At 64.8% G+C, this 56,328-nt stretch carries 53 protein-coding genes (1 of these 53 only partly in view); 26 read left to right on the top strand and 27 right to left on the bottom strand.

Annotated features, from left to right (window positions below):
* Both AC1RNP_RS15815 and phbB read left to right on the top strand, forming a co-directional pair.
* Positions 1-64: the 3' portion of a CitMHS family transporter gene (locus tag AC1RNP_RS15815; protein ID WP_493052241.1), read on the top strand. The gene continues 1,274 nt to the left of window position 1, outside the view; only the last 64 of its 1,338 coding nucleotides appear in the window; the start codon falls outside the window, past its left edge; it ends in the stop codon at positions 62-64.
* Between the two features lie 19 nt (positions 65-83).
* Positions 84-824 (top strand): acetoacetyl-CoA reductase, encoded by a 741-nt coding sequence (phbB, locus tag AC1RNP_RS15810; protein ID WP_493052240.1) that lies wholly within the window; start codon positions 84-86, stop codon positions 822-824.
* Between the two features lie 92 nt (positions 825-916).
* Here the strand turns inward: phbB and AC1RNP_RS15805 are convergent, their stop codons facing one another.
* Together AC1RNP_RS15805 and rsgA are read right to left on the bottom strand one after the other, a co-directional pair.
* Positions 917-2,179, bottom strand: coding sequence for a flavohemoglobin expression-modulating QEGLA motif protein (locus AC1RNP_RS15805; RefSeq protein WP_493052239.1), 1,263 nt, complete (start codon positions 2,177-2,179; stop codon positions 917-919).
* A gap of 6 nt (positions 2,180-2,185) precedes the next feature.
* Positions 2,186-3,304 (bottom strand): ribosome small subunit-dependent GTPase A, encoded by a 1,119-nt coding sequence (gene rsgA, locus AC1RNP_RS15800; RefSeq protein ID WP_493052238.1) that lies wholly within the window; start codon positions 3,302-3,304, stop codon positions 2,186-2,188.
* A 118-nt stretch (positions 3,305-3,422) separates the two neighbouring features.
* On the opposite strand from rsgA, the gene AC1RNP_RS15795 reads away from it, so the two are divergent.
* The 4 genes from AC1RNP_RS15795 (at position 3,423) to AC1RNP_RS15780 (ending at position 6,337) form a co-directional block, all read left to right on the top strand.
* Positions 3,423-3,641 (top strand): hypothetical protein, encoded by a 219-nt coding sequence (locus AC1RNP_RS15795; RefSeq protein WP_493052237.1) that lies wholly within the window; start codon positions 3,423-3,425, stop codon positions 3,639-3,641.
* 94 nt (positions 3,642-3,735) lie between these two features.
* Positions 3,736-5,001: a pyridoxal phosphate-dependent aminotransferase gene (locus AC1RNP_RS15790; protein WP_493052236.1), complete on the top strand. Its 1,266-nt coding sequence runs from the start codon at positions 3,736-3,738 to the stop codon at positions 4,999-5,001.
* Positions 5,002-5,024: 23 nt separating this feature from the next.
* Complete coding sequence (locus AC1RNP_RS15785) at positions 5,025-5,645, top strand: SGNH/GDSL hydrolase family protein (protein WP_493052235.1); 621 nt, start codon at positions 5,025-5,027, stop codon at positions 5,643-5,645.
* Between the two features lie 17 nt (positions 5,646-5,662).
* A complete protein-coding gene (locus tag AC1RNP_RS15780) occupies positions 5,663-6,337 on the top strand; it encodes a methyltransferase domain-containing protein (RefSeq protein WP_493052323.1) in 675 nt (224 codons plus the stop codon).
* Between the two features lie 33 nt (positions 6,338-6,370).
* Here the strand turns inward: AC1RNP_RS15780 and AC1RNP_RS15775 are convergent, their stop codons facing one another.
* The 10 genes from AC1RNP_RS15775 to AC1RNP_RS15730 form a co-directional block, all read right to left on the bottom strand.
* A complete protein-coding gene (locus AC1RNP_RS15775; RefSeq protein WP_493052234.1) occupies positions 6,371-6,916 on the bottom strand; it encodes a hypothetical protein in 546 nt (181 codons plus the stop codon).
* Positions 6,917-7,123: 207 nt separating this feature from the next.
* The gene (locus tag AC1RNP_RS15770; protein ID WP_493052233.1) at positions 7,124-8,062 is read right to left on the bottom strand and encodes a hypothetical protein; all 939 of its coding nucleotides are present in this window, start codon (positions 8,060-8,062) and stop codon (positions 7,124-7,126) included.
* Positions 8,063-8,146: 84 nt separating this feature from the next.
* The gene (locus AC1RNP_RS15765; protein ID WP_493052232.1) at positions 8,147-9,127 is read right to left on the bottom strand and encodes a hypothetical protein; all 981 of its coding nucleotides are present in this window, start codon (positions 9,125-9,127) and stop codon (positions 8,147-8,149) included.
* A 239-nt stretch (positions 9,128-9,366) separates the two neighbouring features.
* Positions 9,367-10,305 carry a hypothetical protein gene (locus AC1RNP_RS15760; protein ID WP_493052231.1) on the bottom strand — a complete coding sequence of 313 codons (939 nt, stop codon included), beginning with the start codon at positions 10,303-10,305 and terminating at the stop codon, positions 9,367-9,369.
* 265 nt (positions 10,306-10,570) lie between these two features.
* Positions 10,571-11,125, bottom strand: a complete 555-nt coding sequence (locus tag AC1RNP_RS15755) for a PraA/PraB family alkane oxidation protein activator (RefSeq protein ID WP_493052230.1) — start codon at positions 11,123-11,125, stop codon at positions 10,571-10,573.
* 227 nt (positions 11,126-11,352) lie between these two features.
* The gene (locus AC1RNP_RS15750; RefSeq protein WP_493052229.1) at positions 11,353-14,763 is read right to left on the bottom strand and encodes a TonB-dependent receptor; all 3,411 of its coding nucleotides are present in this window, start codon (positions 14,761-14,763) and stop codon (positions 11,353-11,355) included.
* 353 nt (positions 14,764-15,116) lie between these two features.
* Positions 15,117-16,217 (bottom strand): FecR family protein, encoded by a 1,101-nt coding sequence (locus AC1RNP_RS15745; protein ID WP_493052228.1) that lies wholly within the window; start codon positions 16,215-16,217, stop codon positions 15,117-15,119.
* A 124-nt stretch (positions 16,218-16,341) separates the two neighbouring features.
* Entirely contained in the window at positions 16,342-16,968 is a 627-nt protein-coding gene (locus AC1RNP_RS15740) for an RNA polymerase sigma factor (protein ID WP_493052227.1), read from the bottom strand.
* Between the two features lie 4 nt (positions 16,969-16,972).
* Positions 16,973-17,779 carry a TetR/AcrR family transcriptional regulator gene (locus AC1RNP_RS15735; RefSeq protein WP_493052226.1) on the bottom strand — a complete coding sequence of 269 codons (807 nt, stop codon included), beginning with the start codon at positions 17,777-17,779 and terminating at the stop codon, positions 16,973-16,975.
* 325 nt (positions 17,780-18,104) lie between these two features.
* Positions 18,105-18,911 carry a polysaccharide deacetylase family protein gene (locus AC1RNP_RS15730; RefSeq protein ID WP_493052225.1) on the bottom strand — a complete coding sequence of 269 codons (807 nt, stop codon included), beginning with the start codon at positions 18,909-18,911 and terminating at the stop codon, positions 18,105-18,107.
* 97 nt (positions 18,912-19,008) lie between these two features.
* On the opposite strand from AC1RNP_RS15730, the gene grxD reads away from it, so the two are divergent.
* Entirely contained in the window at positions 19,009-19,935 is a 927-nt protein-coding gene (grxD, locus tag AC1RNP_RS15725) for a Grx4 family monothiol glutaredoxin (RefSeq protein WP_493052224.1), read from the top strand.
* 205 nt (positions 19,936-20,140) lie between these two features.
* Here the strand turns inward: grxD and AC1RNP_RS15720 are convergent, their stop codons facing one another.
* From AC1RNP_RS15720 to AC1RNP_RS15710, 3 genes are all read right to left on the bottom strand, one after another.
* A complete protein-coding gene (locus AC1RNP_RS15720; RefSeq protein ID WP_493052223.1) occupies positions 20,141-20,686 on the bottom strand; it encodes a DUF924 family protein in 546 nt (181 codons plus the stop codon).
* A complete protein-coding gene (locus AC1RNP_RS15715; RefSeq protein WP_493052222.1) occupies positions 20,686-21,093 on the bottom strand; it encodes a GFA family protein in 408 nt (135 codons plus the stop codon). The genes AC1RNP_RS15720 and AC1RNP_RS15715 overlap by 1 nt, the downstream gene beginning before the upstream one ends.
* Positions 21,094-21,184: 91 nt before the next feature.
* Positions 21,185-21,961, bottom strand: coding sequence for an AMP nucleosidase (locus AC1RNP_RS15710; RefSeq protein ID WP_493052221.1), 777 nt, complete (start codon positions 21,959-21,961; stop codon positions 21,185-21,187).
* A 91-nt stretch (positions 21,962-22,052) separates the two neighbouring features.
* Here AC1RNP_RS15710 and AC1RNP_RS15705 point away from each other — a divergent pair, with 91 nt between their 5' ends.
* From AC1RNP_RS15705 to AC1RNP_RS15685, 5 genes are all read left to right on the top strand, one after another.
* A complete protein-coding gene (locus tag AC1RNP_RS15705; RefSeq protein WP_493052220.1) occupies positions 22,053-22,679 on the top strand; it encodes a 2-hydroxychromene-2-carboxylate isomerase in 627 nt (208 codons plus the stop codon).
* A gap of 101 nt (positions 22,680-22,780) precedes the next feature.
* Positions 22,781-23,722, top strand: a complete 942-nt coding sequence (locus tag AC1RNP_RS15700; RefSeq protein ID WP_493052219.1) for a DegV family protein — start codon at positions 22,781-22,783, stop codon at positions 23,720-23,722.
* A 107-nt stretch (positions 23,723-23,829) separates the two neighbouring features.
* Positions 23,830-24,171, top strand: a complete 342-nt coding sequence (locus AC1RNP_RS15695) for a hypothetical protein (RefSeq protein ID WP_493052218.1) — start codon at positions 23,830-23,832, stop codon at positions 24,169-24,171.
* Between the two features lie 90 nt (positions 24,172-24,261).
* The gene (locus AC1RNP_RS15690) at positions 24,262-24,942 is read left to right on the top strand and encodes a Dph6-related ATP pyrophosphatase (protein ID WP_493052217.1); all 681 of its coding nucleotides are present in this window, start codon (positions 24,262-24,264) and stop codon (positions 24,940-24,942) included.
* 72 nt (positions 24,943-25,014) lie between these two features.
* Positions 25,015-26,187, top strand: coding sequence for an arabinose transporter (locus AC1RNP_RS15685; protein WP_493052216.1), 1,173 nt, complete (start codon positions 25,015-25,017; stop codon positions 26,185-26,187).
* A gap of 6 nt (positions 26,188-26,193) precedes the next feature.
* Here AC1RNP_RS15685 and fghA read toward each other — a convergent pair whose 3' ends face one another.
* From fghA to AC1RNP_RS15670, 3 genes are read right to left on the bottom strand one after another with little or no spacing between them, the layout of a single operon-like run.
* The gene (gene fghA, locus AC1RNP_RS15680) at positions 26,194-27,024 is read right to left on the bottom strand and encodes an S-formylglutathione hydrolase (RefSeq protein ID WP_493052215.1); all 831 of its coding nucleotides are present in this window, start codon (positions 27,022-27,024) and stop codon (positions 26,194-26,196) included.
* 13 nt (positions 27,025-27,037) lie between these two features.
* On the bottom strand, positions 27,038-28,147 hold the full coding sequence (locus AC1RNP_RS15675; RefSeq protein ID WP_493052214.1) for an S-(hydroxymethyl)glutathione dehydrogenase/class III alcohol dehydrogenase: 1,110 nt from the start codon (positions 28,145-28,147) through the stop codon (positions 27,038-27,040).
* A gap of 32 nt (positions 28,148-28,179) precedes the next feature.
* Positions 28,180-28,443, bottom strand: a complete 264-nt coding sequence (locus AC1RNP_RS15670; RefSeq protein WP_493052213.1) for a metal-sensing transcriptional repressor — start codon at positions 28,441-28,443, stop codon at positions 28,180-28,182.
* A gap of 148 nt (positions 28,444-28,591) precedes the next feature.
* Here AC1RNP_RS15670 and AC1RNP_RS15665 point away from each other — a divergent pair, with 148 nt between their 5' ends.
* The 3 genes from AC1RNP_RS15665 (at position 28,592) to AC1RNP_RS15655 (ending at position 32,737) form a co-directional block, all read left to right on the top strand.
* Positions 28,592-29,617: a hypothetical protein gene (locus tag AC1RNP_RS15665; RefSeq protein WP_493052212.1), complete on the top strand. Its 1,026-nt coding sequence runs from the start codon at positions 28,592-28,594 to the stop codon at positions 29,615-29,617.
* A gap of 79 nt (positions 29,618-29,696) precedes the next feature.
* Positions 29,697-31,472, top strand: coding sequence for an ATP-dependent nuclease (locus AC1RNP_RS15660; RefSeq protein ID WP_493052211.1), 1,776 nt, complete (start codon positions 29,697-29,699; stop codon positions 31,470-31,472).
* Positions 31,469-32,737, top strand: coding sequence for an ATP-binding domain-containing protein (locus AC1RNP_RS15655; protein WP_493052210.1), 1,269 nt, complete (start codon positions 31,469-31,471; stop codon positions 32,735-32,737). Before AC1RNP_RS15660 ends, AC1RNP_RS15655 begins: the two co-directional genes overlap by 4 nt.
* 113 nt (positions 32,738-32,850) lie before the next feature.
* On the opposite strand, the gene ppc is transcribed toward AC1RNP_RS15655, so the two are convergent.
* The 6 genes from ppc to AC1RNP_RS15625 all read right to left on the bottom strand — a co-directional run bounded on the left by ppc (position 32,851) and on the right by AC1RNP_RS15625 (position 40,927).
* The gene (ppc, locus tag AC1RNP_RS15650; protein ID WP_493052209.1) at positions 32,851-35,592 is read right to left on the bottom strand and encodes a phosphoenolpyruvate carboxylase; all 2,742 of its coding nucleotides are present in this window, start codon (positions 35,590-35,592) and stop codon (positions 32,851-32,853) included.
* 219 nt (positions 35,593-35,811) lie between these two features.
* Positions 35,812-37,176: a glutamate--cysteine ligase gene (locus AC1RNP_RS15645; protein ID WP_493052208.1), complete on the bottom strand. Its 1,365-nt coding sequence runs from the start codon at positions 37,174-37,176 to the stop codon at positions 35,812-35,814.
* A gap of 158 nt (positions 37,177-37,334) precedes the next feature.
* Complete coding sequence (locus tag AC1RNP_RS15640) at positions 37,335-37,937, bottom strand: response regulator transcription factor (protein ID WP_226469392.1); 603 nt, start codon at positions 37,935-37,937, stop codon at positions 37,335-37,337.
* 9 nt (positions 37,938-37,946) lie between these two features.
* On the bottom strand, positions 37,947-39,173 hold the full coding sequence (locus AC1RNP_RS15635) for a sensor histidine kinase (RefSeq protein WP_493052207.1): 1,227 nt from the start codon (positions 39,171-39,173) through the stop codon (positions 37,947-37,949).
* 33 nt (positions 39,174-39,206) lie between these two features.
* Complete coding sequence (locus AC1RNP_RS15630; RefSeq protein WP_493052206.1) at positions 39,207-40,001, bottom strand: ABC transporter permease; 795 nt, start codon at positions 39,999-40,001, stop codon at positions 39,207-39,209.
* Positions 40,001-40,927, bottom strand: coding sequence for an ABC transporter ATP-binding protein (locus tag AC1RNP_RS15625; RefSeq protein WP_493052205.1), 927 nt, complete (start codon positions 40,925-40,927; stop codon positions 40,001-40,003). The genes AC1RNP_RS15630 and AC1RNP_RS15625 overlap by 1 nt, the downstream gene beginning before the upstream one ends.
* A 223-nt stretch (positions 40,928-41,150) precedes the next feature.
* On the opposite strand from AC1RNP_RS15625, the gene AC1RNP_RS15620 reads away from it, so the two are divergent.
* The 5 genes from AC1RNP_RS15620 to AC1RNP_RS15600 all read left to right on the top strand — a co-directional run bounded on the left by AC1RNP_RS15620 (position 41,151) and on the right by AC1RNP_RS15600 (position 46,327).
* Positions 41,151-42,407, top strand: coding sequence for an efflux RND transporter periplasmic adaptor subunit (locus AC1RNP_RS15620; RefSeq protein ID WP_493052204.1), 1,257 nt, complete (start codon positions 41,151-41,153; stop codon positions 42,405-42,407).
* A 183-nt stretch (positions 42,408-42,590) separates the two neighbouring features.
* On the top strand, positions 42,591-43,283 hold the full coding sequence (locus tag AC1RNP_RS15615; protein ID WP_226469397.1) for an ABC transporter ATP-binding protein: 693 nt from the start codon (positions 42,591-42,593) through the stop codon (positions 43,281-43,283).
* 139 nt (positions 43,284-43,422) lie between these two features.
* Positions 43,423-44,589, top strand: a complete 1,167-nt coding sequence (locus tag AC1RNP_RS15610; RefSeq protein WP_493052203.1) for an ABC transporter permease — start codon at positions 43,423-43,425, stop codon at positions 44,587-44,589.
* A gap of 12 nt (positions 44,590-44,601) precedes the next feature.
* Positions 44,602-45,915 (top strand): ABC transporter permease, encoded by a 1,314-nt coding sequence (locus AC1RNP_RS15605; RefSeq protein ID WP_493052202.1) that lies wholly within the window; start codon positions 44,602-44,604, stop codon positions 45,913-45,915.
* Positions 45,916-46,009: 94 nt separating this feature from the next.
* Positions 46,010-46,327 carry a hypothetical protein gene (locus AC1RNP_RS15600; protein WP_493052201.1) on the top strand — a complete coding sequence of 106 codons (318 nt, stop codon included), beginning with the start codon at positions 46,010-46,012 and terminating at the stop codon, positions 46,325-46,327.
* A gap of 9 nt (positions 46,328-46,336) precedes the next feature.
* Here AC1RNP_RS15600 and AC1RNP_RS15595 read toward each other — a convergent pair whose 3' ends face one another.
* The 3 genes from AC1RNP_RS15595 to AC1RNP_RS15585 form a co-directional block, all read right to left on the bottom strand.
* Positions 46,337-46,951, bottom strand: coding sequence for a nucleotidyltransferase family protein (locus AC1RNP_RS15595; RefSeq protein ID WP_493052200.1), 615 nt, complete (start codon positions 46,949-46,951; stop codon positions 46,337-46,339).
* Positions 46,948-47,973, bottom strand: a complete 1,026-nt coding sequence (locus AC1RNP_RS15590; protein WP_493052199.1) for an XdhC family protein — start codon at positions 47,971-47,973, stop codon at positions 46,948-46,950. Before AC1RNP_RS15590 ends, AC1RNP_RS15595 begins: the two co-directional genes overlap by 4 nt.
* A gap of 68 nt (positions 47,974-48,041) precedes the next feature.
* The gene (locus tag AC1RNP_RS15585; protein ID WP_493052198.1) at positions 48,042-48,926 is read right to left on the bottom strand and encodes a helix-turn-helix transcriptional regulator; all 885 of its coding nucleotides are present in this window, start codon (positions 48,924-48,926) and stop codon (positions 48,042-48,044) included.
* Positions 48,927-49,128: 202 nt separating this feature from the next.
* Between AC1RNP_RS15585 and AC1RNP_RS15580 the strand changes: the two genes are divergently transcribed.
* From AC1RNP_RS15580 to AC1RNP_RS15555, 6 genes are all read left to right on the top strand, one after another.
* Complete coding sequence (locus AC1RNP_RS15580) at positions 49,129-49,590, top strand: (2Fe-2S)-binding protein (protein ID WP_493052197.1); 462 nt, start codon at positions 49,129-49,131, stop codon at positions 49,588-49,590.
* 12 nt (positions 49,591-49,602) lie between these two features.
* Entirely contained in the window at positions 49,603-51,816 is a 2,214-nt protein-coding gene (locus AC1RNP_RS15575; RefSeq protein ID WP_493052195.1) for a xanthine dehydrogenase family protein molybdopterin-binding subunit, read from the top strand.
* 10 nt (positions 51,817-51,826) lie between these two features.
* On the top strand, positions 51,827-52,483 hold the full coding sequence (locus AC1RNP_RS15570; RefSeq protein ID WP_493052194.1) for a hypothetical protein: 657 nt from the start codon (positions 51,827-51,829) through the stop codon (positions 52,481-52,483).
* A gap of 335 nt (positions 52,484-52,818) precedes the next feature.
* Positions 52,819-53,271: a (2Fe-2S)-binding protein gene (locus AC1RNP_RS15565; RefSeq protein WP_493052193.1), complete on the top strand. Its 453-nt coding sequence runs from the start codon at positions 52,819-52,821 to the stop codon at positions 53,269-53,271.
* Positions 53,272-53,450: 179 nt separating this feature from the next.
* Positions 53,451-55,634 (top strand): xanthine dehydrogenase family protein molybdopterin-binding subunit, encoded by a 2,184-nt coding sequence (locus AC1RNP_RS15560; protein ID WP_493052192.1) that lies wholly within the window; start codon positions 53,451-53,453, stop codon positions 55,632-55,634.
* Positions 55,635-55,648: 14 nt separating this feature from the next.
* A complete protein-coding gene (locus tag AC1RNP_RS15555; protein WP_493052191.1) occupies positions 55,649-56,221 on the top strand; it encodes a hypothetical protein in 573 nt (190 codons plus the stop codon).
* Positions 56,222-56,328: the final 107 nt, after the last annotated feature.

Genomic DNA, 56,328 nt, shown 5'->3' with positions numbered 1-56,328 from the left:
GTCGATGGTGCTGCTGGCCACTTCATTGTTGTTCGCGCTGTACCCCTACGCCGCATGCACCTGAGCCACGAGGAAACGACGACATGACACTTCGCATCGCTTACGTCACCAGCGGCATGGGCAGTCTTGGTACCGCCATCTGCCAGAAGCTCGCGCAAAGCGGGCACACGGTGGTGGCCGGCTGCGGCCCGAACTCGCCGCGCAAGGCCGGCTGGCTGCGCGAGCAGCGCGAACTCGGCTACGACTTCGTCGCCTCGGAAGGCAACGCCGCCGACTGGGAATCGACCGTGGCGGCGTTCACCAAGGTGAAAGCCGAAGTCGGCGAGGTCGATGTCCTGGTCAACAATGCCGGCGGCACGCGCGACGTGTTGTTCCGGCAGATGACGCGCGAGGACTGGAACGCGGTGATGACCGGCAACCTGCATACGCTGTTCAACATCACCAAGCAGGTGATCGAAGGCATGGCCGCGCGTGGCTGGGGACGCATCGTCAACATCGCATCGGTCAGCGCGCAGAAGGGCCAGATTGGCCAGGTGAACTACGCGACGGCGAAATCGGCGATGCATGGCTTCACGCGTGCGCTGGCGAACGAGTTTGCGGCGCGTGGCGTCACCGTGAACACGATTTCGCCAGGCTATGTCGCCAGCGCCTCGATCAGCACGTTCCCGCCGGACGTGCTCGATCGTCTCGCCACCTCGGTGCCGGTGCGGAGACTCGGAAAACCCGAGGAAGTCGCCAGCCTGTGCGCCTGGATGGCCTCGGACGACGCGGCCTACGTCACCGGCGCCGACTACGCGGTCAACGGTGGGTTGCACATGCGGTAAGTACAGTTTTTCGGCTTCCGGGCGTCCTTCTCCTCCTCCTCGCATCGCCCGGGAGCCGATTCTTCACACGCGCCCGACGCGCGCTCGCCGGATCACACCTCGAAGATCGGCGTGTCGCCACTCACCTGATCGAGGCGGATGCGATTGGCGAACAGCGAGAACGCCAGCATGCCAGCGAGGCCGTTCGCGCGTGACACCCATTGCGGCATGTAGCGGGCGGGCAGCAACGCGCCGCTGTCGAACAACGGCTCGAAGCGCTGCACGTCGGTGAGCGTCATCTTGCCGGCGAACAGCAGCCGGCACAGCCGCAGCTTGTCCTGGCGCAGCGACCAGCGGAAGAAGGTGTGCACGCCGATCAGCCCGCGCAGGTAGACCGTGTCCTTGGTGAACGCCTGCCCGCCATTCAACGGCACGCCACGGAACACACGCTGCGCCGAAGCGAAACTCTCCGCCGCGGACTGACCCGCCGCCTGGAAATAGCGGAAGACCTGGATGAAATCGGCACCTTCGAGCGCCATCGCCACCGCCTCGATGCGCAACGACACGCGCTTCATGCGTTCGATGTCGATGCTGCCGGTGATCTGTTCGGCGAAGGTCGCCAGGCCTTCCTGCGTCGCCGTGGTGCGCGGCGATGACAGCGCCAGACTCGGCAATACCGGCTGCGCGCGACCGTTGAGCGCGGTGAGTGAATGCACGAAGGCTTCGTGCTGCAGCAGCTGGTGCTTGTCGTAGTCGGTGTATTCGGCACCGGTGCGCAGGCGGATGCGCTGCGCGCCGGCCGCGGCCTTGGCGATCATGTCCGGATCGAGCGTCACCTCGATCACGCGTTCGCCAAAGAACGCATCCAGATCGACCTGCAGCTGCAATTGCAGCGCCGTCGCCGAAATGGCGACCTGCTCCTCCGGCGCGATCAGTTCATGATCGAGTTCGTTGGCGATGTCGATGAAGTGATGCGCGGCGACACGCGCCGTCGGGCCGTTGCCCGGCAGCGGTTCGTCGGGGCGTCCAAACAAGCGGATCGAATGCGCGCAGACCGCGTCGGTGCCGAGCGCTTCCAGCAGTTCAGCCGCGATCGACCAGCTGCGCGTGGAATCGATGAGGTAGGCACCGAGCGGATGCGCGGGATCGGCAGCGGCGGCGATCGCGTCCAGCTCGTGCCGGGTGTCCGTGAAATCGAGCGTCGGGTAATCGATCTTCGGCAGCTCCTCGCGGCCCTGCGCATGCAGGTCGAGGAAGCGCTGCTGCGCGCTCGCCGGCCAGCTGACCAGGGACAACAACTTGATCCCGCGCACGGCGGCGACCATGCGCGCATCGAGCGCGGCATGGTGGGCGATCTCCGCGTCCGTACCGCTCATCGTTGTTCAGTGCTTGCCATATTTTTCATCCAGCCGCTTGTTCAATGCCTTGCCTTGCACTTTCGCATTCGACTTCTGCGCCAGCCGCGTCGCCAGCTTGTCGGCGGCGCCGGCGACTTCGTCACGCAACTTCAAATAGTTGGCGAAGCGGCCGGGATCGAGCGTACCGGCCTCGATCGCCGCGCGCACCGCGCAGCCGGGCTCGCGGTCGTGGCGGCAATCGCGAAAGCGGCATTGTTCGGCCAGCGCTTCGATATCGGCGAAGCCGCCCTCGGCGAGATCCTCCTCGCCGGTGGGCTTGAGTTCGCGCATGCCCGGCGTGTCGATCAGGCAGGCGCCGGACGGCAGCGGGATCAACGCGCGATGCGTGGTGGTGTGGCGGCCGCGCGCATCGTGCTCGCGCACTTCGCCAGTCTTCATCTTCTCCACGCCGAGCAAGGTGTTGGTCAGCGTCGACTTGCCCGCGCCGGAGCTGCCCACCAGGACGGCGGTCATGCCGGGCCGCAGCCAGGGATCGAGCACGGCGACGTCGTTCCTGTCCTTGGCGTTCACCGCGAACGCCGGTACGTCCTGGCCCATGATGCCGGCCAACGCGGCCAACGCGGCCGGAACATCCGCCTCGGCGTGATCGGCCTTGGTCAACACCACGACCGCCTGCGCGCCGCCGCCGTGCACCAGCAGCAGATAGCGCTCGATGCGGCGTGGATTGAAATCGCCGTCGAGGCCGCAAACGACAAGGACGACATCGATATTCGCGGCGATCACCTGCTGCTTGTAGTGCTCGCCCGCCGCACCACGCTTGATCGCGGTGCGGCGCGGCAACGCGGCGACGATGCGCGCGCCCTCGATCAGCACCCAGTCGCCGACCGCCGCGCGCTGTTCGGCGGCGGTCGTGCCTTTGCGATAACCCGGCGCGCGCTGCCATTCCGGCAGCGATTCGACGGGGAATCCCTCACCGAGGCCATCGGCGACGATATAGCCGGAGCGATGTTGCTCGATCACCCGCACCGGCCGTGCCTGCGGATGCGCATCGAGCGTTTCACGCCAGCCCGGCGCGTCCGGCGACCCTTCACAGGGCCAGCCGATCGCGCGCAACGCTGCCATGGCGACTGAGTCGAGCTGCATGGCGCGATTGTACGCAGCGTGCGCGCGAAGCGGCCGTATCCCCGAACTGGGACCCCTCGCCCGGTTCCACCGGCTGTTCCGGTTTATCAAACGCTACCGCCATTTTCGAGGGAACGTCATGAAAAAGCGTGTCGCGCTGTACTCCCTGGCAACCGTCCTGCTGCTGTCGGCCGCCACGGCAATCGCTCTGCCAGACCGCGGGCTGCACAGGTATTACTACTACGACGATGGCCGCTGGGCCGGGGAGTCACACCGCTACTGCGACGGTTCGAGGAGCTTCGAGGGCGAGATCACAGATAATGTGGAAATCATCATCGAGCAGTGCCCCAATTTCTGACGACCGCCGGCCGGGCCCGCGGACCCGGCCGGCTTTTTGCCCCGATCACGCCGCATCCGTTAATCTGGGCGGGATTACCCCCCGTCTTCCGCCCATGCCTACCACTCCCATTGCCACCCGCGAGCGCCTGTCCGAAGTCCGTTACGAGATCCGCGGAGAGCTGGCACGCCGAGCCCGTGAGCTGGAGGCCCAGGGCCGCACCCTGATCAAGCTCAACATCGGCAACCCCGGCGCGTTCGGGTTCCGTGCCCCGGAACACCTGCAGCGCGCCATCGCCGATCACATCCACGATACCGATCCCTATACCCACCAGCAGGGCCTGCCGGCCGCGCGCGAAGCCATCGCCGCCTTCCACAAGCAGCGCGGCACCCCGAATGCGACGCCCGAGCGCGTGTTCGTCGGCAACGGCGTCAGCGAACTGATCGACCTGTCGCTGCGCGCCCTGCTGAACCCCGGCGACGAAGTGCTGCTGCCCTCACCCGACTACCCGCTGTGGTCGGCGGCGACCATCCTCAACGACGGCCGCCCGGTGTTCTACCGCTGCCATGCCAGCACCGGCTTCCTGCCTGATCCGGACGAGATCGAGGCGCTGGTGTCCCCGCGCACGCGCGCGATCGTGCTGATCAACCCCAACAACCCCACCGGCGCCGCCTACCCGCGCGAGCTGCTGGAGCGCATCGTCGCCATCGCCGCCAAGCATCACCTGCTGCTGATGTGCGATGAGATCTACGACAGCATCCTCTACGACGGCGCCAGGTTCGTGCCCGTCGCGCCGCTGGCCGGCGACGTGCCCTGCCTGTCGTTTGGCGGCCTGTCGAAGGTGCATCGCGCCTGCGGCTGGCGCGTCGGTTGGGCGATGCTGTCGGGCGATGCGATGCGCATCGGCGAGTTCCACCATGCCATGGACCTGCTCGGGGCGCTGCGCCTGTGCGCCAACGTGCCGGGACAATTCGCGATCGAAGCGGCGCTGCACGGCACCGACACGATCACGGCGCTGTGCCAGCCGGGCGGACGCCTGTACGAAGCACGACGCGCAGTGATCGACATCTGCGATGCGAGCGAGCACTTGCACCTGTCCGAGCCGGCCGGCGCGCTGTACGCCTTCCCGGGCGTCGTCGGCGACGCGGCGCGCGGCTTCGACGATCACGCCTTCGCGCTGGAACTGCTGGAAACCGAGGACGTGCTGATCGTGCCCGGCTCCAGCTTCAACGTGCCGTATCGCAACCACTTCCGCGTCACGCTGCTGCCGGAACCGGATACGCTGCGTGAAGTCTTCCATCGCATCGACCGCGTGCTCTCGCGCCGCGCCGGACGCGACGTCGGCGACGCCGATCGGACGCAACGCGCGGCCGTGGCCTGATCCAGCGTCGGGGGAAAGGCGCGTTGCACTCCGCCGCGATCTCCTACCTCGCCCTCGGCGACAGCTACACCATCGGCGAAAGCGTCGCGCCTGACGGCCGCTGGCCGGAACAGCTGGCGCACGCGCTGCGTCAGGAAGGCGTTGCGCTGGATGCGCCCCGCATCCTCGCCACCACGGGTTGGACGACCGACGAACTCGATGCCGCCATCGATGCCGCGCAGCCGCTCGGCCATTACGGCTTCGTCAGCCTGGCCATCGGCGTGAACAATCAGTATCGCGGCCGAGAGGTGGAAAACTACCGCGGTGAATTCGCCGGATTGCTGGAGCGCGCCACCGGTTTCGCCAATGGCCGCGCGGACCGCGTGATGGTGCTGTCGATTCCCGACTGGGGCGTCACGCCGTTCGGTGCCGCCTCCGGCCGGGATGTCGCGCGGATCGCGCACGAGCTCGACGCTTACAACGCCGCCGCGCGCGAAGTTTGCGCGCAGCACGGAATTCCGTTTGTCGACATCACCCCGGTCAGCCGCGAACGCGGCGCCGAGCCGGTGATGCTCGCCGAAGATGGCCTGCATCCTTCGGCGGCGATGTACGCCGAATGGATGCGACTCGCCCTGCCGGTCGCACGCACGCTGCTGCGGACATGAGTCACGACACCCGACCCCTGCCACGACAGCGCGCCACCGAGATCGCCAACGCCTTCCTTCCCGAGCGCTTCTGGGGCAGCCGCTGGGACTATTACTATGCCCGCGCGAAGCTGGCGAGCGATCCGCTCTACCCAGGCGTCCTCGACGCGCTGCGCGGCAGCCACGCGCCGCTGCTCGATATCGGCTGCGGGCTGGGATTGCTCGCACACACCTTGCATCGCGACGGACAGTCGCTGTCCTATCACGGCGTGGACATCGATGTGGCCAAGATCTCGCGCGCGCAACGCGCGGCGCGGCGAGCGGGATTGGCGCGGACAGACTTCGCCACCGCCGATCTCGCCCGCGAGATCCCGCGGCACACCGGCAGCGTCGCCGTCCTGGACGTCCTGCAGTACCTCTCCGCCGAGGCGCAGCGCCGCCTGCTCGACGCCGCCATCGCGATGCTCACGCCCGGCGCGCGCCTGGTGATTCGTGCCGCCCTCGACGACAACGGCCGGCGCAGCCACTACACCCGCCTCGGAGACCGCTTCGCACACCTCGCCGGCTGGATGTCATCGGCGCCGAAGCACTATCCCAGCACCGAAGCGCTGCGTGCCGTGTTCAATGATGCCGCCCTGCAGGCAAGCTTCGCGCCGTTGTACGGCCGCACGCCCTTCAATCACTGGCTGATTGTGGCGGTGCGGCCGGAATAGACGACACTCCCCAGGTCGGCGGCGAACTTCGACTCAGGGGAAATAAGCACGGAATGGTCTCGAGGTCGGCAGGCCCGGCGCAGGCGTACTGATCGTGCATGGTCCCAGCGGGCCATTGAACATGACGTGGTTGTAGGGCGGAGAGGAAAGGGGCGGGTTGGGCAGATAAGGGTTCGCATTGCTCAATTCCGCGGTTATCTGCCCGCTGCACGTCATCATCATGCTTGTCGATTGAATGACGATACCGCTTATCGTCATCCTGACCGCGGGACTCCCGGAAATCGCCACAGGTGGAGACGTGCCCCCTGACTGCACCGTCATGCTCGTGCAGGCCGAACTGCCGCTGAGACTGGCCGTTGTCTGGATCGCACCATTGCTCAATGCCCATGTCACCGTCATCGTACATGGATACACCATGCCCATATTCTTCAGGACAAAGGATCCGGAAAAAGTTTCGACCGCATTCCGGACCCAGGCCGCGCCATCCCACATTTCATAACCGGAAGCGGATGCGGGAGACGCTATCAGCGCACCTCCGGCAACGAGAGCAGCGATCGCGGTGGATCTGAGCTTGGACATGACGTTTTGCTCCTAGGAAGAGGGGCGTAACGGCACTTCTCCTGCAAGCGTCGCCCCTGATCGGGCATTGCAGGAATCGATTCGCCATGAATCGTCTAACCGATTCTCAGGTTCGATGCGACGACTATCCTTCACCTCACTCATTCGCCTCAGGATCGGCAGAATGTCGGCCGAAAAAGCCTTGGAATGCCTAGACCGGAAACGAAATCAAAATTCGCACGCCTCCCATCCGGGTGGCGTCGTGTTGGTCGAGTTGCCTTCGAAGTTGTCCTGAAGGGTTCGCTGCGCCCATTCGTTCGCTTCGGTGAGCTGCGCCGATGTCAGGTTCGATGCAACGGCCGCCAACTGCTGATCCAGCCTGGCGGAGCGATGCTGTTCGGCGCCGAGGCGATAAAGCTTGAGATAGCGATAGTGCTGTACCGGATCGGCACCGACCACGCCGGCCAGCAGGCTCTGTGAACCCGGTTCATAAGCTTGCTGCAGCAGATCGACGACGCGCCAGTCACCCGCCGTGAGGCCGGCTTCGATCAGCGCCGACGCATTGCTGCGGTAATTCCGCAAGGATTCCGGATGCTTCAACATGCTCCGCACATCGTAGAGCGGCCCCTGCCCCAGATAGCACGCCCGCGCATCTTCGTCGCCGAGCCTCGCGGCCTGTGCGATGTTGTCGACCAGGCTGCCCAGCATCTCATCACCCACACCATCACACAGCTCTTGATTCTTGCGATCGGCTTGTTGACGCAACTCCATCGCACTGAGGATCGCCTGGTAAGTCCGCAGCTGCGCCGGCGTCATATTCTCGGTTTTCTTGCTGGTGAGATCGTTGGCCTCACTAGCATTCTTCCACTCCGAGCCGCGCAAGTGGCTGCATTTGCTGAGATCGTGGTACAGACGCGTGGCCGCGCCGACATCGCCGTTGTGCGCACGCGCCTGCAAGCCGGCGAACGTATCCTTCAAAGGCGTGCCGGGAGCCGGCAGCGGCGCGCCCTTGACGATGCCGATGATCGATTTTGTGGACGAGGCCTGTAGTTTTCCGGCCCCCTCCGCCCCTGCCTCTCCGGCCGGGATATCAGCCCGCACTGTCGGCGGTGGCCTGGGAGCATCGGCACGACCGAGAAAGTACGCCCCAGCGATCGCCACCAGCACCGCACCCACGATGAGCCAACGCTGCAGGTTCATGCGCGAATCTGCCTGTGCCGAGGAATGTGCGAATCCATATGCTTCATGACATCACAAAGGGTCGTAGGGGAACGAACAGGGATCCCAGCCCGGCACTGTCGACTCGGTCGAATTGCCACCATCGAACCCCTGCTGAAATGTCGATTGCGCCCAGAGATCGGCATCCGCGCGCTGCTCCGGCTTGATCCGCGTGGCCGCCGCGGCCAACTGGCGATCGATTTCCTCGGCACGATAGGGCTCCGCACCAAGCCGATAGAGTTTCAGATACCTGTAGTACAGGATGGGATCCGAACCGAGCACGCCGGAAAGCATGCTGTCCGAACCGGGCTCATACGCATTGCGAAGAATGTCCACCACCTTCCAGTCGCCGGCCGCGAGTCCCGTATCGACCATGGATTTGATGTTGGCGCGATAACTCTCGAGCCACTCCGGATGCTGCATCAATCCGCGCGGATCGTAGTTCGGACCGCGCGCCAGATAGCAGGCACGCGCATGCTCCTCGCCGAGCTGCGCGGCCTTCTGCAGGCTTGGCAGCTGGGAATCCAGCATCGCGCGATCCACGCCATCGCAGAGGGCACGGAATTTCTGCATGGCCTGTTTTCGAGACTCGATCGCATCCAGTTGAACGCGATAGTCCTCCATCTTCCCCGCATCCGTCGTGTCGACCTTCTGGTCCAGCAACTCATCGGCGACGCGGGCGAACGACCACTCCACGCTATCCAGGTAACCGCAAATGTGGAGATCGCGATACAGGCGCGTGGCCGCTGCCACGTCACCGGCATCGGCGCGGGTCTTCAAGTCGCGATAGACCTTCTTCAACGACGTGTTGCGCGCCGGCAGCGGCATGGTGGCGGGCACTGTTCCGGCGGAAACCGCCCTGGCATCGACACCTTCATGACCTGCCTGTGTCGCAGCAATGTGGCCCGCCGCGCCTTCGGCCGCGGTTTGCGGGCCTTGCGCGCGCCCCAGGAAATAGGCGCAGGCGAGTGCGCCCAATCCCGCCAGAGTCATCACGATGTAGCGCAAATGCATTTGCCCGGAATCCATCTCGAGATCGGGAGACGCGGGTTTCGAGACCCGTCATCCCGCATTGACGGAAATCTTATGGATGTCGGATGCCGAAGAACAGTGCTCTTGTATTTCCGGCCAGAACACAACGAAAAAACGAAGCCTTGGGCTTTGAAACAGGCCTCAAGCGTTTGCGGAGCGACTCAGGCGAGCCGCTCCGCAATCAAGGTTACATGCACAACCGTAACCATTCGCTTCTTGGCTTACTGCGCGCTGTTCCGCACGTACTCGGATGCCGCGATCGCCGCATTGCCATTCAAGATCGCGGTGTTCTTGCCGGCAGCCGACGGCAGCCCCACCTTCAGATTGACGGCGCCGGAGACCAGGGCTTCGAGCACATCCGTGAGGATCGGAATCGGAATGCCGAGCAGGGTGACATTGCCGCAACCGCTTGCCTTCGGCACCGAGAACGAATTGTCGACATACGAGGAACCCTGGACATCGATGTAAGCGGTGTAGGGATCTTCGGTGACCGTGATGAAGTTCGCCGTGCCGGGATTGCCTGCGAGCGGCTGATTCGGCGCCGGCGGATTGGTCGTGCCGGTCTGCAGCTTGACCACGACCGGGTTCTGCGCCGTGCCGATGTAGCAGGAGCTACCAAGGAACGGGTTCTGCAGACGCACGCGAAGCGCGAGACGTACCGCCGTGGGGTCGCTACCGTCGGCGGGCGGATACAGTCCGTTCGCGAGACTGGTCTGGATCGTCTGCACCGATTCCATCGTGGCCGTGACGTCATTGACCGAATTGACGATGCTCCAGAAAGCCTGCCACAGCGGGAACGGCCAGTCGGGCGCCGGATTGACGATGCCGAGCAGACCACCGGGAACCTTGCCCGGAGGCGAGGAAAGCGTCGGAGCGCCAACCGCATCGTAAAGAGGTTCGAAGGTGTTGGACGGAGGCGCGATCGTCACAACGCCGCCCTGCAGCACGATCGGCTTATCGATCGGCAGAGTGGTGGTGCCAATCGTGAACGAACCCGACGTGGTGGTATTGATCACGCACGTGGTGACGTTCGGATCGTTGTAAGGACAGTACTTGAAGACCGCCCACGGACCCGTGGGGGTGCCCGCCATCGCGACAGGCATGGCGGCGATGCCGGCCAGCGCCGTGGCGAGAGCCGTGGAAATCAGTGCCTTTGACATAAATTGACTCCCGAAATCTAGCGAAATGAAGATTCGATTAGCGACCAGCGGACGGGCGTCCGCAGGGTTGCAACATCACCGTCCGGAAGAGCGCACAACTCGACTCTCACTCTCTTGTCAGACCGAGGCGAACGCGCCTTCAAGCTGCAACGCCGCTTCAAGCGCTGAGCGCTTGAAGCGGCGGCATTACCCGACCCGAGGTTCCACGACAGCCTTGTCGATATCGGTGCGGGATCATCATCCATGCATCACGATCTACATCCGATCAGGGGAACACGGCCCGGATGGGATTGGCAGACGTCAGCTTCGGATTGGACTTGACGTTGGTGCAGGGGGCCGACAGTGGCGCCGTGAAGGTGTAATCATTGACGACAGGGGTTGTGCCAGTCGGCGGATTCGGGTTCGCGTTGGTCAGCGTACCCGAGGCATTGCCGGTGCAGGTCGCGCTCGGGCTCGAGAACTTGACGTTGATGCCACTGATGTTCACGGTCACCGAGGAAGAACCCGAGATCGCGACAGGCGCGGCGACGGTCCACGGCAAGGCTTGCGCGGTCACGCCGAGACAGGCGGAACTGCCCGAGAAGCTGGCGGCCGTGACCGTCGCGGCGCCGCTGGCATTCAACGACAGCGTAAAGGTGGCAGTGCACGGAATCGGAATGCCCGCCACCGTCGCGGTGGTCGGCCCGGTCAGCGTCGTGCTGTCCGATACCTTCCAGACGCCGCCTTTGAACACCTGATAGCTCGAGGCAAAAGCCGAGGAAGCAACGAGCGGGCTAGCGACGATCAGAGTGGCAAGAAGAGCGGTTTTGAACTTGGCCATGCTGTTTACTCCACTATCACAGAGTTGAGGTAACCGGATGGGAACAGACATCCGGAAGGTTGCCACGGAGGAACCTTCGTGCCGTGGCGGCACTTACCCAAGTGGCATCGAGAATCGGCAGCACCCTTTTTACTTTTGACATTCTGGACGCTGGAATGTGATGTCTTCTCGGGCTGTTGAACCGCCCGCCTGCGGCGGGCGCATATCTGTTTCCCTGTTTGCTTGAATCAATAGAAGCCTTTGCGGATCGAGAGGCCCACGATGCGCGGGTCCTGGATGAACGCGTTCGCGGTCAGGCCGGTGTCGTCGCTGTTGAGGAAGGTGCCGGTGATCGCTTCGCCGTCGAGCGCGTTCTTGACGTAGAGCTGCACGGTGAAATCAGTGTCCGGCTTGTACCAGGTCAACGAGAGGTTGACGTTGCCCCAGTCGTGCAGGCGATCGATGCGATCCTGATAGATGCGCGCCCAGCTCTTGCTCTGGTAGTACAGGTCGGCGCGCAGGGTCAGGTCACCCTTCGGCAACGAGAATGTGTACTGCGGGCTGAGACTGACGGTGAGATGCGGCGCGTTGGGCAGTTCGTTGCCGCCGACGTTCTTGGCGAAGCCGGCACCGCCATTGGGCGCATCGATGAGCGGGTTGTAGTAATTGCCATCGCCCAGGTAGTTGGGGCCGGCGCCGCCCGCCCAGACACCCGGCCCGCCGTTGAAGCCACCGTCGCTGGTGAAGCCACCGCCCGCCGTGGGCGTGTTCACCGAGCAGAAGCTGTTGAGCAGGATGGGAAGGCTGGTATCCGGATTGTTGGCATACCAGTTGGTCAGCGCGGTCTCCACCAGCGCCTTGGGCGCGATGCAGTTCGAGGCCAGCTGCAGCCACGGCCGCACCACGACCCAGTCCGGATTGCCGGCCGTGCGATCCATCACGTCGATGGAGTACTGATTCGAACCGACACGCGTGCGCAACAGACCGACATTGCCGCTGAGCTGGAACGCATCGGTCGGCCGCCACACGGCCTCGAACTCGGCGCCCCAGGTCTTGGCGTCGAAGTTCTCGTTCAAGGTGGCACGGTCCTGGATCTGCGAAACCTGATAATCCTTGTAATCGTTGTAGAACGCCGTGGCGTTGAAGATGAACTTGCCGCCGGCCATGACGTTCTTCATGCCGATCTCGAACGCATTGACGTATTCCGCCTTGAAGCGCGGATCACGCTGCGTGAAGCTGAGAAGCGCCGGATCGGCGCCCACGCCCGGAGAGTTGGTGCCACCGGCCTTGTAGCCGCGCGCGAGCGAGGCATAGATCATGGTGCTGTCGGTGAACGACAGATCCGGCGACCAGTCGAGGACCAGGCGGCCGGTCGGCTCGTTCCAAGTCTGACGGATTTCCGGGCCGGCCGGATAGCCGTAACCGGTGTAGCCGCCACCGAGGTAGTAGGACGGCAACTTCGTTCCCGCGAGCAGGAGCTGGCTCGGATACGGCGTCGTGGTCTTGACGTCACGTGTCCAGCGCAGGCCGGCCGTCAGTTTCACCTTGTCGTTGATCTGCCAGTAGCCTTCTCCGAAGATCGCCGTGGATTTCGTCTTGGCGACGTTGCGGCTGCGGAAATAGTTGTGACCCTGGCCGTTGATGCCATTCAGTGTATTGGGATCGATGTAGACGCAAGGCACCACTTCACCGGTGCTGGCATCTATCGCGGTGCCCGAACCCGCCGCGCAATCGCGCGGACGCGCGCCGATGCCGCTGGAGTTGAAAGTCGACTGGGCAATGGCGGTCAGCACATTGCTGAAGACGTAGTAGCTTTCGTCGACCTTGTATTCCAGATAGTTCGCGCCGACGTTGAAGTTGAACGGGCCGTCGTACGAGGACTGCAGGCGGAACTCCTGCGACCACTGCGTGCTTTCGGAATCGACCAGATCGACGGTGAGCAAACGATCGGAACAACCGAGTTGCGGATCGCAGTACACCCCGCCCGGCGTCAACGGGTAAGCGGGAACGAGATTGAAGTTCGGATCGAAGCCCAACAATCCATCCGTGGGAGTGAAGATCGGATTGGACTGGAAGCGCCCGTAGTCCTGGGTCGAGTAGTACTGGTCCTTCGTGTACAGGGTCTGCGACACGAAATTCAGATGGTCGCCGATGGCCACGTCGAAGTTGAGCTGCGCCACGTCGTTCGTGGCCTCGAACTTCGGGTCGTAGCTGGTGGCGATCTTGCGCATGTCGTGCGACTGCGTGACGCCGGCATAGGGATCGAGACCGTACTTGATCAAGGTGGCGACGTTGAAGTCCGGCGTCAGACCGATGATGCCGCCGGCTGTGGCGGCACCGAGCACGAACGGCAGGCTGGCGCCGTTGGGGACGCCGAAGGCATCGTTGTCGTAGAGCGATCCGTCCTTGCAGCCCTGGCTCATGAAGCTGCCGTCGCCCGGCCGCAGCGTCAGCGCACCGAGCGTCGTGCGGCTCGCATCGTTGTGGCAAAGCTGCTTGCCGGTGCGCGCGCGCATGTCGTCTTCCTGGAAGTGCTCCCAGACCAGACTGGCATTGAAGCGATCGCTGGGCTTCCAGGCCAGCGAACCACGCACGCCGAGGATGTCGCGGTCGTTGACGTCCTTGTTCGTGACCGTGTTGTGGTCGTAACCGTCGCGCTTGGTGTACTGCGTGGCTAGGCGGAACGCGAACGTATCGCTGAGCGGCACGTTGATCATGCCGTTGATGCGCGTGGTGTCGTAGTTGCCGATCTCGCCCTTGACATTGGCCTCGAACGCGTCGGGGTTCGCCAGGTTCGGGATCATGTTGACCACGCCGGCGGTCGCGTTGCGGCCGTACAACGTGCCCTGTGGTCCGCGCAGCACCTCGACGCGCTCGACGTCGAAGTATTCCTGCTCGAACAGGCGATTGCGGATCATCGGCGTGCTGTTGAAGCTGATCGCCACGGCCGGGTCGGTGGTGACCGACAAGGCCTGCGTGCCGATGCCGCGGATCTGGAAGTTGTAGCTGGCGAAGTTGGTCTTGGAGAAGCTGACGTTCGGCGTGGCGGTGACCAGGTCGGCGCCGGTTTCGATCTTGCGATCGTTGAGCTCCTCGCCGCCGAAGGCGGTGATCGCGATCGGCACCTTCTGGATGTTCTCGACCTTCTTCTGCGCGGTCACCACGATCGTGTCGAGGGTGGTGGCGCTTCCGGATCTACTCTGGCTTGCCGTTGTTTCGGGCGCCGCTTGTTGCGCCTCTGCTTCCTGGGAGGGCGCCGCCGGCTGCGCTTCGGCGACCTCCTGGGCGTTTCCCTGCGTCTCCGCTGCGGCTGGCTTTGCCTCCGCGCCGCCGCCGACATTGCTGTTGGTGCGATCGCTGATCAGGATCGCGCCGGATGCGTTGGTGGCATAGTCGAGACCGGTTCCCGCCAGCAATTCCTGCAACGCTTGTGTCGGCGTCTTCTCGCCCTGCACGGCGTGCGCGGTCTTGCCGGCCGCAAGCTCGGGGGCGTAGAGCAGCTGCTTGCCACTCTGGCGCGCGTATTCGGACAGTGCGGCATCGAGCTGTTGCTGCGGAATGTTGAACTTCGCTGTCGCCACGTCGTCATTGCGCGCATAGGCCGTCAGACACGGCACCAATGCCAGGAACAACACGCAGGGCTTCATTGCACGCTTCAACGAACGACTCTGGTCTCGCACTTGCATTCGCTCTCCCCTCTGGTTCCGGACCGACTTTTGGCAATCTCGTTCCAATACAGACGCGGCCCGCCGAAAAACCCGAACCTGCAAATGCATGGTTGCGATCTGTCATGTCATTTCTTGAACCTGCGAGTCTTATTTTGCAATGCAGCATGCTTGATGCATGCGCTTGTTGAAACGATGCGTGATCGTTCCGCGCATGAAGCATCTCGGTGGCATTCGTCCCGAATGATCACGGGAACAAGATGACGTCATCGACGTGACGTCGACTTCATGCGCATGGTTACAGGAGAAACACGGAGACCTTCGCCCATGCAATCCGTGTCGGCGATCTATCCGCGCGTGCTGGTCGGGCGCGATTTCAGAACAATGGTGTCGTCATCGCGCGTGGCGCGCTCGATCGGGAAATAATCCGTCAGCGCCTCGACGAAAGTACCGACGTCGCCGGTATTGAATGCGCCGCTGATCTTCAGCGAAGCCAGGCGCGCATCGCTCAGCACGACCTGCCGGCGCGAATAACGATTCATCTCGGCGATGGCGTCCTCGAGGCGTTCGTTCTCGAACACGATCTGGCCGTGGCGCCAACTGATCACGCGCCTCACATCGGCCGGGCGCACCTGCGGCACCGCCTTGGCAACGGCGACGAACTGTTGCCCGGGCCGCAACTCGGCCAGCAGCGGCGCCGCCTTGGCCTTGCCGGCAGTGGCGGGGGCATGACCGTGATCATCGCGCGTCACCGTGACCCGCCCTTCCAGCAGGGTGACCTCGAAGAGCTGGTCGGACAGATGCACGTCGAACTCGGTTCCGAGCGCCGTCACCTGGCGCCCGCCGGCACTGACCACGAACGGATGCGCGCGATCCTTCGCCACCTTGAACAAGGCCTGCCCGCGCTCCAGGGTGATGCCGCGCACGCCCTGCCCGTAATGCACGGAAATGCGGCTGTTCGTGTTCAGGGTGACCACCGAGCCGTCGTCCAGGGACACCACCGAGGTCTGGCCGACTCCGGTCTGATAGATGTTGCCAGCAATCGCATCGCGGGCATCGTGGTAGATCTGCCGCGACGCATTCGGGTTCATGGCGAACATGCCGAGCACGGCCGCGGCCATCAAGGAGGCGGCGACGGCCGAATTGCGCCACCAGTGCGAGCAATGCGGCTCGACGCCGACCGCGCGCGCCAGCGTCTCGCGGCGCAGCCTCTGCATTTCGTCGGAGGTATCGGCGATCGAGGAAATGAATGTCTGCGCCGCCTCCACACGCCGGAAGGCCATCGCATTCTGCGGCGAATGCGACTGCCAGGCCTCGAACGCTTCGCGCACCTGCCGGTCGTCGCCGGCGTCGCGCAGGATCTCGCTCCACCGCGCCGCCGCCTCGTCGATACTGTCGGGCGAGTGCTCGGCCGGGTTGTCCCGGTTTGGCGAGATTTTCCACTTCATTCCACTGTTACCTCTAGCAAGACCCGGTCGACGCGCTCCAGCGACCCATCAGATCCCGCAAGCCAGTTCCTATCCTGCCAAACCCATCGAGCGCGCGCCGCCTGTTGCCCGGGCGGCGCGCCCCTCAATCCCGTCCCCCGGCCCTGTCCATCGCGCAAGCCAACTGCGCCAGGGCCTTGGCCATGTGCTTTTCGGCCGCCCGCACCGAAATGCCCATCATGGCTGCGATCTCCGCGTACTTGCGCTTTTCCAGTGCCCGCAGCACGAACACGTCGCGGGTCCGTTCCGGCAGTCCGCGCAGTACGGCGCTGACCACTTTGATCGCTTCCTTCCCCAGTAAGACGCGCTCCGGCGAAATATCCGTAACGGGCTGGTGGATTTCTTCGTCGAAGGACTCGTGCGCGTCCTGGTCCCGGACCTGGCGGCGGCGTCCCCAGTCGCGCAGCGCATTGGCCGCGACCTGGAAGACATATTGTTCGACATGCTCGATCGGGCCGCCGCGGGCGCGGCGGATCAGGTGCAGGAAGACTTCCTGAATGAGGTCGTCGACCTCGGCGGCATCCTTGACGCGTTTGGAGAAAAAGCCGCGCAGGGGCGTGCGATAGCGCAGTGAAACGTTGTTCCACTGGCTGAGACCGTCCTCGCCGTATTCAGCGAGTGAAGCGGGCTCACGCGACCATGACACTGTATTGGCCATTGCCTTCTTTTCCCCTACCGCGCCGATGTGGTGTCGGCCGCGAAGGCCGCCCATCCGCTCATGTCCCCACCACCCTGGCAGCCCACGGCGGCAGGATCCCCTGTGATTTGTTGGCGTTCCCGGCCTCGTGCTCGGCCTGCGTCTGGGCATCGGTCGCGCGTGCGGCGACATCGGCCATGCCCATGACCTGCTCGACGTTGCGGATCTGCTCGCCGTTCTCGAACGGCGCGGTCAGCATCGGCGAGATGAAAGAAATCAGCCGCGCCAGCATCAGCGAATCGTTGACGGGTTCGCCCATGCACAGCGCCGAGATCAATTCGTCCATGTTCTCGCCGGCCAGCACGCCGGAGAGCGCCTTCAGGCAGAAATGCAGGCGCATGCCGAGTTCATTGCGCGACAGATGCGGAAGCGCGCGCGCGAAAGCCTCGAAGAAACGCCCGTAAATGGGCTGATAGTGCTCGTGCAGATAGTCGCGGATGAAGGGCGAGGAATCGCTGTACACGCGCCCGAGCAGCCGCATGAACGCCATGCCGCCGACGTCATCGCGGCTGAGCCGGACCGCGGGCACGAACAGCACGCTGAGCACCGCGCAGGCGTCCATCGGCGAGTCGCCGCTGTTCTCCTCGCAGATCGACAGCAATTGCAGGCGTTCCTGGTTGAGGCGATCCAGGCGGGCCGACAGCAATTCCTGGACCAGCGCTTCCTTGCTGCCGAAGTGATAGTTCACCGCCGCCAGATTGACCTCGGCGTAGCTGGTGATCTGACGCAGCGACATGCCTTCGTAGCCATGCTCGATGAACAGCGCTTCCGCCGCTTCGAGCAGGCGAGCCCGGGTATTGCTGGGACTTGGGTTCTGGCTGTTCACGGCATCATTTCCGCAAGACAATTCCAACCCGACCGGCGGATACCGGCTCCAATTCCGGATTTGAATACTGGATTGAAACGGGCGTTAGAGTAATCACGTCAAAATCGGCGTTGCACGCTGCAGCGCAATATCCTTGGCTCGCCTGGACGCATTCAGGGAAACTCCGGTTTTTGCGGCAATTTCGCAACTATTTGATTTTAAAATCAAATTCGATGGTTGCCGCAATTGGGCCGCTGACAAAATTCGACACGCCCGAATTTCGCGACGATGAAAACGATGTGAAACATGGCGACATCAAGCCATGGCGACATCGGGCACGACAACATCAGGCCTGCGTCGCCTCCCGCACCTCGATTTGCTCGGGCAGCACGCAGCGGTAGCCGAGTGTATACAGGCGTCGCAAAAGAAGTGTGATCGTCTCCAGGTTGCGTCCATGCCCCGCGCCCTCGTGCAGCAGCACGATCGCGCCGGGCGACAGACCGCGTTCGATCCGCGCCAGCACTTTCGCGGCATCGCTTTCCACCGCGTCGAAGCCGCGCGCATCCCAAGCCGCGCGTGCCAGTCCGCGATCGCGCAACGGCGCCGACACGAACGGATTCGCCATCCCCACCACGGCGCGGAACCAGCGCGGCGCGGTGCCGGTGATCGCGTGCAACGTGTCCTGGCACCGCACGATCTCCCCGCGCATGCGCCGTGGCCCCAGCGCCCAGAACCAGGCTGAGGGATGCGTGTAGCTGTGGTTGCCGATGCCGTGACCGCGGCGCGCGATCTCGCGCACCAGCTCGGGTTGCGCCGCGGCGCGTTCGCCGACGAGGAAGAAGGTCGCCTTCGCATCATGGGCGTCGAGCAGATCGAGCAGTGGCAAGGTGTCTTGCGAGGGGCCATCGTCGATCGTGAGCCACACGCAACGCTCGTCGGTGGGCAGGTGCGTCAACACCGGTGAATAGAGCGGCGACTGCGGCCGGAACACGCCCCACAGGAGCACCGCATGGGTCGCCAGCATCGCCGGCAACCCGGTCGTCCAGCCGAAGCGCCACCACAGCGCGATCACCAGCCCCTGCGACACTGCCAGCAGCCCCCACCAGGCATGGGGATGGCGCGGAACGCGATGCAAATGGAACGCTCTGGGCATCCGGTCATCATGCCACGCGGCCACGGCCGGCCGCGGCGCGGCGTACCATGCAAGGTTCGAACCGCACCACCCGAACCTGCCGAATTCTGGAGATTCCATGACGCTCGACCCCAACGTCCGCACCCGCATCGACACGCTGCTGCGCGACCACCGCATCGTCCTGTTCATGAAGGGCGAGCCGCGCGCGCCGCAATGCGGGTTCTCGGCCAAGGCGGTGGCGGCGCTGGGCACGCTCGACGTCGATTACGCCCACGTCGACGTGCTGTCCGATCCCGAGATCCGCGAAGGCATCAAGCTCTACGGCGACTGGCCGACGATCCCGCAGTTGTACATCGACGGCGAACTGGTCGGCGGCAGCGACATCATCGAGCAGATGGTCAACACCGGCGAATTGCACGCCGCGCTCGGACTGCCGCCGCCCGATCGCACGCCGCCAACCATCACGGTGACGCCGACGGCGGCGGAAATGCTGCGCAAGGCGGTCGCCGATGCCGGCGACGGCGTGGTCGTGCGCCTGGACATCGACCGCGCCTTCCGCACGCGCCTGCAATTGGCGCCGGAAGATGCCAGCGCGATCACGACGGAAAGCGAAGGCGTGCGCATCCAGATCGACGTCGCCGGCGCACGTCGCGCCGACGGCCTGGTCATCGATTTCGTCGACGATGCGCGCGGACGCGGGCTGATCATCGAGAATCCGAACGCACCGCCGCCGGTGGGCGAGTTGTCGCCGCAGGATGCCGCCGCCCGTCTGGCCGAAGGCAAATTGACCGTCGTCGATGTGCGGCCGCCGGACGAACGCGCCCTGGCTACGATCCGTGGTGCTTTTTCAACGCTCGACGGTGGCGCCGCCGCACTGGAATCGCTGCCGAAGGAAACACCGCTCGCCTTCCTCTGCCATCACGGCGGCCGCAGCGCGCAGGCGGCAGAGCATTTCCGCCAGTTGGGATTCCGCGAGGTCTACAACATCGCCGGTGGCATCGAGGCGTGGAGCGAGACGGCCGATCCCGCCGTGCCGCGCTACTGAGCGTTTCACATCAGGCGCTTTTAACGGAACCGCGGGAGAATCGTCTTCTCTCCATTCGTCATCCCGGCGAAAGCCGGGATCCAGTTTTTCTTGAGAGATTCATTGTCTGGACGAAGGGCTGGATCCCGACTTTCGCCGGGATGACGAGTATTTTTGCCAGACGCCCCTGCAGAGTTTCTCTGCGTCTTCGGCACCAAGAAGGGCTTCAGAACCCGCCGCCGGCATCCAGCCAGGCCTGTTCCTCGGCCGTGTTCTCGCGCCCCAGGGCGCGATTGCGATGCGGAAATCGGCCGAAGCGCTCGATCACATCCAGATGGGCCTGCGCGTACTTGTCGTAACCGCCGTCGGTGAGGTCGCGGAACAGCTCCACCGAACGCCGCTGGTCGGCGATCGCTTCGGAGTGCTCGAACGGCAGATAGAAGAAAGCGCGCAGCGCCGGCTCGGCCTGGAGATCGAGCCCGGCCTCGACTGCGTGCGCGGCATAGTGCCGCGCCAATCCGTCGGTGGCGAAGGCATGGCCGCTGCCCCGGAAAACATTGCGTGGAATCTGATCGAGCAGCAACAGCAGCGCCAGCGCGCCCTCGGCCGTCTCCATCCAGTGCTCGAACTCGCGCCGCGCGGCGGCATGGTGCGCGTCGAGGAAACGGTCGTGGCATTCCTCGTCGAAGAGTTTGCCTCCCTGAAACCACTTCACGTAACCGGCCTCGCGCCAGAACGCGACGATCTCGCCTGGAGTGGCCACCGCCGCCATCACAGGAACTTCTTCTCGGCGTCCGACGGCTCGTGCCACCAGTCGTTGTCGCGGCCGTTGAAATACTTGATCGGCGCTGCGGCCAGCTGTTCGTCATCGACCTCCAGGCAGGCCAGATTGACCGACACGTACTTGCCACCGACTTCCTCGATGTCGCCGTAGCCGTAGGCGCGCACGCCGCAGGTCTTGCAGAACGGCCAGTGGGTCAGGCCGTTGCGGCTGTAGTCGATCGTGGCATCCGCGCCGCTGAGCAGGCGGAACGCGTCCGGCTTCACGCTCATCGACCAGTTGCGGGTCTTGCGGCAGATCGAGCAGTTGCAGCGGCCGCCGCCTTCGGCCAGATCGAGGTCCACTTCATAACGAACGCTGCCGCAGTGACAGCCGCCGGTGTAGGTCTGGGTGGTCATGGTGATCTCCGGTAGGGATTGCGCAAGATATTCACTGGCCTCTCGAAACGGGCGTCGTGATGCTCGTCCGGCCTGGCTCACTCGTCGAGGTTCATTCGTCGAACTTCAAATGCCGCACCGACTTGCCATGCCGGCGGATCAGGCGCAGCGCCTCGATGCCGATCTGGATATGGCGTTCGACGTACTCGGCGCTGACGCGCGCGTCGGAGGCTTCGGTCTTCACGCCTTCGGGAATCATCGGCTGATCGCTGACCAGCAGCAACGCGCCGCAGGGAATGCGGTTGGCGAAGCCGGCGGCGAAGATCGTGGCGGTCTCCATGTCGATCGCCATGCAGCGCAGCTTGCGCAGGTATTCCTTGAAGGCCTCGTCGTGTTCCCAGACGCGGCGGTTGGTGGTGTAGACGGTGCCGGTCCAGTAGTCCTGGCCCATGTCGCGGATCATGGTCGAGACCGCGCGCTGCAGGGCGAACGCCGGCAGCGCCGGCACTTCCGGCGGCAGGTAGTCGTTGCTGGTGCCCTCGCCGCGGATCGCGGCGATCGGCAGGATCAGGTCGCCGAGTTCGTTCTTGCGCTTGAGCCCGCCGCACTTGCCGAGGAAGAGCACCGCCTTGGGCTCGATCGCCGACAGCAGGTCCATCATCGTCGCCGCGTTCGGGCTGCCCATGCCGAAGTTGATCATGGTGATGCCATCGGCGGTGGCGCTGGGCATGGGACGGTCGAGACCGACGATCTCGGCACCGGTCAGGCGGCTGAAATGGCCGAGATAGCCGCCGAAGTTGGTTAGCAGGATGTGCTCGCCGAAGCCGTCCAGTGGAACGCCGGTGTAGCGCGGAAGCCAGTTGTTGACGATTTGTTCTTTTTCTTTCACGTGGGTCGCCTCCTGAGTTTTGGCATTTTCTCATGCGCGAGGCGGGTCAGGCAGGTGCGACGCCTGCCGGCGGAGCCGCTACACTGCCGCCATGGCATCGAAACCGCGCTGGTATTTCGACTTCGTTTCGCCGTTCTCCTACCTGCAATGGCGGAAGCTGGCCGCGCATGCGGACGCATTCGGCATCGAGCCGGTGCCGATCGTGTTCGGCGCGATCTTGAACGAGCTCGGCATCCGCGGACCGGCCGAGATCCCGCACAAGCGCGAGTTCACCTATCGCAACGTGGTGTGGCGGGCTCGGCAGGAGGGCATTCCCTTCCGCTTTCCGCCCTTGCACCCGTTCAATCCGCTGCCGGCGCTGCGCCTGTGCATCGCCGCGGGCAGCACCCCGCAAGCCGTCAGCACGATCTTCGACTGGATCTGGGCGGAGGGCCGCGCCGTCGACGGCGCCGAGGCGATCGCACCGCTGGCCGCGCAGCTCGGCGTGGCGGCGGAGGCGATCGGCAGCGACGCGGTGAAGACCGCGCTGCGCGACAACACCGCCAAGGCCACCGCCGCCGGCGTCTTCGGCGTGCCGACGCTGGCGATCGGCAACGACCTGATCTGGGGCAACGACGCGCACGACCTGGCGATGGCGGCCTTGCACGATCCCGCCCTGTTCGACGATGCCGAGATGCGACGCGTCTCGACACTTCCTGTCGGAATCCGACGCGCCTAGCTATTCGTAGCGCCCAGCTCCTCATATAGCGTGATCCTGCTCACAGAGCGTTTCCGGGCAAGACTGGTAGCGTTGCCCGTTTAGGGGGAACGGGACTCACCATGCGCATCGGGATCGTCGTCGACTCGACCTGCGACCTGCCAAAGGACTTCATCGAACAACACCGCATCGTCATCCTGCCGGTCACCATCCGGATCGACGATGCCATCCAGGTGGACTATCGCGATCCCGAGGCCACCCTCGCCTTCCTGCATTCGCACATCGCCGAGCGCGGCGCCAATGCGGAGACCAGTCCGTTCACGGTGCAGCAGATCCACGATCTGTTCCTGGAGCGGCTGGTCATCGACTACGACCACGTCTTCTGCCTGACCGTCACCAAGACGCGCAGCCCGATCTACGACAACGCGCAGAAGGCGAGCTACGCCATCCTCAACGACTACAGGCCGATCCGCAGCGCCGCCGGCAACACCACGCCGTTCGCCTTGCGCCTGATCGATACGCAGAACCTGTTCTGCGCGCAGGCCATCCTGCCGGTGGAGGCGGTGCGTCTGCGCGAGGCCGGTGAAGGACCGGCCAAGATCCGCGCGCGCCTGGAACACATCGCCATGCACACCCACGGCTACGCGGTGCCGCGCGATCTGTACTACATCCGCAACCGCGGCCGCGCCAAGGGCGACCGCAGCGTGAGCCTGCTCAGCGCCGCGCTCGGCACCGCCCTGGACATCAAGCCGATCCTGCACGCCTACCGCGGCGATACCGGCCCGGTCGGCAAGGTCAAGGGCTTCGAGCCGGCCGTGCAGAAGCTGTTCGAATTCGCCGCGCGCCGCGTCACCGCCGGGCTGATGACGCCCACCCTCGCCCTCTGCTACGGCGGCGAGCTCGACGAGATGCGCGCGATGCCCGGCTACGACGCGCTGCGCGAGGCCTGCGAGGTGCATGGCGTGGAAGTGTTCGAGAGCGTGATGAGCCTGACCGGCATGGTCAATGTCGGCAAGGGCGCGGTGGTCGTGGGCTTCGCCGCGGAGGCGCACCCGTTCGCGTGAGCGCGCCGCGCGACCACGCTCGCGCAACGCGCCGTTGCGGATATCTCAACATCCCGCTAACGCGCGGCTGATAGGCTTCCACGCCATCTTCATCGCACGGACCGCTCATGGCCGCACGCTACTACATCAGCCTGCCCGACCCCGCCAAGGCGCGCGGCGCCGGCGAATTCGCCTTTCGGTCCCAGGGGGCCGAGGGCCTCGCGCAGGAACTGCAGGAAGCGCTGCGCAGCGACGCGCTGTTCGGGCGCTGGCGCGCGAAGCAGGACGACCCGGACGGCGTCGATCCCGCCCTGGGCGCCACCGACCCCGGCGCCACCGTCAACGGCCAGCAGGATGACCTGCATATCGATCTGATCGCAGTGACGTCGCTGCCGGGCGCCGTGTTCAAGCATCGCCTGCGGCTGCTGGCCGGCAGCGCGTGGGAATTGCGGGATGTGTCGGCTGCGTAAATGCAGCCTCGGCGGGGCGTGCCGGCCGCGCAGGCCCCGTCTCGACGTGGCACGTCCGCAAGCAAACGTCCGATCCGTCGATTCACCCGCATGAGTGAGCGCAAACAGGTCCTGCTGGCCTGGAGCGGCGGCAAGGACGCGGCGTGGACGCTGCACGTGCTGCGCCAGCGCGAGGACGTGGAAGTGGTGGCGCTGCTCACCACGATCACGCAGGAATACCAGCGCGTCTCCATGCAGGGCATCCGCCGCGACGTGCTGCATGCACAAGCAAAGGCGACCGGACTGCCGCTGATCGAAGCCATGATCCCGCGCGAGTGCGACAACGCGCACTACGAAGCAGCGATGACGAAAGCGTTGCAAGAAGCCGGCGCACGCTGGCCGCAATTGCGCACCACCGCCTTCGGTGATTTGTTCCTCGAAGACATCCGCGCCTATCGCGAGCAACGCCTGGCCGAAGCGGGCTGGGACATCATGACGCCCCTGTTCGGTGCGGACACGGCACGACTGGCGCGCGACATGCTCGCCGGCGGCCTGCGCGCGGCCTTGTGCTGCGTGGACGCGCGGCAACTCGACGGCCGCTACAGCGGCCGCGATTTCGATGCGGACCTGCTGCGCGAGCTGCCACCGCACTGCGATCCCTGCGGCGAGAACGGCGAGTTCCACACCTGCGTCCGCGCCGGCCCGATGTTCTCGCAGCCGCTCGCGCTGGTCCGCGGCGAAACGGTGCTGCGCGACGAGCGCTTCGTCTACACCGACTTCGCCCTGCAATAGCACGCTCAGTCGCGCGCATCGTCCGGCAATATCAGCACGCCCCCGGCACGACAACCGCTAGGATGCCGGTCGATGACCGCCGCCGCTCCGCCTTCCTCCCCCGACCGCGCCCTGCTGCGCCTGTGCGTGGCGATCTTCCTCGGCTACCTCACCGTCGCCCTGCCGCTGCCCGTGCTGCCGCTGCACGTGCGCCAGACCCTTGGCTACAGCGATTTCATCGTCGGCGTGACGATCGGCGTGCAGTTCCTCGCCACCATCGTCACCCGCGGCTACGCCGGCCAACTGGCCGACACCACCGGTGCACGACGGGCGATGCGCGGCGGTTGCTGGCTCGCCGCCGTGGCCGGCGCGTGCTACGTGACTTCCACATGGCTGCCGCACGACGGCCAGCTTCCCGTCCTGATCGTCGGCCGTCTGCTGCTGGGCGTGGGCGAAAGCCTGCTGGTCACCGGCATGATGGCCTGGGCCATCGGCGCCATCGGTGCCGCGCACTCGGGCAAAGTGATCACCTGGACCGGCGTGGCGATCTTCGGCGCGCTCGCGGCCGGCGCGCCGCTGGGACTGGCGATCCATGAGTACGGCGGTTTCGTCTGGGTCGGCGTGGCCACGATCGTGCTGCCGCTAGCCGGACTGGCACTGACCCTCGGCGTGGCACCAGTCGCGCCGCTCGGCGGTCATCGCCTGCCGTTCCGTACCGTGCTCGCGAAGATCGCGCCGCCGTCGTTCGGCCTGATGCTGCAAGGCGTCGGCATCGCCAGCATCAATGCCTTCATTACCCTGTATTTCGCGGCACGCGGATGGCGTGGCGCGGGCTGGACGCTGACCTGCTTCGGCGTCACCTTCGTCGGCATGCGGCTGCTGTTCGGCCACCTGCCGGACAAACTCGGCGGCCGCCGCGTGGCCCTGATCCTGATGCTGATCGAAACCGCCGGCCTGCTCGTGCTCTGGCAGGCGCAGGCGCCGTGGATGGGATTTCTCGGCGCCGCCCTGACCGGCGCGGGATGCTCGCTGCTGTATCCCGCGCTCGGCGTGGAAGCCGTGCGCCGCGTGCCCGCGCAGGTACGCGCTACCGCATTGGGCGCGTATGCGGCGTTCCAGGACGTGGCCTACGCGATGACCGGCCCGATCGCCGGCCTGCTGGCGATGCAGTTTGGCTATCCGTCGGTCTACCTGTTCGCCGCGATCGCGGCGCTCGCCGGCTGGATGGTGGTGTTTCGTCTGCGCCCGGTGAGCGCGGCGAATTGAAACGCCTCAGCCGCGCAGCGCACGCGCGTGATGCGCGACGTGCTCGCCGATGAAACTGGCGATGAAGTAATAGCTGTGGTCGTAGCCGGACTGCAGGCGCAGATTGAGCGGATGTCCCGCGGCCTCGCACGCGCTTCGCAACAATTCCGGTTTCAGCTGCGTGCCCAGGAATTCGTCCGCATCGCCTTGATCGACGAACAAGGGCAACCGTTCGGACGCCGTCGCAATCAGCTCGACGGCATCGTATGCCTTCCACGCCTCGCGATCCTCGCCCAGATACGCGGCGAAGGCCTTCTCGCCCCACGGCACCTGCGACGGCGCCACGATCGGCGAGAACGCCGACACGCTGCGATAACGCCCGGGATTGCGTAGCGCGATCACCAGCGCACCATGCCCGCCCATGGAATGCCCGCTGATCGCGCGCGCATCACCGACCGGAAACTGCGCTTCGACCAGCTTCGGCAATTCCTCGACGACGTAGTCGTACATCCGATAATGCCGCGTCCACGGCGCCCGCGTGGCATTGACGTAGAAGCCGGCGCCTTGACCAAGATCGTAGGCCGCATCGTTCGCCACGCCTTCGCCGCGCGGACTCGTATCCGGCGCCACGATGGCGATGCCGTGCTCGGCGGCATACCGCTGCGCGCCAGCCTTGGTGATGAAGTTCTGCTCGGTGCAGGTCAGGCCGGACAACCAGTACAGCACCGGCACGCGCTCCCGCCGTGCCTGCGGCGGCAGATAGATCGCGAAACGCATGTCGCAATCCAGCACTTGCGAGCGATGCGTCCAGACTTCCTGTCTGCCGCCGGACGCGGCATGTCGTTCGACGCGCTCCATCAGTGCGTGCTCATCAGTAATGGATCACCGTGCGGATCGACTTGCCCTCATGCATCAGATCGAAGGCCTCGTTGATTCGCTCCAGCGGCAGCGTGTGCGTGATGAAGGGATCCAGATCGATCTCGCCGTGCATCGCCTGCTCCACCATGCCCGGCAACTGCGTGCGGCCCTTCACGCCACCGAACGCGGTGCCGCGCCACACGCGACCCGTGACGAGCTGGAACGGCCGCGTGCGGATCTCCTGCCCCGCGCCCGCCACGCCGATGATCACGCTCTCGCCCCAGCCCTTGTGGCAGCACTCCAGCGCCGCGCGCATCACATCGACGTTGCCGATGCATTCGAAGCTGAAATCCACGCCGCCATCGGTCAGTTCCACGATCACGTCCTGGATCGGTTTGTCGTGCTCTTTCGGATTCACGCAATCGGTGGCGCCCATCGACTTCGCGAGCTCGAACTTGCCCGGATTGGTGTCGACCGCGATGATCCGCCCCGCCTGCGCCTGCTTCGCGCCCTGGATCACCGCCAGCCCGATGCCGCCGAGCCCGAACACCGCCACCGAATCGCCCGCCTTCACCTTCGCCGTGTTGTGGACCGCGCCGATGCCGGTGGTGACGCCGCAGCCGAGCAGACACATCTTCTCCAGCGGCGCGGCCGGATCGATCTTCGCCAGCGAAATCTCCGGCACCACCGTGTACTCGCTGAAGGTGCTGCAGCCCATGTAGTGATAAATCGGCTGCCCGTTGTAGGAAAAGCGTGTGGTGCCGTCCGGCATCAGCCCCCTGCCCTGCGTCGCGCGCACCGCCTGGCAGAGATTGGTCTTGCCGGACAGACAGAACTTGCACTTGCGGCATTCGGCCGTGTACAGCGGAATCACATGATCGCCCGGCGCCACGCTGGTCACGCCTTCCCCGACCTCCACCACCACGCCGCCACCCTCATGCCCGAGCACGGCCGGGAAGATGCCTTCCGGATCGTCGCCGCTGAGCGTGAACGCATCGGTGTGGCAAACGCCGGTGGCGTGGATCTTCACCAGCACTTCCCCGGCCTTCGGCCCCGCCACGTCGATATCGACGATCTGCAACGGCTTGCCTGCTTCGAACGCCACGGCGGCGCGTGATTTCATGAGCAACTCCCTCAGATGACTTCAGACTCGGATCACTTCAGATAGGAACGCACCAGCGCGATGGCCTGCTGGATGCCCGCGTCGTTCTCGGCGATGTCGCCGAACTCCTCGCGCAGATGGCTCTCCAGCACCTCCGCCATCAACCCGTTCACCGCCCCGCGGATCGCCGCGAGCTGCTGCAACACGGCGCTGCACTCCGCGCCTTGTTCGATCGCGCGCTCGAGCGCGTCGGTCTGGCCGCGGATGCGGCGCAGGCGGGTGAGGGCGCGCTTTTTTTCGTGGGCGGTGTGGGGCATGGCGGATATCCCGGTACTCCCAGGGAGTATACGTCAAGTTAGATCTTTGGCTTGATGCAACGCCGCAGAGCAAATAAGCAATGGCTGATATCGGCCAGGAGCGGACGTTGAGTGGTGCATAAACCGCTGTCTGGCCAATAATGACTTTATGGGGAAAGTCAGCGTCAACCAGATCCGCGAGCGACTGAAGGCCATTGACGAACGCCGACTGTTCTATGAGCGGAAGTCGGAACAGCCCCGACGACTTGCACTACATGAAGTTTGGCGCCATGCCTATTTGGCCAGACCCTACCTGATCGGCGCGCCTGACGAGCGCATTGCCGAGAGATTCCGGCACATATTCATGAATGTTGGCGAGATCGGCGAGTCCGGCAAGCTGCAACTTGTTCCGCTCACTGAAACCGATGAGTTCATGCAGACCTTCACCCACATGCTGGAGGAATTCAACGCCCGAGGTGCAGGCATACCCGGACGTCTTATTGAATCCGCTCGGGAGCCAATCCATCGGTATTTTCAACATGGAACGCCAATTGGCGTCGCACTGTTCGCAAGGTACAAGGCACCTTCCGGACCTATCCTCGTCAAATACGGTAAGCGCGAGTTTCTCGAGCCGATGCTGAAAACAGGCAAGCTTCGGATAGCCAATGCCAAGTCCTATAACAACGTAAGCCATTTGGACGCTGTTCGGGACGACGAAACTAGTCGAACCTTCTTCATCCCTACCTACCAAGAGCGCGTCGAAGGTCAAGCCCACTTCGATATGCAGGGGCATCGGATTGAATTCGGCGACGACGACGTCGTGTTACCGCTGGTGTTCGACGACTACTACCTGTTTAGCATGTGCGAACAGATCCACTATCGCATGCCTACGGACTTTGAGGCCGACGCAGCAATCGTCATCAAGAACCCGGAGCGCTTCAAGCAGCGCCTGATCGCGTCCTTTCTGGCGCGCTTTCCCGACTGGGAGCCAATGGAAGGAAAGGTGACATACTACGACCCATATCGCGACTACACAAAGTTCAAGGTTCCGGAAATGGCGAAGCACTTCGGCTACGCATATCAAAAGGAAGTTCGTGTCGCATTTCGGCCCCGCCGCCGGATAGTTGCCCACCTCGAACCGCTGTTTCTGTCCGTCGGAGCAATGACAGACTATGCGGACCTAGTGACCCTTTAGTCGTCGTTGCTCGCTTATGGGGCGCTCTGGGAAAAACCACGTGGCGATATGATTGACAGCCAGCCAGGGGGAGCATGGGATGCGCATCGCCAAACTTTCTATTCGGAACTTTAGAGGCATTCGCCAAGCCGATATTCTGTTCAAGCAACATCCGATCTTGGTTGGCCCGAACAATTCGGGCAAGACCACAATCGTCGAAGCGATGGCACTCCTCTTCGGGAGGGATGGCTTGGTAAGAGAGCTTACCGAGCACGATTTTTATCAGTCCAACCCGCAACCCGAAGACCGGATCAAGCTAGTGGCCACCCTGGCCGATTTCGGCTCCAGCAATCCCGACGCCCTGCCTGAATGGTTTCAACCGGGACGAGCAGTTCCGAAGTGGATCGACACTAAAACAGGCGTTGTGCATCCAGCACGAACCGAGCAAGAGCAATTACTGTGTTGCCAAATTGCCTTTCAAGCGTATTTCGACCAAGAAACCTTGAAAGTTGAAACGATCAGATACTTCCATGATTCAGATGATGAGATGGATCCGTTTGCAGACGGAAACGTCACGCAAGTACCTGGCCGGCTAGTTCACAAGGTCGGGTTCTATCTCGTCCGAGCAAGCCGAACATGGGACAAGATGCTCTCTTGGGGTAGCGAGCTCTTCCGGCGAACAGTGCTGGCAGCTGAGGCGCAGCCATCAAGAGCCTTGCTTAATGAGCGGGAACGGCTTCGAGCACCGGAAATGCCGCTGGAACTCGATCCTGCGATGTCAAAGCTCACCGCAAATGTGGACGCAGAAATGGGGCGGTACTTGGCCTCAGCGCCAAAGTTGCAGCTCAGGATTACAAACACTGATAGCAAATCCGTAATGGATGCAGTGTGCTCTCACTACCACGTTGAAGGTGGCACTAGCGTACCTGCGAGCAGGCAGGGCAGCGGCCTTCTGTCGTTACAAGGACTGACCCTTCTTCTAGAGCTCGGGAAGGCACGCGGGCTTGCTGGCGAGGGATTCGTGATGGCGCTCGAGGAGCCGGAAGTTCACCTTCCTCCATCCAGCCAGCAGCAGCTTGTGCAACGAGTCCAATCGCTTTCGTCTCAGACGATCACAACGACGCATTCGCCAACCGTAGCTGCCTCGGCAGACCCGACCGCTGTCTTGCTTTTGATCAACGAATCGGGGTTGATCAAAGCTGAACCATTCTTTGAATCAGCTCTTACAGAGGATTCTAAGAGCTGGGAAAGGAAATTCTTTCATTCGAGCAGGATAGATGTCTTAGAGGCATTGATGCAGCCGAGCGTTCTAGTTCCTGAGGGGCGCTCGGAGCACCGCATGATCTCGACGCTAATTCGCTCACTGACAGTTCGGCGAGGCTGGGCTGCAACAACACAAAGAGCATTTCCACTTGAAGTCGGCGTAGTGCCTACTGAGGACGCAAATGTTGTTGCGATTTCCAAGAGGCTTTCGCGCCTACACCCCCGCGTCGGATGCTTAGTTGATGGCGACGAGGCCGGAATTGAGTACGTCAAACAACTACGAGGACTGGAACTGCCACCCGTATTCATAGTGAGATGGCACACCGGCGCAGACTTGGAAGGGGTGATGGATTGGATCTTAGCTGCCGATGCGGCCGCGCCAAGCAAGGTGGAAGGCCACAATGGCAAGTCTCGAGAAGAGGTGGTTGCGAGCCTTAGAGCCAAAAAGAACGACCCAATTCTGTACGAATCTTTCAGCGAAGTAGTCGCTGCAAGCGACGCTTGCTCCGCACGAGCTGCCGAGCTATTCAATGGATTAGCCAACGCGTGCAGAGGAACCGAAAGCGAAAGATTCAAAAAGGACAGCGCCGGCGTTTTTGTTTTCCACCCATGATAAGGAGCTTTTCAGGCGGAGCCGGATGCGGCAAGACTTGGACCTTGATGGACGAAACCAAGTCGTACCTCCTTAATAGTCCGCTCAACGAAGGCGAGAAGATTCTCGCTCTAACCTTCATGCAGGGAGCCAGAAGGAGACTTGATGATTCACTGAGGTCAATGAAGATTCTCAATGGTCGCTACACCTGCGAGACCATAGATAGTTTTGCGAAACAAATTGTTGTGCGATGGCGGAGCTTGTGGCGTCATTTGGGATTCGAAGAGCCTAGCGGCGAAGCGTTTACTGAAGTTTGCGAGATCGCCGCCAGCCTGCTGGAGCGCCCAGAGGTTGTCGGCTGGGTGGGCCAGGTCTATCGCCTCGTTGTAATCGATGAGGCTCAAGACATGGATCCTGCGCGCCTCCGGATTGTCCAGGCGCTTACGGTCCACATTGATGCTCTGATTGCTGCTGACGAGTTTCAGTGCTTGGACGAGACTCTAGCCATCAATCCTCTTTGCAACTGGCTAGTCGAAGCAAGCGATGACAAAGAGCTCGAAGTCCAATGGCGCACCAAGGACAAGGAGATTCTTGCAGCGGCCTCGGCTCTCCGGGCAGGACTGCCGATACCCAATGGCTCACGTACGTTCAGATTATTGGTAACTGGGAACGCGCAGAGAACTGCGGATCAAGTTAATAATTGGCTGTCGTGGTACGCGCGCGCCCCTAGAAGCTCGGCGATCATATCGCCCACGATTGGCACATTCGCAAAATCGGTGATCGACCTTGTGCGCTCTACGAAGTCGTCGAAAAGGAACCTCGGACCTCATTCGGTTCGACTTGAAAGTTCAGACCAGCAGGAACTGCAAGAGCTTCTCGGATTGATGCATTTGGCAGAGATCAATGACGCCGCTCAGATTCGAGAGGGCGCCAATAGAATAATGAATCCTGCGTTTTCTCTCGCAATGTCTGAGTGGCTGGACTGTCAGAGGAGAACTAGAGGTAAGACTTCATTCCTCAAAGAAGAGGTGGTTGCCGAAATCAGATTGATGATGGCGCGTCGCAAGCGAATCCGCATGGATAAGTCGTCTGGAACGAGAGCTATGACAGTTCACGGTGCAAAGAACCGAGAGTTCGACGTGGTAATAGTGCTCTGGCCGACAGGCATGAAATGGGCTGCGGAATACCAGCGGAGACTTCTATATAACGCCGTTACGAGAGCAAAGCTCTTCTGCGTGATTCTCCTGCAGACATCCAAGACTGCAAAAGAGCCACCTTTTGTATAGTGGCTGTAACTCCAAGGCGAGCATCCGAACCAACTGGGTGGCAGCTTTGGGTCGAAAGCTGCCGCAATCTGCACCCTACAAACCGAAACGCCGGCTTGTTAACCCGGACTGGATCAGCCGGTGTTCTGGATCCCCGCCGCGATGCCGTTGACGGTGGCGATCAACGCCCGCAGCAGCACGTCGTCCTCGCGGCCGGCTTCGCGCCAGCGGCGCAGCAGCTCCACCTGCAGCAGGCTGATCGGATCGACGTAGGGATTGCGCAGCCGGATCGACAGGCGCAGCCGGTAGTCGTCCGCGAGCAGGGTGTCGCGCTGCTTCAGGGCCAGGATCGCTTCGCGCGTGCGGGCGAACTCCTCGGCGATGCCGGGGAAGTACGCCGGGTGCAGGTCGCCGGCCATCTGCGAGTAACGCTCGAAGATGGCGAGGTCCGACTTCGCCATCAGCATCTCGACATCGTCCAGCATCGCGGCGAAGAACGGCCATTCGCGCGCCATCGCGGCCATGGTGTCGAGGCCGTGGGTGTCGATGCCGTGGCGCAGGGCGGCGCCGACGCCGTACCAGCCGGTGAGGCCGGAGCGGTTCTGCGACCAGGCGAACACCCAGGGAATCGCGCGCAGGGTTTCGATGCCGCCTTCGCGCCGCCGCGACGGGCGCGAGCCGATGCGCAAACGCTCGATCACGTCGATGGGCGTGGCGGCGCGGAAGTAGACAGGGAAGTCCTCGCGTTCGTGTACGAGCGCGCGGTAGTGCGCGCGCGAGACCTGCGCAAGTTCCGCCGCCAGCGCGCGCCACTGTCCCTCGCGCGGTTCCGGCGGGCGCGGGCGCAGGCTGGCGCGCAACACCGCACTGGTGGTCTGTTCGAGATTGCGCAGGGCCAGCGCGCGAATGCCGTATTTGCGATGGATCACCTCGCCCTGCTCGGTGACGCGCAAGCGGCCGTCGACCGAGCCGCGCGGCGCGGCGATGATCGCGCGCTCGGTCTTGCCGCCGCCGCGGCTGACCGAGCCGCCACGGCCGTGGAAGAAAACGATGCGCACGCCGGCTTCGCGCGCGAGTTCCAGCAGTTCCACCTGCGCGCGCTGCAGGGCCCAGCGCGAGGCGAGCAGGCCACCGTCCTTGGCGCTGTCGCTGTAGCCGAGCATGACGATCTGGCGATCGCCGCGCGCGGCGAGGTGCTTGCGGTAGACCGGATCCTCGAACAGCGCGCGCATCACGCCCGTGGCGGCTTCCAGATCGCCGACGGTTTCGAACAGCGGCGCGACGTCGAGCGGGACTTCGCCCGCTCCTGAAGCATTTGTTTCAACACAACCTGCGATGCGTGCCAGCGCCAGCACCGCCAATGCATCGGCGGCGCTGCGGCTCATGCTGATGATGTAGGGGCCGAAGGCGTGCTCGCCGAATTGCCCGCGCAGTTCGCGCACGGTACGGAAGACGGCCAGCGTGCCGGCGGCCGCCTCGGTATCGGGTACGGTGGGTGCCGCGCCGTCGATCAAGGCGTGCAAACGATCGATGCGCTGCGACAACTCGCGCGTTGGCCATTGCTCGTCTTTTTCGAGCGCCGCCAGCGCCGTGTCGTGCACGGCCGAATCCTGGCGCAGGTCGAGCGCTGCCATGTGGAAACCGAAGGTGCGCGCGCGCCACAGCACGCGCTGCAACGCGAAACGGCCGGCGTGATCGCCGCGATGGTGGGCGAGGCTGGCGTCGATGGTGTCCAGATCGTCGATGAACTCGTCGGCGTCGGCGTAGCCGTTCGCGGCGCCGGTGTCGGTCGCCGCCAGGCGGGCGCGCATCAGATCGAGGAAGATCCGGTACGGCATGTCGACCAGGCGCGGTCGCAACCGCGCCGCGGCTTCCGGCAGCAGATGGCGATAACGGCTGATGCGCGCCTCGACCTCGGCATCGGCGGCGATGCGCTCGCGGCTTTGCGTGAGCACGTCGCCGAGGGCGCGCAGGTCGACACGATAGTTCGCCAATGCTTGCGCGCGCTGCACGCCGAGCGCGGCGCGGATGGTGTCGGCGCCGACGTTGGGATTGCCGTCCATGTCGCCGCCCACCCAGGTGCCGAAGCGCAGCAACGGCGGCAATTCGATGCGTTCACCGTAGGCGTGCTCCACGGCGTCGGCGAAGACTTCGTAGAACACCGGCAGCACGCGGAACAGCACATTGCCCAGGTAGAAGCCGATGTGTTCGACCTCGTCGGTGACGCTGGGCTTGTGCGGCGGCGCCTCGATGGTCTGCCAGGCGGTGGTCAGCGACTGGCGGATGCGCTCCTCGTCGGCGCGGCGCTCCGGCGGCGTGCGGGTGCGGTCGATGTCGTCGATCAGGCGATCGACGATGGTGTGTTCCTTCAGTAGCAATGCGCGCCGGATCGCTTCGGTGGGATGGGCGGTGAACACCGGCTCGACGCGCATGCGCGGCAGCAGGTCCTGCAGTTCCGCCAGCGTGACGCCGGCATCGCGCAGGTCGCGCAGCACTGCTTCAAGACCGCCCGGTTGCGGCGCATCGGAGGTGCGCTGGTAGTCGCGACGACGACGGATGCGATGCACACGCTCGGCGAGATTGATCGCGCCAAAGTAGGCAGCGAACGCGCGCACCAGCGCTTCGGCATCCTGCAGCGGCACCTGTGCCAGACGCGTGGCGAGCGCGTCGACCGGCTCGCCGTTCTCGCGGCGCGCGATGGCGTCGCGGCGCACGGATTCGACCTGCTGCAGCAGGGCTGGCGAGACCTGCTCGGCCAGCATCTGCCCGACCATGGCGCCGAGACGGCGCACGTCGTCGCGCAGCAGGGTGTCGGTCTCGGCGAATTCGAGGCGTTCGCGCAGCGGCGCGGGGCGGGACGTGGGGCTCTTGGTCATCGACCGAAGGCTAACGCGTTTTTTGCCGCGCTGCAGCATGACCGGACGGACGGCGGCGCAACCCGGTTTTCCTGAGCGCCATCCGCCTGTTGACGCGGTTGAGGCCGACGGCGGTCAGTTCGAGTGCGCCGCCAGGCCCGTCTGGGGAGTGCGGGCATCGGTGGCTGACCGACGAAGCGGCCCTGATGCGTCAGGCGGGGCGCACGGACAGCCGCGGGGTCAGTACGCGAATTCGCGGAACACGCGATCGATGTCGCCGCCCCACTCGCCTTCGTACAGCGCCAGCTTGCGCTCGGCCGGCGTTTCGTTGGCTTCTGCGGCTTCGATCAGCGGCGCGAGAAACAGGCTCTCGTCGGCGCCGTTGCGATTGCAGCGTGCGCGGCGTTGCAGGCCTGCCGCAGAAATTTTCAGTGCTTCCAGCGCCAGCTCGCGCACGGTGGCCTTGCGGAACGGCAGTTTCAGCGCCTGACGTGGCACGCCATCGCGCAAGGCGTGGCGTTCGGCCAGGGTGAAGTCCTTGACCAGATCCCAGGCGGCGTCGAGCGCGGCATCGTCATAGAGCAAGCCGACCCAGAACGCCGGCAACGCGCACAGACGATTCCACGGGCCGCCGTCAGCACCGCGCATCTCCAGGAATTTCTTCAGGCGTACTTCCGGGAATGCGGTGGTCAGGTGATCGGACCAGTCGCGCAGCGTCGGCAGGGCGCCCGGCAGCACGGGCAGCTTGCCGTCCATGAAATCGCAGAAGCTCTGCCCGCTGGCATCGTGATAGATGCCGTCACGGTAGGAGAAGTACATCGGCACGTCGAGGATGTAGTCCACGTAGCGCTCGTAGCCGAACCCGTCCTCGAAGACGAAGTCCAGCATGCCGGTGCGATCCGGATCGGTGTCGGTCCAGATGTGCGAACGGTAGCTGAGATAACCGTTCGGCTTGCCCTCGATGAACGGCGAATCGGCGAACAGCGCGGTCGCGATCGGCTGCAATGCCAGCGACACGCGGAATTTCTTCACCATGTCGGCTTCGGACACGTAGTCCAGATTCACCTGCACGGTGCAGGTGCGCGTCATCATGTCGAGACCGAGCTGGCCGACCTTCGGCATGTAGGAACGCATGATCTTGTAGCGCCCCTTCGGCATCCACGGCATGTCTTCGCGCTTCCACTTCGGCTGGAAGCCCATGCCGAGGAAGCCGAGCTGCAGCTCGTCGGCGACAGCTTTCACTTCCTTCAGATGCGTCGCGACTTCACTGCAGGTGTCGTGGATGCATTCCAGCGGTGCGCCGGAGAGTTCGAGCTGCCCCGCCGGTTCCAGTGTCACGGAGGCGTTGTCGCGCACTAGTGCGATGACGCGTTCCTTTTCCTCCACCGGCGTCCAGCCGAAGCGCGTCAGGCCTTTGAGCAGGGCTTCGATGCCGCGCTCGCCGTCGAACGCCGGCGGGCGCAGGTCGTCGAGGCGGAAACCGAACTTCTCGTGTTCGGTGCCGATGCGCCAGTCCTCCTTCGGCTTCTCGCCCGCAGCGACATAGGCGACCAATTGATCGCGCGCGGTGATGGGCGTATCGCTGACGTGACTCGGACTCGACATGCAAGCTGCTCTGGCTGAGCGCCTGTCGCGACAGGCACTACGATGGGGGACGATATGCGGGCCTCCCCCCTGGAAGGCAAGCGGCACTATAGCGACTGGCTTGCAAAACGGCGTTGTCGCAATGGGATACCGGTGTTCCACCGATGGCACACAGGCGGCTACAGCCAGCCTTTCTGCCGCGCCAGCCGGTACGCTTCGATGCGATTCCCGACGCCGAGCTTGCCGATCGCCTCCGACAGGTAATTGCGCACGGTGCCGTGCGAGAGCTGCAGCTTCGCGGCGATTTCAGCCGCGGATTGCCCCTCGCCCGCCAGCCGCAGCACCTGACGTTCGCGGTCGTTGAGCGGGTCGGCGTCGCTCCAGGCATCCACCGCCAGTTGCGGATCGATGGCGCGGCCGCCGCGATGCACCTTGCGCAGCGCCTCGGCCAGGTTCTCGGCCGGCGCGTCCTTGAGCAGATAACCGGAGACACCGGCTTCCAAGGCGCGGCGCAGGAAACCGGCGCGGCCGAAGGTGGTGACGATCACCACCTTGGTCGGCAATGCATGGCGCTGGATGCGCTGCGCCAGTTCCAGGCCGCTCAGGCCGGGCATTTCAATGTCGGTGACCAGGACATCCGGTTTCAGGCGTTGCAGTTCGCGCCACGCGCTCTCGCCATCGGCCGCGGCGCCCAGCACTTCGATATCGGGTTCCAATCCCAACAGCGCGGTCAAGGCGCCGCGCACCATCGCTTGGTCTTCGGCGAGCAGGATCCGGATCATGTCCATCCATCATACGACGCGTTGCTTGGGTGTTTCCGTGGCAGCTTCTTCTTCAGCGGATTCCTTTTCAATCGCGGCATTGGATTGCGACTGCGCCGCGTCCAGTTTGACCGGCACGCGTACCTGCAGGCGCGTGCCCTGCCCTTTGGGCGATTCGATCCGCAAGCTGCCGCCAAGTTTCGACACGCGCTCGCGCATGCCGCCAAGGCCATTGCCTTCGTCCACGATGCCGCCGCGACCGTCGTCGGCGATACGCAATTGCACGATGCCCGCCTCGCAGGCAAAAGCGATCTGCGCATGCGTGGCCTGCGCATGGCGGGCGATGTTGGTGGCCGCTTCGCGTATCACCAGGGCCAGGCTGCGTTCGATCTCCGGAGGCAGCGCCGGCGGCGCTTCGTACTGCAGATGCACCATCGACGATTCCAGCAGCAGCCGCGCGGAGGCCAACTCGGCGGCGAGATCGGCAGCGCGGATGCCGGTCACCGCGCTGCGCACCTCGGCCAGGGCATGACGGGCGACGCGCTCGGCTTCCTCCACTTCACGGCGCGCGGCCGGCAAATCCCGATCGAGCAGTTTGCGCGAGAGTTCCAGCTTCAGCGTGATCAGCGACAGGGTGTGCCCGAGCAGATCATGCAGGTCGCGACCGATGCGCTCGCGTTCGGCGGTCGCCGCCAGGCGCCGCACCTCTTCGTGGGAGAGCTTCAGCGCCACGTCCTTTTCCTGGCTCTTGCGCTCCACGTTGACGACGATGCCGATGATCAACGTCAGCGCCGGCACCCAGAGCATGGCCCGCAAGGGATAGTCCAACAGCCACGCCACCACGAAGAAGGCGGCATTGAGCAGCAGCAGATGCCACAGATAGACAAGCAACCGACGGTTGTTGGCGCTGCGCAGCATCACGCAGCCGAACACGAAATAGCTGATACCCGCGGGATAAACCGGCATCAGCACCAGGCACAGCACGACCATGCCTATCGCGTAGAAGTTGGAGGCGCGCCGCGATGCGAGCAAGGTCTTGGCGTAAAGCAGCACGAACACCGGATAGCTCAACGCGGTGATCAGCACCCATCTCCAGGTGTAGCCGGACCCGAACAGCGGGGTGATGAATACCCAGGCCGACCACAACAAGTGGATGCCTTCGCTCCATGGCGATTTGCCCCGGCGCCTGGCTTCGGACACGACGGAATCCGGCGCGGCTGCGAACCAGGGAGACAGGAAGCGAGGGATCACGGGCATGGGCCGGCCAATCGATGCCGCGATGATGCCATCTCAGCCATGCCGGCGCAGACGCCGCGCCGCCAGCAGCAGGAACACGACGGTGAAGCCAAACAGCGCCAGGACATGCGGCCAGAGCGCGGCGGATCCGGAACCGACGGCCGCCTGCGCCAGCTTGTTCAAGTGATAACTCGGCCACAGCGGCGCCAGTTGCTGCAGGAACCGCGGCAGCACCGACAACGGGAACCACAGGCCGGAAAGGAAAGCCATCGGAAGATAGAGCAGATTCGCCATCGCCGGCGCTCCCTGGCCACTGACCAGGCAACCGAGCAGCAGCCCCATCGCGCAGAACGGCAGCGCGCCCAGCATGCCGGTGGCGAGCAAGTGCGCGATCTGCAACGGCTGGAGCCGCACATCCGCGGCGAACATCGCCAGTACCACCAACAAGCCGACGATCAGCCCCGCCACCAGCATCGCCATGACCATCTTGCCGAGCAGATACGCCGCCGGCGGCATCGGCAGCGCGCGCTTGAGCATGAGCAAGCCGTTGTCGCGCTCCAGGGCCAGGGCGATGCCGAAGCCGAACAGGCCTGGCGCCATCACCCCGAAAGTCGCGTAGGCAGCCAGCAGATAGCGTGGCGCATCGGGATTGCCATGCCTGCCGCCAAGAACGATGCCGAACATCGTGTAGAACACCAGCGGAAACAGCAGCGTCGGCAACATGAAACCGGGGCTGCGCAAGTAGCGAAGACATTCGCTGCGCATTTCCTGCAGATAGGCCTGTAGCACGCGGCTGGCCGGCATCGGTGCTTTCGCGGGTGTGGCGGCGGTCCAGTCGAGCGTTTGCATCAGGCGGCCTCGCTGCGGGTGGATGCGATCGCTTCCGCGTTGCGGGTGAGTTCGGTGAAGGCCTCGCCGAGGCCGGCGGCCTGAACCTCCAGATGCGTCAACGTGCTGTCGGCGGCGAGCAGACGTCGAAGCAGATCCTCGACGCGCTCGCTCGAAAGCCAGAGCCGCTCGCCGTCCATGCGCGCCTCGGTCACTTCCGGCCAGGCGCGCGCGGTAGCCAGATCAATCCCGCTGCGGCAACGCACGCGCTTGAGCGCGACGCGCGCGCGCAAGGCATCGACGCTGCCTTCGCTGATCATCTTGCCGCGCACCATCACGCAGACGCGATCGGCGAGCGCTTCGGCCTCCTCCAGATAATGCGTAGTCAACAGCACGGCGCAACCTTCGGCGAGCAGTTGCCGGATCGCGGCCCAGAGTCCGTGCCGCGCCTCGATGTCCAGGCCCGTGGTGGGCTCGTCGAGGAACAGCAGCCGCGGCCGCCCGCACAGCGCCAGCGCGAACTGCACGCGCCGCTGCTGACCGCCGGAAAGCTTGCCGTAGGGACGCCGCAGCAAATCGGTGACGCCGGCAAGCTCCGCGCTTTCCTGCAACGTGCGCGGCGCCGGGTAATAGCTGGCGGTGAGGCGGATCAACTCGCCCACACGCAGCATCGGCGGCAGCGCCGCGCTCTGCAGCATCACACCGATCCCGCGACGCGCCGACAAACGCGACGGATCCTCGCCGAGAAGTTCCACCGCCCCCGCATCGGCGCGAATCAGGCCGAGCAGCAAGCCGATCGCGGTGCTCTTGCCCGCGCCGTTGGGGCCGAGCAGGGCCAGGAGTTCGCCGCCGCGCAGCGACAAGTCGACGCCATCCAGCGCGGGAATCCTGCCGTAACTCTTGCTGACGCCGCGCAGGCACGCCAGAACGCTTTGATCGCCGCTCATCGTGGTTTCAAGGTGGAGACCGTGCCGTCAAAGTAGGCGGCGGCGCCGTTCGGCGGCAGTTGCGGCGATCAGCCAACGCACATGACAAACGTCAGGTGAATAGATGGCTGACCTTGCGTAAGCTTGTCGTGCATCACACCGAGGGGGAACTCGGTTGGCGACTGCGGACGCATACCGCCACAATGCCTTTTCCCGTTTCGCCCCTTCCCGTTTCTGGATCACGATGAACACTTCCGCCGACCTGCTGAAGGAACTCCGCATCGACCGCAAGGCGCCCCCACCGCCGTCACGGCGTGGGTTGTGGGCGGCCCTGATCGTGATCGCCGTGATCGCGGCGCTGGGCGTCGGCCTCTGGCTGTTCTTGACACGTGACAAGGGTGTCGAGGTGCGGACCGCCACGGTGGCGGCGATCGGCAGTGGCGGCACATCGGCATCGGTGCTCGATGCCACCGGCTACGTGGTGGCGCGGCGCACGGCGACGGTTTCGGCCAAGATCACCGGCAAGGTGCGCGAGGTGTTGATCGAGGAAGGACAGCGCGTCGAGGAAGGCCAGGTGATGGCCACGCTCGATCCGATCAGTGAAACCGCCGATCGCACGCTGGCGTCGGCGCAGCTGTCGGCGTCGCAAAGCGACATCGCACGCGTGCAGGCGCAGCTGAAGGAAGCCGAAGTCAATGCTTCGCGCCTGTCGACCCTGGTGAGCCAGCAACTGGTGTCGAAATCGCAATACGACCAGGCCGTCGCGCAGCGCGACTCCCTGCGCGCGCAGCTGGTGACCGCGCAGCGCAACGCCAAGGTCGCCTCGGACCAGCTCGCGATCGCCGACATCAATCTCGACTACACCGTGGTGCGTGCGCCGTTCGCCGGCATCATCACCGCCAAGGCGGCGCAGCCGGGCGAAATCGTCTCGCCGCTCTCGGCCGGCGGCGGGTTCACACGTACCGGCATCGGCACCATCGTCGACATGGATTCGCTGGAAGTGGAAGTCGACGTCGGCGAGGCGTTCATCGGTCGCGTGCAGCCGAAGATGCCGGTGGAGGCCACACTCAACGCCTATCCGGACTGGAAGATTCCCGCCGAGGTGATCGCGATCATCCCCGCCGCCGACCGCGGCAAGGCCACGGTGAAGGTGCGCATCGCGTTGAAGGTGAAGGACCCGCGCATCGTCCCGGACATGGGCGTCAACGTCAGCTTCCTCGAAAACGAAAAGCCCGCCGCCGCGTCACCGCTGCAGACGCGCGGCGTGCGCGTGCCCGCCGCCGCCATCGCGCAGCGCGAGGGCATCAATGTCGCCTTCGCGCTGAAAGGCGGCGACGACGGCACGGTGGAGCAGCGCGAACTCAAGCTCGGTCGCACGATCGGCGACGACCGGCAGGTACTCTCGGGCCTGTCGGCCGGCGACGAGGTGGTCCTGTCCCCGCCCGCCGAGCTCAAGGACGGAGGCAAGGTGCGGGTGGCCGGCGCGGACGCCGAAAAATAATTTCCGGATCGGGCAGCGGGATGTCGACGACTTGTCGATATCCGGCCTTCCCGATCGTCGCAGTGGTTGTGAAGGCCCGGCGGACGCCGGGAGCGGCATCGCTGGGGCTACGTCCTCCAGCCGAGCAATCCACAGCAGCCCCCTGCCGGGGACGTAGCCCCGGCCTACATTCGAGGTAGAGCGATGTCATCCCTGGTATCGATCCGCAATCTCACCAAGACCTACCAGCGCGGCCCCGAGCAGGTCGCCGTCCTGCACGGGCTCGACCTGGAAATCCCCAAGGGCGACTTCGTCGCGCTGATGGGCCCGTCCGGCTCCGGCAAGACCACGCTGCTCAACCTGATCGGCGGCCTCGACGTCCCCACCTCCGGGGAAATCGAGATCGAGGGCGAACGCCTGGATCGCATGAGCGCCGGACAACTGTCCCACTGGCGCAGCCAGCACGTCGGCTTCGTGTTCCAGTTCTACAACCTGATGCCGATGCTGACCGCGCAGCGCAATGTTGAGCTGCCGTTGCTGCTGACCAATCTCGGCGGCGCGCAACGCAAGCGCAATGCCGAGATCGCGCTGACGCTGGTCGGTCTCAAGGAACGTCTCGGACACAAGCCGAACGAACTCTCCGGCGGCCAGCAGCAGCGCGTGGCGATCGCGCGCGCGATCGTTTCCGATCCCACGCTGCTGATCTGCGACGAACCCACCGGCGATCTCGACCGGCATTCGGCCGAGGAAATCCTGGAGCTGTTGCAACTGCTCAACCGCGAGCACGGCAAGACCATCGTCATGGTGACCCATGACCCGAAGGCGGCCGAGTACGCGACCCATACGTTGCATCTCGACAAGGGCACCCTGGTCGAACAGGTGCGGCGCGTGGCTTGACAGTCGCCTCCCCTGCTTGCGGGGGAGATCGGGAGGGAATGCGAAGGCGCGTTGCGCCGGGCTTCTCGCGAAGAAGCGCCCCCCCCCCAACCCTTCCCCGCGTTCGCGGGAGAGGGAGGAAAAACTTCCGGAGGATTCCATGAAATATCTCCATCTGATCTGGGCGGAACTGTTCCGGCGCAAGACGCGCACGTTCCTGACCCTTTTCTCGATCGTGGCGGCGTTCCTGCTGTTCGGGCTGCTCGACGGCGTGCGCGAAAGCTTCGCCGAGGCCGGCCAGAGCGCGAACGGCGCGCAGCGCTTGCAGACCGGTGCCAAGTTGTCCTTCATCCAGCCGCTGCCGATGGCGCTTAATGACCGCATCGCACGGATCGATGGCGTGAAAGGCGTGGCTTATGCGAACTGGTTCGGCGGCGCCTATCAGGATCCGCACAACCAGATCTTCAGCTTCGCCGTCTCGCCGAACTATCTCGACCAGTATCCGGAAATCGACGTTGCGCCGGCCGAACGCAAGGCATTCGACGACACCCGCACCGGCATCCTGGTCGGCGAGGACCTGATGCAGCGCTTCGGTTGGAAAGTCGGCCAGAAAATCCCGCTGCAATCGACCATCTTCCCCAACAGCGACGGCAGCAAGAACTGGAGCTTCGACATCGTCGGCGTGATGAAGCCGAAGGACAAGAAGACCGGCGGCTGGTACGGCCAGATGCTGATGATGCATTGGAAGTACTTCGACGAATCCACGCCCTACAACCGCGGCCAGACCGGTTGGTACGTCGTCAGCCTGCACGACGCCAATCAGGCCGACCGCGCCGCCAAGGCGATCGACGCGCTGTCGGCGAACTCCGACCACGAAACCAAGACCCAGACCGAACAGGCGGCCGCGCAGGCGTGGATGAAACAGATGGCCGACATCGGCCTGATCGTCAGCTCGATCATGGGCGCCGTGTTCTTCACGCTGCTGTTGCTCACCGGCAACACGATGGCGCAGGCGGTGCGCGAGCGCATTCCCGAGCTGGCGGTGCTCAAGACGATCGGGTTCTCCAACCACAGCGTGTTGTTGATGGTGCTGGCCGAATCGGTATTGATGGTGCTGATCGGAGGCGTGCTCGGCGTGGCGCTGTCGGTCGTCCTGGGGCCGATCGTTGCGGGCATCAGCAACGGTGCCGTGCAGATTCCGCCGGTGGGATGGAGAAGCTGGGCACTTGGCATCGCCCTGATGCTCGGGATCGGATTACTGGTGGGCGCCCTGCCCGCACTGCGGGCGATGCGTCTGAACATCGTCGATGCATTGGCCGGACGCTGAGGAGAATTTGACATGAAAGCATTCCTTCGCGGTTCCCTGCTCGGCGGGATCGTCCTGCTCAGCATCGCGGCATGGCTGGCGCTGCCGTGGTTCGTTTTGCTCGCAATCGCGGTGCTGTTCGTGCTCTGGCTGCTGTTCACCCGGCGCGGCCAGCAGACCGGATCGGTTACCCAGGTCGGCCTCAGCACGCTGAAGCAGCGCATCGCAGCTTCCCTCGTGGTGGTGATCGGCATCGCCGGCGTGGTCGGCGTACTGGTGGCGCTGCTGGCGATGGCCGAAGGCTATCGGGAAACGTTGCGCAAGAGCGGCAGCGAGGACAGCGCCATCGTGATGCGCGGCGCTTCCGCGGCCGAGGTGATGTCCACACTCAGCCGCGACAGCGTCGTCGCCATCAACGACGCCCCCGGCGTCGCCCGTGACGCGCAAGGACGCGCGTTGATCTCGCCCGAACTGATCGTCGCCGCCAATCTGCCGTTGAAGGACGGCAGCGGCGATGACGGCAGCGTGCAGGTGCGCGGTGTCGGCGATCAGGCCTGGGCGGTGCGTCCATCCGTGAAGATCGTTTCTGGCCGCAAATTCGCAACCGGCCGCCGCGAACTGGTGGCCGGCAGCGGCGCGCAGCGTCAGTTCGCGGGACTCGAACCCGGCCATGTGATCAAGCTCGGCAGCCAGGAATGGACCGTGGTCGGCATCTTCCATTCCGGCGACGCCATGGATTCGGAAATCTGGGGCGACGCCGAAGTGGTTGCTTCCACCTACAACCGTGGCAGCTCGCGCAGCTCGGTCACCGCCAAGCTCAGCTCCGCCGCCGCGTTCAAGGGGTTCAAGGCCGCGCTCGCCAACGATCCGCGCCTGGATGTGGACACCACCACCACGCTCGAATATTTCAACAAGCAATCCGAACAGATGACCACCGTCCTGCGTGCCATCGGCATCGTGGTCGGCGTGATCATGGCGCTTGGCGCGGTGTTCGGCGCGCTTAACACCATGTACGCCAGCGTCGCCGCGCGGCAGCGGGAAATAGGCACGCTGCGCGCGATCGGCTTCCGCGGCGTGCCGGTGGTGGTGGCGGTGATGCTGGAAACGCTGCTGCTGGCACTGCTCGGCGGCGTGATCGGAGGACTGCTGGCCTGGCTCATCTTCAACGGCTATACCGCCTCCACCATCGCCGGCGGCGTCGGCCAGCTGACGTTCCAGTTCATGGTCTCGCCGCAACTGTTGTGGACCGGTGTGAAGTGGGCCATGGCGATCGGTTTCATCGGCGGCCTGTTCCCCGCCGTGCGCGCGGCGCGCCTGCCGGTCACCGAGGCCCTGCGTAGCGCGTGACCGTCATCGCACATCGCCTTCGCACGCACGCGGCGTGCGAAGGCGAACCGGCCCGGTTTCGTGCGACGATCGCGGCGTCCGGAAAGAAAGCCGCATGACCGAAGACATCCACAATCCCGACATCCGACACCTCGACATCCGCGTGCTCGATGCACGCCTGCACGAGCTGCAGAAGCGCGCCTTCCAGCATTACGAGGCCGCCGCCGCGCACGCGGAGGCCGAACCTTCGCGAGCCGATGCGATCTATGCCGAAACGGAGCACATGGTCGCGCCGTTGATCGCCGAAGCCAGGACCATCAGCGAGGAACTCGCGCGTCGCCTGCGCGCACGGGCGCGCTGGTATCGGCTTGCCGCGCTCGTGGTCGCGGTCGTGGGCGTCGCCCTGGCGATCTGGCTGGCGACGAAGGGCTGAATCGGTCAACTACGCCGACTGATCCGAATCGAGCCAGCCTCGGGCGATGGCGGTTTCGACATCGGCTTCGGTGTCGAGATCGAATTCCAGTTCCGGCGCGCGCAGCGTCCACACCGCATCATCGGGCAGCAGGCGCAGACGTCCGCCGAGACCATGATCCGCCTGCAATCGCGCGGCCTCGGCCAGCAGCGACGGCGTGACCACGGCCGGAACTCCGCGCTTGTCCACGTGCGATGTCGCCGCGCAACCCGACGACGCGGTGGCGGCGCCCGCCAGCAACTGCCGGAGATGCGCGGTTTCGAGCGCCGGCTGATCGCAGGCGAGGATCAGCGTCGGCGCGCGATGCCCGGCCAATGCGGCCGCGGCGGTGCGCAGGCTGCTGGCCATGCCGCTCCGCCAATCCTCATTGATGACGATGTCGCAAGCGATGTCCGCCAGCGCCAGTTCACAAGCGTCATGCTGCGCGCCGAGCACCACCAGCAGGCGTTGCGGATTCGTCTCGGAGGCCAGGCGCGCGGCGCGATGCAACAGCGTTTCGCCCGCGCGCTGCAACAATTGTTTTGGACGTCCGAGACGACGGCTGCCGCCCGCCGCCAGCACGATGGCGGCATGCGATGCGGTCAAGCCACCGCCTCGGCGTGTCGAGGATCGGGGTTGGATGCGAGTTCTTCTCCAGACGCGCGCCCCGGTTCCACCGCATGCAGATACGCCTGCAATTGCGCGGCGATGCTCAGCGCGATCGCTTGCGGCCCCTGCCCGCCCAGCTTGAGGCCAATCGGCGAACGCAGGCGCGGCGCCAATGCGGTGCGATGCAATGCCGGCAGCACGCGGAACAGATCCTCGCGGCGGCGCACCGGACCAAGCAGACCGACGAATGGAATTGCACTCGCCGCCAGCGCATCGAGCGCTTCGCGATCGAGTTCGAAGTTGTGATGCATCACCAGCACGGCGTCGAATACCGGGCCCGCGCGCACGGCATCCGTCGGCGTGGCATCGAGATGCCGGTCCGCGAAGCGCGCCTGCCCGCGCCAGCGTTCGCGACGCTCCGCCAGCGTGGTCTTCCAGCCCATCTCGCGCAGCAGCGGCAACAACATCGGCGTTTCCGGGCCGGCGCCGAGTACCAGCACTTCGGGTGGCGCGTCGATGCGTAGCGACCACGCCGTCGTCGTCGATCCCCACGCCACCGTCGTCGTCGCGATGCGCCAGTCGCACGTCGCTCCCGCGGCGATGCACGCAACCGCGCCATCACGATCGATCTTCAAGTCCAGTGGTGTGCGCCCGCGCTGCCATGCGGCGAACGGCGCTTCCGCATCCGGCAGCTGCCGTAGCGGCAGCAACGCGAGACGCAACAGGCCGCGGCAGCCGACCGCCGAGCCGGACAGCATGTCCTCGTCCTCGCGCGTGTCGATCTCCAGCCAATGCAGTTGCCCTTCGCGTGCGGCTTCGCTCGCGATGCGTTCGATCGCCGGTTCAAGACAACCGCCGCTGAGCCAGCCGACCTGTCCGTCGGCGGCACCAAACAGCGCCATCGCGCCCGCGCGCGCGTACGTGGAGCCTTCGGTCTCCAGCACGACCACCAGCGTCGCCGCATCGCCGCGCTGCAAGGCCCGCAGCGCCGCTTCCATCACCATTCGATGTTCAGACATGAGAAGCGCGCGATTCCGACGCAGACGGGGAGACCGAGGAAACGATAGCGCCGGTCGACGACAAATGCCTATCCCCCAGCCTCACGGGAGTGACCGCCTCGCGCGCGCCGAAACTGGTTCGGCGTGACGCCCTCATGCCGCTTGAACGCGGTGGTGAAGTGGCTGTGGCTGGCGAAGCCGGTGGCCATGGCGATGGCGGTGATGCCCTGCCGCGTCCCGGCGAGCAGCGCTCTGGCGTGCGCCAGGCGCCGCTGGATCACGTATTGCGCGGGCGTGGTACCGAAGGTGCCGCGGAACGCAATCAGGAGCCGGTGCACGCTCATCCCCGCCAGCGAGGCCAGTGTTTCCAGAACGATGCGTTTCGACAGATTCGCCTCGATGTAGTCCTCCAGCCACTGCCGCGCCTGCGGAGACAACTCGCCCGAATCGCCCTGCGCCGACACATCGATAAGAGCGCCGCCATACCTGTCGAGCAGATGCAGCCCGATCATCTGGCTCAGCGAGGCACTCATCATCCGCGACAGGTCGTCGTCCCGCCCCACCTGTTCGGCGAGCCGCCGCGCGGCGAGGTAGAGGAATTCGTCACGATGCATGAGCCGCGGCGGGATGTCGCGGAAATCGCGCGTGCGCCCGGCGAGTTCCTCGAAATACTCCGGCGCGACGCGGATCTCGGCGCAACGGTAATTGCCGCCGCGCGCCTGGCTCGCGTACTTGCGGCCAGCGGGAATCAACAGCACATCGCCGACCGCCGCCGGCATGCGTCGCGCTTCGTGCCCTTCGATCTCGGTCACCAGATCGTGCATCTCGCCTTCGAAATGCACGATCAGCGTGTGTTCTTCACCGTGGATCGCCCAATCGGTCGGTGCAAGGATCTGTTCCGAAAGCAGCGACAGTTCGAGCCCTGACCAGGCAGCGAGTGTTTCGGTGCGGGGATTGATGCCTGCGGTCTCCATGGAGTCCGCGGAAATATCGTCCGGAGAATTTGCAAGCACCGTGGACATTTTGGAAGCCCTCGCCCAAGTCCCGTGACCATCATATCCGGCAACGCGTCACAGACGGTGATGCACACGCGGCGCCACCGTCGACGAACAAAAATGCCGCAGTCGCACATTGCCGGCCGCGGTCGCCTAGCCAACCGTCCCTCCGGAGAAAGCCATGGCCATCACGTTGAACATCAACGGCAAGGAACACAGCGTCGACGCTCCCGACGACAAGCCCCTGCTCTGGGTGCTGCGCGACGACCTGCACATGACCGGCACAAAATTCGGCTGCGGCGCCGCGTTGTGCGGCGCCTGCACCGTACTGGTCGACGGCAGCCCGCGCCGCGCCTGCGTGATGCCGGCCTCCGCCGCCGCCGGCAAGCAGATCACCACCGTCGAGGGCATTGGTGCCACGCCGGTCGGCAAGCAGGTGCAGGACACCTGGGTGGCGCTGAACGTGCCGCAATGCGGCTACTGCCAATCCGGCCAGGTGGTGGCGGCCACGGCACTGCTCACCGTCAACCCCAAACCGAACGATCGCGACATCGACGAAGCGATGTCGGGAAACATCTGCCGCTGCGGCATGTATCCGCGCATCCGCCGTGCGATCCATGAGATCGCCGACAACGCGGCCTGAGGAGGTGGCGCCATGAAAGACGATACCAAGACATCGCTCGACGCTTCCGGCAGCTCGCGCCGCCGCTTCCTCAAGGCGAGCGCCGTGGCCGGTGGCGGCCTGCTGATCGGCTTCCATCTGGTCCCGCGCGGACGCGCCGCGATGGCGTCCGAACCGGCCAGCGGCAAACCGCTGCAACCGAACGCCTTCGTGCGCATCACGCCTGACGATCAAGTCACCGTCATCGTCGGCCATTCCGAACTCGGCCAGGGCACGCTGACGGCGATCTCGATGATGGTGGCCGAGGAACTCGATGCCGACTGGTCGCGCGTGCGCTACGAGCAGGCGCCGGCCGATCCGGCCTACAACCAGCCGGTGTTCCACACCCAAATCACCGGCGGCAGCATGTCGACCGGTTCGGAATACATGCAGCAGCGCCAGGCCGGCGCCGCCGCGCGTGCCCTGCTGGTCGCCGCCGCCGCCAAACGCTGGGGCGTGGATACCGCAAGCCTGCGCACCGAGGCCGGCCAGGTCCATGACGATGCCGGCAAGCGCAGCGCGCGCTACGGCGAACTGGTGGACGAGGCCGCGACGCTGCCCGCCCCCGCGCTCGACACGCTCAAGCTCAAGGACCGCAAGGACTTCAAGATCATCGGCAAGCCGCGGCAGCGGCTGGATGCGGCGATCAAGGTCGATGGCAGCGGCAAGTTCGGCCTCGATGTCTACCTGCCGGGCATGCTGACCGCGATGCGCGTGCGACCGCCGGTGTTCGGCGGCAAGCTGCGAAGCTTCGATGCCCACAAGGCGAAAGCGGTGCCCGGCGTGGTCGATGTGCTGCAGATTCCTACCGGTGTCGCCATCATCGCCAAGGATTACTGGTCGGCCAAGAAAGGGCGCGATGCTCTCGTCGTCGACTGGGATCCGGTCGCTGGCGAGCGCCGCTCCACCGCGCAGATGCGCGCCGATTACGCAAAGCTGATGGATGCGCCAGGCGCGCTGGTGGCGCGCAACGATGGCGACGTCGCCGCCGCGCAAAAGAACGCCAGGCAGACGCTGACGGCCGAATTTCCGTTCCCGTTCCTCGCACACGTGCCGATGGAGCCGTACAACGCCGTGGTCGACCTGCAGGACGATGGCTGCGAGGTCTGGATCGGCACGCAGTGGCAGAGCGGCGACCAGTTGGCCATCGCGCAGGTGCTCGGGCTGAAGCCGGAGCAGGTGAAGCTCCACACCATGCTGGTCGGCGGCGGCTTCGGCCGGCGCACCAATCCCCCGATCGCGGCGGAAGCGGCGGAAGTGGCAAAGGCCGCGCGCGCGGCCGGCATCAAAGCGCCAATCAAGCTGATGTGGACGCGCGAGGACGACGTCCATGGCGGCTTCTATCGTCCGTTCGTGCATGCCCGCCTCAGCGCGACGCTGGACGAGCACGGCCGGCTGTCGTCGTGGAGCGATCGCCATGCCGCGCAAGCCTTCCTGCCGGGTACGCCGTTCGAGGCGATGATGAAGAACGGCGTGGACCCGTCCAACACCGAAGGCGCGGAGGACATGCCCTACGCCGTGCCGAACATGCACTTCAGCATCCACCAGCCCAAGTCCGACATCCCTCAGTGGTGGTGGCGTTCGGTCGGCCACTCCTTCAACGGCTTCATCGTCGAAACCTTCATCGACGAGCTGGCGCACGCCGCCGGCAAGGACCCTTACCGGTTTCGCCGCGACCATCTCAAGGACGATCCGAAACACGCGCGCCTGCTCGGCGTGCTCGACGCCGCCGCCAGCGCCGCGGGCTGGGACAAGCCTTTGCCCAAGGGCGTGCATCGCGGCATCGCCGCGCATGCGTCCTACGGCTCCTTCGCCGGCCAGGTCATCGAGGTGAGCGTCGATGCCGACAACCGGCTCATCGTGCACCGGGTGGTGGCGGTGATCGATTGCGGCGTGGTGATCAATCCCGACCTGGTCCGGGCGCAGGTGGAATCGGCCGTGATCTTCGGCCTGTCCGGCGCGCTGTTCCAGGAAATCACGCTGAAGGACGGCATCGTCGAGCAGAACAACTACGACGACTACCCGGTGCTGCGCATGTACCAGACGCCGAGGATCGACGTGCACCTGGTCAATAGCGACGCGCCGCCATCCGGTTGCGGGGAACCCGGTACCGAATGCGTCGCGCCCGCGCTCGCCAACGCGGTTTTCGCCGCCACCGGCCAGCGCCTGCGCACCCTGCCGCTCAAGCACCACCTGCAGATCGCCTGAGGAGGACGCCATGAACGTACGCAATCGCCCGCTGCGCATCGTCGCCCTGCTCGGGATCGTCTCGGCCGTCGCCGCCGCGATGGCCATCGCGGCGGAAAACGCGCCGAAACCTGCCGGACCCGCCAAGACCGGCGGCGATCCCGCGCTGTTCGATCCGATCGCCAGCGTGGTCATGCATCCGCGCTGCATGAACTGCCATCAGGTCGACTTCCCGCGCCAGACCGACGCCGGCATCCGCCATACCCAGCTGGTGGTGCGCGGCACCGGTGGCACCAGCGCGCACGATGGCGGCCACGGCGCGCCGACGCTGCAATGCCAGACCTGCCACCAGGCCAGCAACACCGCCGACGGCCGCGTGCCCGGCACGCCGAACTGGCAGCTGGCGCCCGCGTCGATGAAATGGGAAGGCCTGTCGAAGGCGCAGATCTGCGAACAGCTCAAGGACCCCGAGCGCAACGGCCACCGCACCACCGCCAGGTCCGTGGTCGAACACATGGGCGCCTACGGCAGCCACACCGATCCGCTGGTGTTGTGGGCCTGGAATCCCGGCGCTCATCGCAGTACCCCGCCGATCAGCCACGCCGAATTCGTCAAGGCGCTGGAAGCCTGGGCCGAAGCCGGCATGCCCTGCCCGTCGGCGACGGACGCGCGCACCGCGGCACGCTGACGCTCCGCCACATCGCAGCCGGCCCGCCCCGGGCCGCTGCAATGCTTTGCAGGATCGTGTCCGATTCTTGCAGGATCGTGCTAGTCCAATCCGGCCGGACGACATCGCCACATGGCAATCTGTCTTTTCGGACGCGATGTCACGAATTCACCCCGCCTCGACGATCCTCCGATAACGATCTCGACACTTTCGTGACGCCATCCGTGGCGTAACATCCCGAACTGCGGAGCCATCGGCCCGGTCATTCATGGCCGGTCGTTCGTCGCCCAGCCGCTGCCGACAGGGCATCGGCTGAGCGCGGCTCCTCACCCCCAGCCGTCGCCAGGGAGACGATCATGAAACTGCACGTCAACGGGACCGAGCGCGAAGTCGACGCGCCGGCCGACATGCCACTGCTTTGGGTGCTGCGCGATCTGCTCGGCATGACCGGCACCAAGTTCGGTTGCGGCATCGCGCAATGCGGCGCCTGCACCGTCCACATCGACGGCGCGCCGCTGCGTGCCTGCGTCACCCCGGTCTCGGCCGTGGAAGGCAAGAAGATCACCACCATCGAAGGCCTCTCGGCGGACGGCACCCATCCGGTGCAGAAGGCCTGGGCCGAACTCGACGTGGTGCAGTGCGGCTACTGCCAGTCCGGCCAGATCATGTCGGCCGCCGCGCTGCTCGCGCAGGTGCCCAAGCCGAGCGATGCCGACATCGACCAGGCACTGTCCGGCAACCTCTGCCGCTGCGGCACCTACCAGCGCATCCGCGCCGCGGTGCATCGCGCGGCCGAACTGAGCACCTGATTCCATACCAAAACCTTTCTCCTGCACGCAGGAGAAAGGCTGGAGTGAGGGGCGCGGCCCGACATCCTCGAACACCGCACGCCCTGACTCCGTCTCCCTCATCCGGCCTACGGGCCACCCCTCAGCCGCTTGTGGCGACTTCGATCCAGCAAGCGGGAGAAGGGAATCTGGAGGTTCTCATGAACGCAGTCCTCAGTCCGGCACGTCGCAACTTCCTCAAGACCAGCGCGCTTGTCGGCGGCGGCCTGGTGATCGGGTTCGTGGTCCCCGGCGCGAAGCGCTTCGCCCTCGCGCAGGAACCCGCCGCGGCCGCAACCGCCTTCGCCCCCAACGCCTTCCTGCGCATCGGCAACGACGACAGCGTGACCGTGCTGCTGGCCCACTCGGAAATGGGCCAGGGCATCTGGACCACACTGCCGATGCTCATCGCCGAAGAACTCGACGCCGACTGGTCGAAGATCAAGGTCGAGCACGCGCCCGCCGCGCCGGATTACAACAGCCCGGCTTTCGGCATCCAGATGACCGGCGGCTCCTCTACCACCACCAGCGAATTCGACCGCTACCGCCAGGCCGGTGCCACCGCGCGCGCGCTGCTCGTGCAGGCCGCCGCCGCGCGCCTGAAAGTGCCGGCCGACCAGATCCGCACCGAGAACGGCCACGTCATCGCCGGCGACCAGCGCCTGCGCTACGGCGAACTCGCCGACGAGGCGTCGAAGCTGACGGCACCCGATCCGAAATCGCTGAAGCTCAAGGAGCCGAAGGACTGGAAGATCATCGGCAAGCCGACCAACCGTCTCGACACGCCGGAAAAGATCACCGGCCGCGCCCAGTTCGGCATGGACGTGCAATTCGAAGGCCTGCGCACCGCCGTGGTGGCTCGCTCGCCGGTGTTCGGCGGCAAGGTGAAATCCTTCGACGCCACCGCGGCGAAAGCGGTGCCCGGTGTGCGCGACGTGGTGCAGGTGCCGAGCGGCGTGGCCGTGATCGCCGATCACTACTGGGCGGCCAAACTCGGCCGCGATGCGCTGAAGGTCGAGTGGGACCTCGGTCCGCACGCGACGCTGGACACTGCCGCCCTGCGCGACGAGTTCACCAAGCTGTCGCTCACGCCCGGCGCGGTCGCCGCGCAGGCGGGCGATGCCGTGGCGGCGATGGCGAACGCGAAGAAGACCGTCGAAGTCGAATATGCGGTGCCCTATCTCGCGCATGCGCCGATGGAACCGCTCAACTGCACCGTGAAGATCGACAGCGACAAGTGCGAAATCTGGACCGGCACCCAGTTCCAGACCGTCGATCAGCAGGTCGCCGCCAAGATCACGGGCCTGAAGCCGGAACAGGTCTTCATCCACACCGCCTTCCTCGGCGGCGGCTTCGGCCGTCGCGCCACGCCGGTCTCCGATTTCGTCACCGAAGCGGTTGAAGTGGCGAAGGCCGCGAAGGCGCCGGTGAAGACGGTCTGGTCGCGCGAGGACGACATCCGTGGCGGCTACTATCGCCCGGCCTACGTGCAGCATGCCAAGGTCGGCCTCGATGCGGACGGCAAGCCGGCTGCGTGGCTGCAGACCCTGGTCGGACAGTCGATCGTCGCCGGCACACCGTTCGCGCCGGCGATGATCAAGAACGGCATCGATGCCACTTCCGTGGAAGGTGTCGCCGATTCGCCATACGTGGCGGGCACGCCCGCGCACCGCGTCGACCTGCACTCGCCCGACACCGGCATCCCCGTGCTGTGGTGGCGCTCGGTTGGCCACAGCTACAACGGCTTCGTGATGGAGAGCCTGGTCGACGAACTCGCCCACGCCGCCGGCAAGGATCCGCTCGAATATCGCCGCACGCTGCTCAAGGACCATCCGCGTCATCTCGCCGCGCTGAACCTCGCCGCCGAGAAATTCGGCTGGGACAAACCGCTGGCGAAAGGTCGTGGCAAGGGTATCGCCGTGCACGAATCCTTCGGCAGCTACGTCGCGCAGGCGGCGGAAGTCTCGGTGGAAGACGGCACGATCAAGGTACATCGCGTGGTCTGCGCGATCGACTGCGGCCTCGCCGTGAATCCCGGCGCCGTGGAAGCGCAGATGCAATCCGGCATCGCCTTCGGCCTGGGCGCCGCCCTGCACTCCAGGCTCACCTTCAAGGAAGGCCGCGTGCAGGAATCCAACTACCACGACTACACCGTCCTGCGCATGCACGAGATGCCGGTGGTCGAAGCGCACATCGTGCCGAGCACCGAAAAGATGGGCGGCGTCGGCGAACCCGGCACACCACCGATCGCACCAGCGGTGGCGAACGCGGTGTTCGCACTCACCGGACAGCGATTGCGCGAACTGCCGTTGCAGCTTGCAGCCACGCCCGCGGCGAAAGCTTGAGGAGGAGAACGACGATGAAGCGTTCCGCCCTGTTGTGTCTCACCGTGCTCGCCCTCGCCGCCTGCGGCCAGCGCGTCAGCCCGGAACAGAAGGCCAAGGCGATCGAAGCCTTCGCCACCGTCGAGAAAGTGTTCCAGCACCCGCGCTGCAGCAACTGCCACATTCCTGGTGACCAGCCGCTGCAGTTCGATACCCAGACACCACATGCGATGAGTGTCGTCCGCGGCCCCGAAGGCAAGGGCGCGCCCGGCCTGCCTTGCAGCACCTGCCACGGCGTGCAGAACTCCCCGGCCAGCTACGGCCCGCATGCACCGCCCGGCGCACCAAACTGGCATCTGCCCCCGCCTGATCACAAGATGGCCTGGATCGGACTGCCGGCGAAGGAACTGTGCGAGATGATCCAGGACAAGTCGAAGAACGGCGATCGCGACTTCGCCGCGTTGCTCAAGCATGTGAGCGAAGACAAGCTGGTGTTGTGGGGTTGGCAGCCGGGTGGGGAACGCAAGCCGGTGTCGGTGTCGCATGACCAGTTTGTGGCGGCGTTCAAGACTTGGTCTGATGCTGGTGGGCCGTGCCCAGAAGGTTGAGCTTTCGTGGCTCGTTGTTTGTTAGGAGCAAAAGCGTTTCGCCCCTGAAGGGGCGAGTTCATTTCTTTTGGTAAGCCCCAAAAGAAACGAACCAAAGAAAAACGCTT

Source organism: Luteimonas sp. GW821-FHT14E02, from assembly GCF_058803905.1.
Note: the sequence above shows the minus strand (reverse complement) of the source record. Positions and strands in the feature narration are given on the sequence as shown.

Excerpts from the sequence above, each read along its gene's own strand:
- AC1RNP_RS15645 (WP_493052208.1), bottom strand. The coding sequence starts at position 37,176 with ATGTCGAGTCCGAGTCACGTCAGCGATACGCCCATCACCGCGCGCGAT.
- AC1RNP_RS15570 (WP_493052194.1), top strand. The coding sequence starts at position 51,827 with ATGAACGTACGCAATCGCCCGCTGCGCATCGTCGCCCTGCTCGGGATC.
- AC1RNP_RS15575 (WP_493052195.1), top strand. The coding sequence starts at position 49,603 with ATGAAAGACGATACCAAGACATCGCTCGACGCTTCCGGCAGCTCGCGC.
- AC1RNP_RS15555 (WP_493052191.1), top strand. The coding sequence starts at position 55,649 with ATGAAGCGTTCCGCCCTGTTGTGTCTCACCGTGCTCGCCCTCGCCGCC.
- AC1RNP_RS15705 (WP_493052220.1), top strand. The coding sequence starts at position 22,053 with ATGGCATCGAAACCGCGCTGGTATTTCGACTTCGTTTCGCCGTTCTCC.
- AC1RNP_RS15720 (WP_493052223.1), bottom strand. The coding sequence starts at position 20,686 with ATGGCGGCGGTGGCCACTCCAGGCGAGATCGTCGCGTTCTGGCGCGAG.
- AC1RNP_RS15695 (WP_493052218.1), top strand. The coding sequence starts at position 23,830 with ATGGCCGCACGCTACTACATCAGCCTGCCCGACCCCGCCAAGGCGCGC.
- phbB (WP_493052240.1), top strand. The coding sequence starts at position 84 with ATGACACTTCGCATCGCTTACGTCACCAGCGGCATGGGCAGTCTTGGT.
- AC1RNP_RS15560 (WP_493052192.1), top strand. The coding sequence starts at position 53,451 with ATGAACGCAGTCCTCAGTCCGGCACGTCGCAACTTCCTCAAGACCAGC.
- AC1RNP_RS15745 (WP_493052228.1), bottom strand. The coding sequence starts at position 16,217 with ATGAAGTGGAAAATCTCGCCAAACCGGGACAACCCGGCCGAGCACTCG.
- AC1RNP_RS15600 (WP_493052201.1), top strand. The coding sequence starts at position 46,010 with ATGACCGAAGACATCCACAATCCCGACATCCGACACCTCGACATCCGC.
- AC1RNP_RS15730 (WP_493052225.1), bottom strand. The coding sequence starts at position 18,911 with ATGCCCAGAGCGTTCCATTTGCATCGCGTTCCGCGCCATCCCCATGCC.
- AC1RNP_RS15585 (WP_493052198.1), bottom strand. The coding sequence starts at position 48,926 with ATGGAGACCGCAGGCATCAATCCCCGCACCGAAACACTCGCTGCCTGG.
- AC1RNP_RS15630 (WP_493052206.1), bottom strand. The coding sequence starts at position 40,001 with ATGCAAACGCTCGACTGGACCGCCGCCACACCCGCGAAAGCACCGATG.
- AC1RNP_RS15640 (WP_226469392.1), bottom strand. The coding sequence starts at position 37,937 with ATGATCCGGATCCTGCTCGCCGAAGACCAAGCGATGGTGCGCGGCGCC.
- AC1RNP_RS15740 (WP_493052227.1), bottom strand. The coding sequence starts at position 16,968 with ATGGGCGGCCTTCGCGGCCGACACCACATCGGCGCGGTAGGGGAAAAG.
- AC1RNP_RS15775 (WP_493052234.1), bottom strand. The coding sequence starts at position 6,916 with ATGTCCAAGCTCAGATCCACCGCGATCGCTGCTCTCGTTGCCGGAGGT.
- AC1RNP_RS15795 (WP_493052237.1), top strand. The coding sequence starts at position 3,423 with ATGAAAAAGCGTGTCGCGCTGTACTCCCTGGCAACCGTCCTGCTGCTG.
- AC1RNP_RS15580 (WP_493052197.1), top strand. The coding sequence starts at position 49,129 with ATGGCCATCACGTTGAACATCAACGGCAAGGAACACAGCGTCGACGCT.
- fghA (WP_493052215.1), bottom strand. The coding sequence starts at position 27,024 with ATGGAGCGCGTCGAACGACATGCCGCGTCCGGCGGCAGACAGGAAGTC.
- AC1RNP_RS15790 (WP_493052236.1), top strand. The coding sequence starts at position 3,736 with ATGCCTACCACTCCCATTGCCACCCGCGAGCGCCTGTCCGAAGTCCGT.
- AC1RNP_RS15665 (WP_493052212.1), top strand. The coding sequence starts at position 28,592 with ATGGGGAAAGTCAGCGTCAACCAGATCCGCGAGCGACTGAAGGCCATT.
- AC1RNP_RS15755 (WP_493052230.1), bottom strand. The coding sequence starts at position 11,125 with ATGGCCAAGTTCAAAACCGCTCTTCTTGCCACTCTGATCGTCGCTAGC.
- AC1RNP_RS15700 (WP_493052219.1), top strand. The coding sequence starts at position 22,781 with ATGCGCATCGGGATCGTCGTCGACTCGACCTGCGACCTGCCAAAGGAC.
- AC1RNP_RS15685 (WP_493052216.1), top strand. The coding sequence starts at position 25,015 with ATGACCGCCGCCGCTCCGCCTTCCTCCCCCGACCGCGCCCTGCTGCGC.
- AC1RNP_RS15590 (WP_493052199.1), bottom strand. The coding sequence starts at position 47,973 with ATGTCTGAACATCGAATGGTGATGGAAGCGGCGCTGCGGGCCTTGCAG.
- AC1RNP_RS15690 (WP_493052217.1), top strand. The coding sequence starts at position 24,262 with ATGAGTGAGCGCAAACAGGTCCTGCTGGCCTGGAGCGGCGGCAAGGAC.
- AC1RNP_RS15605 (WP_493052202.1), top strand. The coding sequence starts at position 44,602 with ATGAAAGCATTCCTTCGCGGTTCCCTGCTCGGCGGGATCGTCCTGCTC.
- AC1RNP_RS15765 (WP_493052232.1), bottom strand. The coding sequence starts at position 9,127 with ATGCATTTGCGCTACATCGTGATGACTCTGGCGGGATTGGGCGCACTC.
- AC1RNP_RS15610 (WP_493052203.1), top strand. The coding sequence starts at position 43,423 with ATGAAATATCTCCATCTGATCTGGGCGGAACTGTTCCGGCGCAAGACG.
- ppc (WP_493052209.1), bottom strand. The coding sequence starts at position 35,592 with ATGACCAAGAGCCCCACGTCCCGCCCCGCGCCGCTGCGCGAACGCCTC.
- AC1RNP_RS15760 (WP_493052231.1), bottom strand. The coding sequence starts at position 10,305 with ATGTCAAAGGCACTGATTTCCACGGCTCTCGCCACGGCGCTGGCCGGC.
- AC1RNP_RS15620 (WP_493052204.1), top strand. The coding sequence starts at position 41,151 with ATGAACACTTCCGCCGACCTGCTGAAGGAACTCCGCATCGACCGCAAG.
- AC1RNP_RS15715 (WP_493052222.1), bottom strand. The coding sequence starts at position 21,093 with ATGACCACCCAGACCTACACCGGCGGCTGTCACTGCGGCAGCGTTCGT.
- AC1RNP_RS15625 (WP_493052205.1), bottom strand. The coding sequence starts at position 40,927 with ATGAGCGGCGATCAAAGCGTTCTGGCGTGCCTGCGCGGCGTCAGCAAG.
- AC1RNP_RS15655 (WP_493052210.1), top strand. The coding sequence starts at position 31,469 with ATGATAAGGAGCTTTTCAGGCGGAGCCGGATGCGGCAAGACTTGGACC.
- AC1RNP_RS15565 (WP_493052193.1), top strand. The coding sequence starts at position 52,819 with ATGAAACTGCACGTCAACGGGACCGAGCGCGAAGTCGACGCGCCGGCC.
- AC1RNP_RS15615 (WP_226469397.1), top strand. The coding sequence starts at position 42,591 with ATGTCATCCCTGGTATCGATCCGCAATCTCACCAAGACCTACCAGCGC.
- AC1RNP_RS15670 (WP_493052213.1), bottom strand. The coding sequence starts at position 28,443 with ATGCCCCACACCGCCCACGAAAAAAAGCGCGCCCTCACCCGCCTGCGC.
- AC1RNP_RS15675 (WP_493052214.1), bottom strand. The coding sequence starts at position 28,147 with ATGAAATCACGCGCCGCCGTGGCGTTCGAAGCAGGCAAGCCGTTGCAG.
- AC1RNP_RS15635 (WP_493052207.1), bottom strand. The coding sequence starts at position 39,173 with ATGCCCGTGATCCCTCGCTTCCTGTCTCCCTGGTTCGCAGCCGCGCCG.
- rsgA (WP_493052238.1), bottom strand. The coding sequence starts at position 3,304 with ATGCAGCTCGACTCAGTCGCCATGGCAGCGTTGCGCGCGATCGGCTGG.
- grxD (WP_493052224.1), top strand. The coding sequence starts at position 19,009 with ATGACGCTCGACCCCAACGTCCGCACCCGCATCGACACGCTGCTGCGC.
- AC1RNP_RS15805 (WP_493052239.1), bottom strand. The coding sequence starts at position 2,179 with ATGAGCGGTACGGACGCGGAGATCGCCCACCATGCCGCGCTCGATGCG.
- AC1RNP_RS15660 (WP_493052211.1), top strand. The coding sequence starts at position 29,697 with ATGCGCATCGCCAAACTTTCTATTCGGAACTTTAGAGGCATTCGCCAA.